This window comes from Corynebacterium sp. 5QC2CO, assembly GCF_024580435.1.
GTDB lineage: Bacteria > Actinomycetota > Actinomycetes > Mycobacteriales > Mycobacteriaceae > Corynebacterium > Corynebacterium jeikeium_D.
On record NZ_JANIKI010000010.1, the window covers coordinates 1 to 57,671 of the forward strand.

Below are 57,671 nucleotides of genomic sequence, written 5' to 3' on the forward strand. Positions count from 1 at the left end.
CGACGCCGACACCACCACCAAGGAGGTCGCATGAACCAGTCACAGCACCAAGCACGTGCCGGTCCCTGACGCCATCACACTGCTTGTTTCAACGAAAGGCAGAAACACCACTCCGTCGGACTTGACCCCATGGCCTGCAATTTCACCAGAATTACTTAGCATTGCCCCCAAGTGCCACGACCACCATCGATGGCGCACGGGTCACTACTCTGGCGCGAACCGTGGTTGATATCGCTGCTGCTCAGCCGCGCGTCGACGATGCCACGCGCCGCAAACCCAAGGTCTTTCGACGCTTCGCCGAAGCCATCGCGCTTGCCGACGGCGCCCTGCGCGGCTCGGTCGGAACACTTGGCTCGACGGGAATGCAGCCTCAGCAAGCCCTGCTGTGGCCGGAGGCACCGCCGCGCTTTGAGCCATCTAGTTGGGGCATTGAACAGGAGTTTCCGCAGCTCGCAGCACCGCGGAACGTGGCCATTTCCAGTACGGATTTCTTACCCCATGTGCATGATCAACGCGGGCGGGTGCGTGGAGCCCGCATGGTGGAGGTGCTGATCGTGGCATCGGCGTGGTCGGAAAGTGCATTTGAGTCGGTGACAAAGGCGCTGCTCATGGAGTTAAAGCTGTCGTTTGTGCAGCAACCGCGGATAGTAGATGAGTCCGGGGTGTTCGTTGCGCGTGTGGATTTCCTGCTACCGGCTCACGGAATCATCATCGAGTGCGACGGGCGGATGAAGTACGATCCCGCGCAGTCAACTGCGCAATCGAGAACTCAGTCGAAAATGCAATCAGAAGCGCGCGCTGGCGCCGGCCAACAGCACGCGAGCACAGCCAATATCTGGCATGACCGGCGTCGTGATTACCAACTCACCAACCTCGGCTACGCCATCATCCACCTGACGTGGGATGCGATCTTTGACGGCTCGGCGGCGGGCATGATTCGTAAGGCATTGGCAGCCTCAACGACACCGCGCGGACGCTGGTTTGATGCCATTACTGCACTTCCAAAAGGCGCATACAAATTCTCCTTTTCTGGCTAAAACGCTTCCAGTCACATGGCAGACTCAAAACATGAGCCCGCAGACCCAGCCAACTCAACAACGCCCAAGCCACCAACTCCCAGAACTCATCGGCCGAGTGCGCCGTGTCCGCACCGGGCCGGTAGTGACGCAAAAGTGGAGCGGCCGTGAAATCAGCACCGGTGCCGCCAAATCACCACGCACGGGCCGCGTAATAGCCACAGAAAACGGCCTTGACGGCGACGCCCAGGGCAACTTGAAGGTTCATGGTGGACCAAACAAGGCGATGTGTTGCTACCCATTCGAGTTCATGGCGCAGTGGGCAGCCGATGGATTCAACCTGCCTGAGGGCGCATTTTTCGAAAATCTCACGCTGGAAGGCCTTCCTGACCAGGTGGTTTATCTGGGTGACATCTTCGAACTGAACGATTTGACAGTCCAGGTCACGCAACCGCGGCGCCCGTGTGCCACGGTCTCGGCACGCTGGAGTGACCGTCGACTGCCCAGGCTCATGCAGTCGACGTCCCGTTCCGGCTATTACCTGCGAGTTCTTCGCCCCGGCACCATCGCCGAAGGCGACACCATGCGACTGGTCACGCGCCTTCCAGGTGCCGTCTCTGTCGCGGAGACCAATCGCGTCATGAACGTCGACCGCCAGGACGTCGACGGTATCCACCGGCTCCTCGCCGCCCCTGAGCTTCCGGAGCGGTGGCGGGCAACGCTCTATCGCCGCTTAAACGGCGAGTTTGAAGACGACACCGCTCGCCTCGGCAAGCCTTGAGCATAAAAGCGCATATTCTCAATCCGGCCTACCCGTTAAACTGCGCACATGGCTAGAAACGTCGCTGATCTGCCCACCGCACTGCCTGAACTCGCTATCGACCAGCAGGGGTTTGATGCCCCATCGCCGCAGCTGGTCATGCTTAACGACGAGCTCGCAACCCAACTCGGCCTCTCCCCGCAGTGGCTTCGCTCGGAGGCTGGCCTGAAGTTCCTCACTGGCCACGGCGCCGATCACGGAGTCGGCCAGGAAACCGATACCCCACTCGGCGCATACACAACCCCGATGGCCACGGCCTACGCCGGCCACCAGTTCGGTAACTTCGCAGGCCTACTCGGCGATGGTCGCGCGCTCTTGCTTGCCACAGTTGAGGCTGAACCGGGGCTGACTGGGCTGCACTGTCCGCCTAACCAGCCCGACTGCCCCAAAGAGACAACCCACAGCGACAGCACCCAGGCCTACGAGATCCAAGCGAAAGGCACCGGCCCCACGCCCTTTTCCCGTGGCGGTGACGGCAAAGCCACGCTGACCTCCGCGCTGCGGGAGTACCTCATCAGCGAAGCCATGTATGCGCTCGGCATCCCTACCACCCGCGCGCTGGCGGTCGTCAAAACCGGCGAAGAGATTTACCGCGGCTCGCAAACCCCATTCGACAACACCGACCCCACCACCGAACTTCAACCGGGTGGCATCGTCGTGCGCGTAGCATCCAGCCACCTGCGAGTTGGCACGTTCGAGCTGGTCGCTCGCTCCGGAGCGGACACCGGAATCATGGATCGGCTCATCGAGTTCGCCGCGCAGCGGCACGGCTACGAGGGTTCGGCGGAGTCGGTTCTCCGGGACGTCGTCAAGCGGCAAGCTAATCTCGTTGCGGCGTGGCTGGCCTGCGGATTTGTCCACGGCGTGATGAACACCGACAATGCCAGCATCGCAGGCGAAACCATCGACTTCGGGCCGTGTGCGTTTCTGGATGCGCACGATCCGCGGGCGGTGTTTAGCAGCATTGATTGCGGCGGTCGATACGCGTACGGCGCGCAGCCGACGATTGCCGGGTGGAACATGTCGAAGCTTGCGGAGACTTTGCTACCGCATTTCGCAGGCGCCCCGGAGGATGCCCTCGCACGAGCCCGCGACATCCTGGGCGAATTCGCCGACGAGTTCACCGATGCGCTCAGCCGCAGGTGGCTGCCCAAGTTGGGGATTCTCCCCTCGCTTTACGACGACCCGCTGGCCATCCCCCTGGTGCAGCAGTGGCAGGCGTTGCTGGCGAATTTTGGGCTCGACCACACGAATGCTCATCGGGCGCTGATTGAGGTTCTGGCCAATGGTGATGGGGATACAGTTGCTGCGTTGGCTGCGCTGACCAGGCTGACCGCTGATCCTGCGTTCCCCGCCGCCGCGGCTGAGTGGGGGCAGTTGTGGAAGCGGACGCGGGAGGAGCTGGGAATCGACCAGACGACGGCCCTGGCACTTATGGAGGAAACGAATCCGCTGTATATTCCGAGAAATTACCTGGTCACGGAAGCGTTAGCGGCGGCAGGGGCAGGGGATCTGACCGACTACCGGCACCTGCTGGAGGCGGTAACCAACCCCTTTGAGTCGCAAGACGTCCCAGCGGGGTTCACTGAGCCGGCACCGCGGGAGTTGGGTGCTTTCCGCTCGTACTGCGGGACTTAATGCGCTGCCTCTCCGCCTCCTCCAAAGTCCACTTCCTCCTCCAAAGCCCACTTCCTCTTCCAAAGCCCACTTCACGACACAGGTGTCACCTCGTGCCAGCTGTGGAGGTGGCATGAGGTGACATGGCTGTCGTGAAGTCGCGGATGGGGCCCCGGACGGCCCCGCGGCCGCTCCCGCGGGTGGCCCCAACGCGGGTGGGGCCCCGACTGAATGCCAGCGGCGCGGAGAACCAGAGGACAACCCCTGCGGGGGTGCCAGGATGTTACAACGTTGCACCACTGCACAGGATTAACTCCCCAATCGAGGGTAAAAGACACCATCAAATAAGGGATGGTTCGCCTGATTAATACTCATATGTTTTTTGGACTTGTATGGTTAGAGACTGTATTGAACGGTCGTATCCAAACCTTAGAATCCACCACAACCAAGTTGTCACCACCACCAATGCTTATGCAGGTGGGAGGTGGGTATCTAAGTCGTTTGGAGTGAGCCGATCACCAAATTCATATCGCCTATCTGGCAGAATCTAGAAAGGCTCGCGATGCATAGACCCGTTGCCTCCGGCCCCTTCCACACCCGGCAGAAACTCCGGCGGAAGCTCCGACAGCGAGAGAAGTCCCGTGCCACAAAACTGCACGCAACAACGCTCAGCGGAAAAGGAAAGTTCACGCTGCATGTCCGCCAGATCCTGGCGGCTCTGCTGGTAATCGCCTTGCCAGGAGCCGCGCTTGCTGCCTGCAGCACTGACCAGCAACAGGTCGGCGCGGGGTTCATTGTGGTCCAGAACTCCGAACCACAGTCGCCGCTGTATACCACTGACACCAATGAAACCGGTGGTGGCGATATCCTCCGCATGCTCTACTCAGGTCTGGTGCGCTACGACACCGACGGCTCGATGATCCTGGACCATGCGGCAGAAATTAAGCCTAACGAGGACTCGACTCATTTCGACATCACGCTGAAACCGGGCTGGACCTTCCACAACGGCGAACCAGTCACCGCGCAGAGCTACATCGATGCCTGGAATTACGCTGCCTACGGCCCGAATCTGCAGAAGCAGCAGTCTTTCTTCACCAACGTGCAGGGTTTTGATGCTGTCTCTGGCGAAAAAGCCGCGACCAAAACCATGTCAGGTTTGAAAAAGGTCGACGATCTGAGGTTCACCGTAGATCTGACCAACCCAGATTCCTCCTTCCCGCTCAGCCTCGGCTATGTCGCGTTTATGCCGCTGCCGAAGGCCGCGTTCGAAGACAAGAAGGCTTTCGGTGAACACCCGATCGGCAATGGACCGTACAAGATGGCCGAAGGTCGCGCTTGGCTGCACAACAACCAGCTAACTGTGGTTCGCAATGATGACTTCGCCGGTGAGCACAAGGCCCGTAACAACGGCCTGGTATACCGCTTCTACTCGGACATGGACACCGCATACGCGGACCTTCAGGCAGGCCGCCTGGACACGCTGCCGCGCACAATTCCACCAACAGCTCTGGCAAGCTTTGAAACCGACTTCCCCGATTCCAGCGCAAATGTCCCGACCTCCTCTTCGCAGTACTTCGGAATTCCGCGAAATCTGCCAGGTTTTTCGGGTGAAGAGGGCAAGCTTCGTCGTCAAGCGATTTCCATGGCGATTGACCGGAAACTGATCACTGAGAAGATTTTCTTCGACACCCGCACTCCGGCGCGCGAGTTCAGCTCGTTGACGCTTGGCGACCTTGACCCGAACGTACCTGGCCAAGAGGTGCTGGAATACAACCCGAAGAAGGCCCGCCAACTGTGGGCTGAAGCCAACAAAATTACGCCGTTTACCGGCTCGTTCGACATTGCCTACAACGCCGACGGCGGACACCAGCAGTGGGTCGAAGCGGTGACCAACATGATTGGCGAGACCCTCGGCATCGATTCCCACGGCAAGGCCTACCCGACCTTCAAGCAGCTGCGCGATGAAATCTCCAACGAGACCATCACCAGCGGCTACCGCACGGGCTGGGCAGCAGACTACCCATCTGTGGCCAACTACATGCTTCCGCAGTTCGTCACCGGTGGCTCCTCGAATGACAACCACTACTCCAATCCGGAGTTCGACAAGCTGATTCAGGAGGCGGCCTCGGCAAAGAGCGCAGAAGATGCCAAGCCGATTTATGTCAAGGCTCAGTCTGTGCTGATGGAGGACCTGCCAGCGATTCCGCTGTGGTACCCCAATGCTTCGGTGGCGTGGAACCCGAAGCTGCGCAATGCCGTAGTGATGTGGGACGGCATCTTGGACTACCCAATGATTGAGAAGGACTAGCACCATGGGTTGGTATATCGGAAAGAGACTCCTGCAGATGGTGCCGGTATTCTTCGGTGCCACACTGCTGATTTATGCAATGGTCTTCGCCATGCCAGGCGACCCCATCGCTGCACTGGCTGGCGATAAGCAGCTGCCACCGGAGCAGGTCGCAGCACTGCGCGCCCACTACCACCTGGATGAGCCTTTCCTCGTCCAGTACTGGGAGTACCTCAAGGGCCTGTTCACCCTGGATATGGGAGAGACCTTCTCCGGCCGCTCGGTCGGCGAGGAAATTGCGCTAGCCTTCCCTATTACGATTCGCCTGGCGCTGATGGCCGTTGCCATTGAGGCAATCTTCGGCATCGGCCTTGGCGTCATCGCGGGCATGCGCAAGGGCGGCTTCTTCGACTCCACCGTTCTGGTGATGTCCCTACTGGTTATCGCAACTCCGACCTTCGTGCTCGGCTTCGTGGCCCGCTACCTCTTCGGTGTGCGCTGGGAGATTGTCTCCCCCACCGTTGGTAGCGATGCGTCCTTTACTTCCCTGCTACTTCCGGCATTCGTGCTGGGGCTGGTCTCGGTTGCCTATGTGCTGCGACTGACTCGCTCCGAGGTGGCATCGGCACGCCATGCCGACTTTGTGCGCACCGCCCGTGCCAAGGGCCTGCCCACCTCTGAAGTCACCCGTCGTCACATTCTGCGGAACTCGCTGATTCCCGTCGTTACCTTCATCGGCGCAGACCTCGCTGCCCTGATGGGTGGCGCAATTGTCACCGAGGGCATCTTCAACGTGCCCGGTATCGGTGGCCTGATTTTCCACGCCGTCCAGATTGGTGAAGCCCCCACCGTGGTCAGCATCGTGACCATCCTGGTGGTTATTTACATGTTCGCCAACTTGCTCATCGACTTGCTCTACGCAGTCCTGGATCCGAGGATTCGTTATGCCTAAGCCAGATTCGACGCAGTTAGATTCGACTCAGCCAGAAAAGCAGGCCAACGCCGCGCATACCGGCACCGCACAGTCCGGCGCCGTGCAGGCCAACACTGCCCCGGCGACGAACCCCGACCACAAGCAGTTGCCGGATACCCCGCCGCTGGGGCTCTGGGGTTCGGCCTGGCAGAACCTGCGTTACCGCCCACTGTTCTGGGTTTCCGCATTCATTATTTTGCTCTCCATCGCAGTGGCCGCATTCCCGTCGCTGTTCACCTCTGTGGACCCGACGGCGGCAAACCTGCGTGACTCGCTGGCCCCAGCCCGCGACGGCCACCCGATGGGCTTCACTCAGCAGGGCTACGATGTCTACGCCCGTGTCGTCTACGGTGCCCGCGCCTCGGTCATCGTCGGCATCGGCGTCACCCTGGCCGTGACCGTGGTGGGCATTATCCTCGGCGCCATCGCTGGCTATCTCGGCGGTTGGGTCGATGCGGTGCTCTCTCGCATCACGGACATGTTCTTTGCTATTCCACTGATTCTGGCCGGCATCGTGCTGATGCAGCTGTTTACCGAACGCACCATCTGGTCCGTGGTCTTCGTGCTGGCTGCTTTCGGCTGGCCACAGATGGCGCGTGTGGTGCGCTCAGCGGTGATTTCGGTGAAGAACGAGGAATACGTCACCGCCTCCAAGGCGCTCGGTCTGTCCAGCACTGGCATTCTCTTCCGCCACGTGCTGCCGAACTGCCTCGCCCCTGTCATCGTTATGGCCACGACCTCGCTGGGTATTTACATCGTCGCCGAGGCCACGCTGTCCTACTTGGGCATTGGCTTGCCGACGACCACCGTTTCCTGGGGCAACGACATCTCTGTCGCACAGCAGGTGCTCCGCCAGGCCCCGTCCAACCTGTTCTGGCCAGCACTCGCCCTGGCGATTACCGTTCTCGGCTTCATCCTCATGGGTGACGCTTTGAAGGATTCTCTCGACCCGAAGGAGCGTCGTCGATGAGCACCGACACCAATACTTCCGCAGCGCCCATTCTCACCTTGAAGGATGTCTGCATTGGCTTTCCGACGACCACAGCCTCCGGCCGCCGCAGTAAATCGTTGACCGATGTGGTGCATGACGTCGACCTGGAGGTTTTCCCCGGTGAAACGGTCGCCATTGTCGGCGAGTCCGGCTCGGGTAAGTCCACCACTGTCCACGCCGCGCTGGGACTGCTACCCGGTGACGGTGAAGTCACCGGTGGCACCATCACCTTCGATGGCCGTGACATCACACACCTGACCGACCGCGAGTTTGTTAGCATCCGCGGCAACGGCATCGGCCTGGTCCCTCAGGATCCGATGACCAATCTCAATCCGGTGTGGACCGTCGGTTCCCAGATCAAGGAGGCGCTGCGCGCCAATAACATCGCCACTGGCTCTGAGGCCCACAAAAAGGCGATTGAGCTGCTGGAACAGGCTGGCCTGCCGAATGCTAAAAAGCGTATCGACCAGTACCCGCACGAGTTCTCCGGTGGTATGCGCCAGCGCGCACTTATCGCGATGGGCTTGGCCGCACACCCAAAGCTGCTGATTGCCGATGAGCCCACGTCCGCTCTCGACGTGACCGTGGCGAAGAAAATCCTCGACCACCTTGACAAGCTCACTAGCGAACTCGGCACGTCCGTGGTGCTTATTACTCATGATCTCGGTTTGGCTGCCGAGCGCGCTGACCGACTCGTCGTTATGCAAGCAGGACGTGTCGTGGAGACCGGCCCTGCTCTGGAAGTTCTCACCCGCCCGCAGCATCCATACACCAAGCAGCTAATCGCGGCGGCTCCATCGCTGGCTGCCCGGCGCGGTGATCGCGTGGTGGCGGCGCCGACGACATCGGATGCGGACCAGAAGGAGATTCTGGTCGCGAAGAACTTGGTGCGCGACTTCGCCATCCGCGGCGACCGTCCGTGGCGCAAGGATTCCTTCCGCGCCGTCGATGACATCAGCTTTACGCTGCGTCGCGGTCGCACCATCGGAATCGTGGGCGAATCCGGTTCGGGTAAGTCCACTGTCGCCAACATGGCGCTGGGGCTGCTCGATCCGACCGAAGGCGAAGTGCTTTTCGACGGCAAACGCGTCCAGGGCCGGAATCGTAAAGAGGAGCTGGAGCTGCGGCGTCGCATTCAGCCGATTTTCCAGAACCCGTATGCGACGCTGGACCCGATGCGCACGGTGCATTCCTCCATCGAGGAGCCGCTGCGGATTCACAAGATTGGCACCAAGAAGGAGCGTGAGCAGCGCGTATTCGAGCTTCTCGACCGCGTCGCTCTTCCCGCGGAAATGGGGCGCCGCTTCCCCGGTGAGCTGTCGGGTGGTCAGCGTCAGCGTGTTGCGATTGCGCGTGCGCTGGCCCTGAACCCTGAGGTTGTGGTCTGTGACGAGGCGGTGTCAGCCCTCGACGTGGTGGTGCAGGCTCAGGTGCTCGAACTACTCGCCGAGCTGCAGGAAGAGATGGATTTGGCCTACCTCTTTATTACGCACGACCTCGCTGTGGTGCGGCAGGTGGCTGATGAGGTCATCGTGATGGAGCACGGCAAGATGGTTGAACACCGTCCGACCGACGATCTCTTCGACCACCCGGAGAAGGAATACACCCAGCGGCTGCTGGACGCCATCCCAGGTGCGTCGTTGGATTTGGAGCTGTAGCTGGGCGGTGCCCTGTTTCCCAGGGCACTTCGCTCCGCCCTCTGGGCGGGGCAGATCGCACTTCACGACACAAGCGTCACCTCATGCCAGCTGCGGAGGTGGCATGAGGTGACATAGGTGTCGTGAAGTCTCTAAGCGACTTTGAGTCGGGGTGAGTCGGTTGCGAGAAGAGAGAAAAGCGCCCGGGCGGTACCTCCCGGGCTCAGCAAGTCGTTGGGGAATACGAAAACCGGGCAGCGTGCCGGTATGCGCGCGACACCCGGTTTTTGGCCGATGGAGAGAAATCGCAGTGACCAGCTTAGAAGTAGCCGACGGATCAAACCGCCTACTAGTTAGTCCTCCGGAGCGAGCTCGCTTTCCGTGACCCACTTGTGGTTCTTCATGGTCATGCCGTCTTCGTCGATATCAACCATGTAGACCGGCTCCTGGGTGGAGTAATCAACAGTGCCCTTGGCACCCTTCATGCCCGCCATATGCTCGGCGTTGATGGTGATCTCGGAGCCGTCGGCAAGCGGAGCCTCACCTGGGTTTTCCAGCTCCTCATGGACAACCCAACGGTGATCCTTCACCGGCTCACTGCCATCGGTCGGAGTGTAGGAAACGGAGTAGGTCGTGGTGTTGAAAACGCCAACAACCTTGCCCTCGGCACCCTTCATGCCCGGCATGTGATCGGCCAGAACCTTCACCTCGGTGCCGACTGGGAACTTCGCGTTGTCAGCCGGAGCCATTCCCTCGGGAGCCGGACCGCCATCGGCCGGGTGATTATGACCAGCCATTGCATCGTCATCATGGTCGCCGTGCTCACCATGCTCATCGGCATCGTCCATATCATCCATGTCGTCATGGCCCTCAGTGCTGGTGGCCGACACGGAAGAGCTGGTCTCGCTAACAGTGCTGCTTGCTTCAGTATTTGCCGAATCATCGGAGGAGCAACCGGCCAGCGCAAGCACGCTGGCGGCACCTGCGGCTACAAGCGTATTAAGTGGGCGAATGTTCTTTGCCATGATCGAGCTCCTTTGTTGTTGATGTCAATCAATCTATGCCCTCACTCTACCGACGCTCCCCTAACGCCACCAGGACTTATCGTCCGCGGCGGACGGAAATCGTCCAGCCAGCTTCACCGGTCTGCTCGAAGTTGGTGACCTCGTGGCCATCCTTCGCAGCCCAGCGCGGGATCGCATCCGTGGCCTGGGTGCAGTCGAATGGAATCACCAGCTCCTCGCCGACCTCAATCTTGTTGATCGCGTCCTTGGCCTCGATCAGCGGGAATGGGCACACGGCGCCGACGGTGTCGAGCTCGTACCGGCCGTTACCCAGTGGCTTGAGCTTGCCGTCTTCCTGCTTGACGACGCTCCGGTCGAGCAACGCCACCGGCGCGACAGCAAAGGCACCCGCCAGCGGGGAGGCCTCGGTGCCAGCGGCACCGGCACCTTCGCTACCCGGCAGAGACACAGGCGAAGTAGTAGCCGAAGTGACCGGAGCGGTTGCCGATACCGCCGTGTCGTTGGTGGTGGAAGGGGTGCTCGGGACGTCGTTAAGCGAAGGTGCGGACGGCTTCAGCCAGAGCTTTGCGGCGATAGCGACGCCTGCGGCGATGGACGCCAGCGCAAGCCAACCCTGGTAGCTGAACAGCGAGGTCTGAACCATGCCGTTGCCGACGGTGCAGCCGCCGGCCCACGCAGCGCCGACACCCATGAAGATACCGCCGACAACCGAGCGTGCGCCCTGGGTGGCGTCCGGGACGCGGAGGCGGAATTCACCGGAGGCCTTGGCCGCGATGAAGGAGCCGACGAGGATGCCGAGGACGAGGAAGACGCCCCAGTCGAAACGCTCGGTGTCACCAGTGACAACGTAGTTGGCGAGGTTGGAGGACGGGGTCGTGATGCCGAGGCCGTCGTTGCGACCGGTGGCGGCGGACAGTGGCCATGCGATAACGCCAAGTACACCGACGATGGCAGCGGTGGCGTACACGTGCCAGGCCTTTTCAGTCAGAATGTGCGCGAGACCGGACTTGCGTGGCGCCAGAGTGGCCGGGCGCGGGCCGGAGAATTCTTCGCGCAGGAAGCGGACGGCGAAGTATGCCGTGACGGCGCTCAGCGCGATGACCAGTGGCCAGATGCTAATGCCAAGAGAGGCGTGGATGCTGGTCAGGCCGACGGTGCGGTCCTTCAGGGAATCCTGCAGGCCGTTGAGAAAGCCAGTCTTCATAGCAGCAGCGGATAGGGCGTAAAAGACCAGTGCGATCCAGGAGCCGATCAGCCCCTCACCGGAGCGGTACCAGGTACCCGAGGCGCAGCCACCGGCCAGGACGATACCCAGCCCGAAGATAACGCCACCGACGATAACGGCCAGTGGTGCCAGCTCGTTGTATTCGGGAGTAATCACGCCGGCGCTGGTCAGTGCGGCCAGGCCGATGGCGTGGACGGAAATAACAATCAGCAGGGCGACGAAGCCGCGCCAGCTGCGTTGAGTGAAAATATCGCGCAAGAAGCCGGTGACGCAGAAGCGTCCTCGCTGCATAACAAAGCCGAGCACGGCGCCCAGCGCTAGTCCTGAGATGAGCATGAGAGTGTTTCTCCTAAATTTATGAGCCAGTCCGCCATCAAAGCCATAATGAACAGACCTGTCTATTAGTGGATTAGAAGCTACTCCACACAGCGAAAAAAGTCCAACTTAATGAAGTTTTCACAGGGTAGAACACCTGCCAATAGACAGACCGAACCGTATAGTTGCTGGTGATAAGCGCAAGTTGTGGCAAGCTAAAACACTATGAGCGCACAGAATTCAGCCCTGGCTGGACACCAGCGACACCAGCAACTCCTTGCGATGCGCTCGATACTCGACCTTCCTTTTACCCATGCTTTCGCCCTTGATCCCCAGGCGGTCATCGATATTTCCGGCGTGGCCCGCCTAAGCGAGCTCAATGCCAAAAATGTCGTGACAATCGACAGCTTGCGTTCACTCGCCCACACCAACACGCAGGACTTTTATGCCATCGATGACGCGGCAGAAGCTCTGGGCACCGCCTTGCGAATGGCGATTTCCTCCCGGCAGCTACTCTGGTTCAGCTCGCTACCCCACAGTGATGTGGGCAAAGTACAAAACATCCTCGGCGGCGACATCGTTCATGTGGTGGGCCCGGAACTGGCCGTCGATACGCTCGATGACGATGTCCTGGAGCTTCCCACTGCGCTGAAGCAGCGCGGAGAACCACTGGTGCCCATCGCTATCTCGCCAAGCGAGCTGGTGCAGGCCTGGGCACACGGCAGCCTCGAGCAGCAAAAACTGCTCGCTTACCTGCTGGAGGGAACGAATACACTTCTGATGCAGCAAAAGAATCTGCATGCGCTACGCAATGTCGGGACCAAACTCATCGAGCGCAACCCCGTGTGGCGCCTGCTCTACAACCCGAAAGTGTTGGCCTATCTGGTGGTGATGGTCTACTCTTCGCTCCGCGCGCTACCTGTGGTTTTCGTCCCCGGATTCCACGGCAATGTCTGGGTGCTGTGGAGCATCGACATCATTACTGCTATCCCCTACACCTGGGGAATTGTCGAGATGATCACCGGCCGCTCATTCGGCCGAAGAATGCTGGGGCTCCTGATCACCATAGTGACTTTCGTCTCGCCTTACGTCTACTTCTGGGCCAACGGGCGCGATTATCCGATGTGGGTCACCATCTTTGTCATCGCGTTAATTGTCGCAGCCTGCGCCGTCGAATACGTCCGCTGGCTGCGCGACCGCGCCATCTCCGCAATTCTGCGCCAACCGCCCACCGCCTGTCGCTAGCGACCGCTGAGCGAGCGCCGCACGCCGCCAATAATCAGCCAGGCACCGGCGGCAACGTTGACAGCCACAAGCCCGTGGATAGAGGTCATGCTTAACGACGCTACCGCCGTCTCACCTGCGATGAGCATGCCGGTCGAGAGAATCCAGATGAACGTTGCGGCAATGTTGGCAATCCTGCCGCGTTCCACGCGGAATGGATGCGTGTAGTGCAGCGGCACCAACGTCATTGCGCTGAAGATAAAAATGGCAGCGATGCACACCGCCATGGGCGCGTTCCATACCCACAGCAAGACCGCCACGATGTTCCACGCGGCGGGGAAACCAACGAAGTAGTAGTCGCCGGATTTGGCGGCCTCGTTGGCATAGCAGAACATCGACGACACCAGGACCAGAATCATCAGGGCGATCGCCAACGGACGTGGCCCCAGCGGCAGATACATGACCATGAAAGCGGCGGGTATGGCGGTCCAGGTGAGATAGTCGACGATGTTGTCCACCACTGCGCCGTTAAACCACGGGACGACTTCCTTGATGTGATGCTTACGCGCCATATTGCCGTCGACACCATCGACGACGAGGGCAATTCCCAGCCAGAACCACATCCAATGTGGGCGGCCCTCCAGCAGTGCGACCGCAGCCAGCGTTGCCCACACCAAACCGGTCAGCGTGAAGGCATGTACAGCCCAGGCGATGACATGCTGGCGCCGGGTGAAGCGGGTGAAGGTCGCGGCGGTGCTGGCAGTATCGGCGCAGGCAGTATCTGGCCCACTGGCGGTACTAGAACTGGCATTGTCGGAGCGAGTAGTAGCGTTCACGGCAGATGTCCTTTAGAGAACAAAATGCGCACAACTGCAAACCTTTATCGCAGTTGTGCGCAGAGTCGATTTTTTCGATCGGTGAGTATAACGGCCGATGGGTCGTTTTCCCGTATTTTTACTCGGGCTTGTTCCGAGTTATTTAACGACGATCCTCGAACCAACCGGTAACAGCCGGTGCTGTGTTCTCGTAGACCAGCTTGGCTTCGGTGTACTCCTCCAGGCCGGTCGGGCCCAGCTCACGGCCAATACCGGACTGACCAAAGCCACCCCACTCGGCCTGTGGCAGGTAGGGGCCAAAGTCGTTGATCCAGACGGTACCGTGACGCAGCTCGCGGGAAACACGCTCAGACACCTCGCGGTTGGATGACCACACCGCACCGGCCAGGCCGTATTCGGTGTCGTTGCCAATCTCGATGGCCTCGTCAACCGTGGTGAAGGTCTCCACCGTCACCACCGGTCCAAAGGCTTCGTCGTGAACGCAGTCCATTTCGCGGGTGACCTGGTCAATCACGGTTGGGAGGTAGAAGTAGCCGTCGGCAAGCGAGGCGGAACCATCGGCGGTGGCGCCCGTGGCGATCTCGCCGCCCACGCGCACACGAGCCCCCTGCTCACGCGCCCGATTGACGTATGCCGCGACCTTATCCAGGTGCTGCTTCGAAATCAGCGCACCGGTCTCGGCCTTCTCGTCGAGCGGACCACCGAGCTGGATATGTCCGGCGCGCTCGACCAAATCGTCGACAAACTTCTCGGCGATGGACTCCTCCACCACTAAGCGAGCGCCCGCCGAGCACACCTGACCGGAGTGCAGGAACGCAGCATTGAGGGCATTGTCCAAAGCGGCTTCGTAATCGGCATCGGCGAAGATGATGTTCGGGTTCTTGCCGCCAAGCTCAAGCGCAACCTTCTTCACGGACTTGGCCGCTTCACCAGCAATAATCTTGCCGGTGACAAGACCGCCAGTAAAGGACACCATGTCCACCTTCGGATGCGAGGACAACGGTGCGCCCGCTTCGGCGCCAGCGCCGGTAATGAGGTTGGCAACGCCCGCCGGAACACCCAGATCATCGATGACGTGCATGAGCAGAATTGCTGTGTGCGGGGTCAGCTCCGCTGGCTTCAGCACGAAAGTATTACCCGTGGCCAGCGCCGGTGCGACCTTCCAGGCGGTCTGCAGCAGCGGGTAGTTCCACGGCGTAATCAGGCCGCAGACACCGACAGGTTCACGCACAATACGCGCGACGACGGACGGGTCATCCGCATCCACGAGACGACCGGCATCATTGCCCGCGAGCTTCCCGAAGTACTCAAAGCAGGCGATGATGTCATCCATATCGGCTGCTGCCTCAGGCAGGCGCTTGCCGGTATCCATAGCCTCTGCCCAGGCAAATTCGTCCTTGCGCTGCCTGATGGCAGCTCCGATATCGAGTACCAACTTGCTGCGCTCAGCTGTGCTCCAGGATGCCCAGGAACCTTCTCCGGTACGTCGGAAAGCAGCGTCGGCGGCGGCGATGGCGCGCTCGGTGTCGGTTGCGTCTGCTTCCGCGACCTCGGCGATGAAAGAGCCGTCGGCCGGGCATTCGATGGTGCGAGTGTTGCCAGCGGCTGCAGCGGACCAGGTGCCGTTGATAAACAGCGTGGCGGCCCCTTCGTGAGATTTGGCGGTCTCGGGTGCGAGAGCCTTATCAGTGGTGGAAGGCTTAAAGGTCATTTAGGAATCCTCCTTGGCGTAGTCATCAGACCATTCGCGGACAGGTTCGGCATTATCGGACAGATCTGAGGTGCCCGGGAGATCAGACTGCATGTGCAGGAACTCCAAGTGCCGTTCGTAGAGGTCGAGGACGTCGGAAATCAGCTGCTCTTGGGTGTAGCCATAGACGTCGTAGCCGAGCGAGCCGGTAAGCGTGAAGACCTCGAGACGGTAGTAGTAAATATCAGCATCACTGTCCAGGTGTACCAGGCCAGCGAAAGACGGCGTCAAGTGTTCAACCGGATAGACCTGGTATCGGAAGCTCATCTCCTCACCGAAACCGACCTGCAGGTCAATCTGGTCGATACCGACTTCCTCTGCTGGTTCACGGTGCAGCGTCACTTCACCGCCACGGTCCCTGATAGCTTCTGCCACCTGTTCAAGCGCGGGCTGTACCACTCGGTCGAGGTAGCGCATGACTGGCTTCTTGCCCGGGAAGGACATGGAGCGGGCAAGGCGCTTGCGCCAATCGCCCTGTTCGCCATCTACGGCGCGGCCCGACATCGCCCCATGGAGGGCGCGACGTGTCGAATCCTGTTGCAGCAGCTCCAGTCGCAGCGACTTAAACAGGCCATACATCACCAGATAGATGACAAAGGCAAACGGCAGGCCCATCACAATCGTCGCGGACTGCAGTGTCGGAATACCACCGACGTAGAGCATCGCGATGGTCAGCACACCGACCACGACAGCCCAGAAAATACGGGTCCACTTCTTACCGTCCTGCTGTGTGTCGGTGATCTTCGAAGTGAAGTTACTCATCACCAGTGCTGCCGAGTCGGCCGAGGTGATGTAGAGCAGCAGACCGATCAGGGAGGCGACTGCCGCCACCAACATCGGTGCCGGGTACTGCTCTAGCAGCAGGTAGAAGGCGCGCTCCGGGTAATCCAATGCAGTCTGCCCAAACTCCGAATCGCCACCGATAACCAGGTCCAGTGCCGAGTTACCGAACACCGATACCCACATCAGAACGAAGAGGAATGGAATGGTCAGCGTGCCGACGACAAACTGACGCAGACTACGGCCACGGGAAATGCGAGCCAGGAACAAACCGACGAACGGCGCCCAGGCCACCCACCAAGCCCAGAAGAACAGGGTCCAGGAGTTCAACCATTCCTGCGCTCCGGAGAACGCGTAGGTATCCATAGTCATCGACGGGAACTTCGAGACGTACTCACCGACGTTCATCACCAGTGCGTCAAACAGGAACGCGGTGCGGCCGGTAACCAGGATGTAGAGCATCAAGCAGATGGCCAGGCCAACGTTGAGCTCCGAGAGACGACGAATTCCCTTGTCGACACCGGAAACTGCGGAGGCGATAGCCACCGATACGGCCACGACGATTAGAGCGATCTGCCAGGATGTACTCTCATCCACCCCGAAGAGCACGCGCAGGCCGTAATTCAGCTGGACGACGCCGATACCCAGCGAGGTTGCGACACCGAAAACGGTACCCAACATCGCCGCGATTTCGACCGCTTCACCAGCGGGGCCGTGGATGCGCTTGCCGATAATCGGATAGAGCGCCGAACGAATGGTCAGCGGCATGTTCAGGCGATACGCGAAGTAGCCGAATGCCATACCCATCAGGGCGTAGAGTGCCCAACCGGTCACACCATAGTGGAAGAGCGTGAACACCACTGCCTGACGTGCAGCTTCGATGGTCTCCGCGTCTCCGGTCGGCGGGCCATAGTACTGTGCCACCGGCTCCGCTACCGAGAAGAAGAGCAGGTCAATGCCGATACCCGCGGCAAAGAGCATAGAGGCCCAGGAGAACAGACCAAACTGAGGCTTGGCGTGATCGGGGCCGAGCTTAATCTGCCCGGTTCGCGAGATAGCGACGTAGAGCATGAAGAGCACTGCCACCGTCGCGGTCACAATATAGAACCAGCCGAAGTTCTTCGATACCCAGGCGACAATGCCAGCGAGGGTATCCGCTGCATTGTCCGGGGCAAAAATAGCCCACAGAGCAATGGCGAGAATGCCAACGCCTGAAATAATAAATACAGGCCAGTTGATCTCAGGCTCAGAGGGCGCACTCGCTTGCGCTTGTTGCGGAGGGGCCGACTGCAATCGCTGCATTTCTTGCGACGATCCAGATTTTTCCTCCGTTACCTTCTCAGTTGGCGGAGTATCAGACATAGGAAAATCCTTCAGATTCGGGAACTAACCCAGCATACCTAGTTTGAATAATCCCTCAAGTCTTCGTATCGATTCAGAAGAATTCTCCAGCCCCAATATCAACACCTTTACCTGCATATTTAAGTAGTTTTCAAGGCGTTTAACATCATTCCAACTGGAATTGAATACCAATTGTGTGGCATTCTATATAGGTGAAGGGGATTTGAGATACGCCTCCGGCCACTTATTCCAATATCAATATATAGGGCCCGCCTTTAAATATTGCTTGAGGCTTATCGGGGCTTATCGCAGTCCTTGAAACCCATTCCGATATACATCGGCAAACAACCTACGGAGGTACACCAGAACATGGGAGCTTTCCCGGCTGTCTTCAACTTCGGTAAAAAGAATGGCAACACCACAGTCGAACACCGCGACGTCGTCATCGTTGGCGCGGGCTCTGCCGGCTCTGTGCTGGCTAACCGGCTGTCCGCAGACCACACTCAGCAGGTGCTCGTACTCGAGGCCGGCCGCATGGACTCCCTCTGGGATCTCTACATTCACATGCCTTCGGCGTTCTCCTTCCCAATCGGCAACAAGTACTACGACTGGAAGTACGAATCCGAGCCGGAACCGGAGATGAACGGTCGCCGCATCTACCACGCCCGCGGCAAGGTCGTCGGCGGCTCCTCCTCCATCAACGGCCAGATCTACCAGCGCGGTAACCCCATGGACTACGACAAGTGGGGCGACACCAAGGGGCTGGAGAACTGGGGCTGGAACCACGTTCTGCCTTACTTCAAGCGCATGGAAAATGCGCTGGGCTCCGACAAGGACGACCCGCGCCGTGGCCACGACGGCCCGCTGCGCATGAAGCGCGGTCCGGCCGACTCTCCGCTGTTCAAGGCCTTCTTTAAGTCGGTCCAGCAGGCTGGTTACAACTACACCCCGGACGTCAATGGCTACCGCCAGGAGGGCTTCGGTCCCTTCGACGCGAACATCGACAAGGGCCGTCGCCTCTCCGCTTCCCGCGCATACCTGCACCCAGCTCTGCAGCGTCCAAACCTGGAGCTCCGCACCCGCGCAGAAGCCACCCGCATCCTCTTCGAAGGCACCAAGGCCGTCGGCGTGGAGTACACCTGGAAGGGTCGCACACGCCAGGTGCGAGCAGACAAGGTCATCCTCTGCGGTGGCGCTTTCAACTCTCCGCAGCTGCTCGAGGTCTCCGGCGTTGGCGATGAGAAGATTCTGAATGCCGCCGGGGTGAACGTCGTCAAGCACCTGCCTGGTGTCGGCGAGAACCTGCAGGACCACCTGGAGGTCTACATTCAGTACAACGCCACCCAGCCGGTGTCTTCACAGCCGTACCTGGAGAAGTGGCGTTGGCCGTTCATTGGCCTGTGGTGGATGCTCACCCACAAGGGCCCGGTGGCAACGTCGCACTTCGAGGGTGGCGGTTTCGCGCGCTCCAACGACAACGAGCCCTACCCGAACCTGATGTTCCACTTCCTGCCGCTGGCCATGCGTTACGACGGCACGAAGATCGATAGCCCGCACGGTTTCCAGTTCCACGTTGGTCCGATGTACTCGGATGCCCGTGGCCACGTCCACATCACCTCTTCGGACATCAAGGTCAAGCCGTCGATCCTGTTCAACTACCTGTCCACTGACCAGGACCGCCGTGAATGGGTCGAGGCTGTAAAGGTCTCCCGTAAGCTGCTGGACACTCCGGCAATGAAGGAGTACACCGACGGCGAGATTTCCCCGGGTGCAGATGTGCAGACCGACGAGGAAATTCTCGAGTGGGTCCGCAAGGATGCCGAGACCGCACTGCACCCATCCTGCACCTGCAAGATGGGGCCGGCCTCCGACGAGATGGCCGTCGTCGATCCGGAAACCATGCAGGTTCACGGCACCGAAGGCCTCTACGTGGTTGACGCTTCGGTCATGCCGGGCATCACCAACGGCAATATCTACGCACCGACCATGATGATTGCCGAAAAGGCCGCTGACCTCATCGCCGGCAAGACCCCGCTGGCACCGCAGGACATTCCGTTCTACCGCGCCGGCCAGGGTATGCCGCTGGATCCGCCGGAGAGCAATAAGTAGTTCTTGAGTTCTTAAGGCGATAGCGCGGTCTCTATGGCGCAACGCCGTTCGTCGGCACCGGCCGGGTTCTCCCACACGGGGGAATCCGGCCTTAGTGTTACTCTCGCCCTATGAGCAGCACAACCTCGCAATCACCCGAAAACCTACGACGCTCATCAATCATTTTGGCACCGATGGCTGGTGGTCCATCCACGCCAGAACTGGTCGCTGCAGTTTCCAATGCTGGTGGGGTTGGCACCCTTGCCGCCGGATATCTCACTGTCGAAAAGCTCGCTGAACAGGCACGGAAGACGTGCACACTGCTTGACGACGGCGCAGGTTTCGGCATCAACCTCTTCTGCCCCAACACGGCTGGCACCGGTGTCGGAATCTCAGAGGAGAAACTCGCTCAGTGGACCGCTTTTCGTAATCGTCTGGCGCCGGCTGCTGCCCACTTCGACATTGACTTGCCTGACACTCCGACCTGGTCAGATGACTACTTCTCGGCGAAAGTCGAGGCAATTCTCGCTGATGATTTTCTGCCCGACCCCGATGCGCTGAAGTTCGTCTCCTTCACTTTTGGCTACCCAGATAAAGAGGTCATTGCTCAGGCAAAGGAATCTGGCCGCAGCGTAGTGCTCAATGCGACCTCAATTGAGGGCGTACGGGCGGCGGCTGCAGCTGGCGCTGATCGCATTGTTCTGCAGGGACTAGCTGCGGGTGGGCACCGCGCATTCGTAAAGGGGAAGGACTCCTCCGACAGCATTGGGGCCTCTGTAGAAGAGCTCGCCCAAGCAGTTATCGAGGCGTGTGCAGTTACCGATGTACCCATCATCGCCGCTGGTGGGGTGGGTAACCGAGAGGACGTCGTCAAGCTTGTGGAAGCCGGCGCGATGGCTGTGCAAGTTGGCACGCGGTTCCTCACCACCGCGGAGGCGGGTACGAAGGAGACGCACCGACGGGCACTGCATGATTTGGTGGAGCGTGACACCGTTTTGACTCACGCCTTTTCCGGTAAACCTGCACGTGCCATCGAGAACACGTTTACCCGGGAGTTTTCTAGGGTCGCGCCCGAGCTTTACCCGCAACTGCACTACTTAACCACACCGATTCGCGGCGCGGCGAATAAGGCCGGCGATCCCGAGTATCTCAATTTGTGGGCAGGTATTGCTTTTTCTCAGTGCGAGAACCAAACTGCGGGCGATGTTGTTGCGGAGCTTTCCGGCTCAGCCGTGTGATACGAAGCCACCGAAGCTACAAACAGCAAAATGACCAGCCCCGGACATATATCGCGGCTGGTCATTCGGTTTTATTTGTGACGACGACGCAGTTGTGACGCTAAGCGTCTAGCAGCCAATCGTTCGGGCTGAACAGCTCGAAGTGAACGTTGTCGCGAGCAACACCGCGATCGGCGAGCTGCTGGCGAATGGCCTGCAGGAAGCCATTGCCACCACAGAGGTAGTACTGAGCGCCCTCCGGCAGCTCCGTATCCGCCAGATTCATCAAATCCGGCTCGTACCACACCTGCTGGCGAGCATTGGCCAATGCGGCGACAGCATTGTCACGCTCTGCGCGCAGGGCATCTGCGGTTTCTGCGCGGTCCGCGTGGAGAACGACGACATCACGCTTGGAATCGGCAGCCACCAGGGCATCCAGCATGCCAATCATAGGAGTGGCGCCAATACCTGCGGAAATAAACACCACCGGGTCATCGGACTTGGTGTCCAACACCAGGTCACCTGCAGGCAGGGAAATCTCGATGGCATCGCCCGGCTGCACCTTTTCCCACAGCTGTGTGGAAACTTCGCCAGCCGGCAGGTTCTCGGAGGCATCGACACGACGAACCGCGAAGGTCAGAACACCTTCCTTGCCGCCGACCAGAGAGTATTGACGTAGCTGGCCGGCGCCGTCCGGCATGGTCTGACGAACGGAGATGTACTGTCCTGGGAGATAGGAAACGGGGGTTTCGTCGTCAAGCTTGACGGAGAATACTGCGACATCATCACCGCGCTCTTCACGAGAGACGACGTGAGCGGCGCGGAAAACATCGCCTGCTTCGACACCGAGGTCGTCATAGAGCCCCTTCTCGAAGTTGATGAGAACACGCTGCATCTCCAGGTAGACGGCATCCCATGCGTCGCGGACAGCTCCCTGAAAGACCTCTGGGGTGAGGATTTCCTCGATGGCATCGAAGAGGTGCTTGTGAACGATTGGGTACTGTTCCGGCTTGATACCAACGGAGATGTGCTTGTGGCCGATGCGGGAAAGCAGTTCTTCCGGGGCAGGCGCGTCTGGGTCGACCAGGGTAGCTGCGAAGGTAGCGACGGATGCCGCCAGCGCCTTCTGCTGAGCCCCCTGCTTTTGGTTGCCGCGGTTGAAGGTATCGGCAATGAGTTCGGGGTGAGCAGCGAACATCCGGTTGTAGAAGTTCGGCGTGATTTTCTCGATGTTGGCACCGACGACGGGCAGGGTTTGGGTGACGACTTCAGCCTGCTCTGGGGTCAGGCCGTTCTTGTTGACATTCAGGTTTGGCATGACTTCACAATAACACCATATTGCGCATTTTGTTTGCGCATTATTGGCTGGGGGTGCCAAAAACTAGTTCTTACGGTTGCGAATTAACTACCTCTAGCTGCAAAAACGGTGCCGACGAAAGTCTTGACAAACAAGCTTCGACAGCGCCGCTCTCAGCCCTTTTCGAATCGAGATCAGGCCTTCAGTTCTACGCCTAAACCGCCTAAACCGGACGAATATTCAGCCGAGAACCCTCAGGCGCGCTAGCTCCCTCAGAGCCATCACCATCCGCACCATCAACCGGCTTGGCGGGAATGAGATCCGCAATCAACACCGGATCCAGCGCGGCGAAGAACGCCTCCTGCGCCGCCGCTAACTTGCCGCGCAACAGGCACGTCGGCAGCAATGGACAGTCCGTGCCGACGCAATCGACGACCTCGTTGTTTTCCAGAGTGCGCAGCAGCTTGCCGACGGATTTTTCCGTAGCCGAATCTCGCAGATAAATACCACCATTGCGGCCCTTGACCGCTTCCAAGAAGCCGAGCTCCACAAGCCGCGAGACAACCTTGGAAACATGCGCGCGAGACGCATTGAGAGACTCCGCTACCTCGGCAGCGGTGTATTTTCGCCCCGGCTCCCCCATCGCCATCAAAGTGATGACACGCAGGCTCAAATCAGAGAAAAGCGTTAGTTGCATTGCGTGTCACCCTTCATCGTTCTACTGCACAAACCACCCCCTTGCCAGCCGCTTCGGGCAACAAGGGGGTGGTTCTAGGTTCTAGCTCTTAGCAAGGCTAGCAGGCAAGATCTTAGTCCTGCAGGCTCTTCTCGATACGAGCCTTCAGAGCCTCGAACTCGTCCCAGACTTCCTGCGGAACGCGGTCTCCGAGGAACTTCAGCCACTCCTCGTTGTCCGGGAGGTCACCCTGCCACTTAGCAGCCGGTGCCTTCAGGGCTTCCTTGACATCGGCGAAGTCAATGTCCAGGCCAGTCAGATCCAGGTCCTCTGCCTTAGCGGTGTGACCAACAACGGTCTCCTTGGCGCCAACACGGCCCTCAATGCGGTCGATAATCCACTTGAGAACACGGGAGTTGTCGCCGAAGCCCGGCCACAGGAAGCGGCCGTCTTCGCCGCGGCGGAACCAGTTGACCAGGAAGACCTCTGGCATCTTGTCGCCGCCCTTGACGCCCATGTCAATCCAGTGCTGCAGGTAGTCACCGACGTTGTAGCCAATGAACGGCAGCATTGCCATCGGGTCGTGACGCAGGGAGCCAACCTTAGCCTCAGCGGAAGCAGCGGTCTGGCCGGAAGCCAGAGTTGCACCGATGAAGGTTGCGTGGTTCCAGGACAGAGCCTGGGTCACCAGCGGCACAGTGTCTGGGCGACGGCCACCGAATAGGATGGCATCAATCGGGACACCCTGCGGGTCGTCGTACTCCGGTGCGGCGACCGGGCACTGCGAAATCGGGGTGCAGTAACGGGAGTTCGGGTGCGAGGACAGCTCGTCGGAATCCGGAGTCCAGTCATTGCCCTTCCAGTCAATGAGGTGATCCGGCTTGCCTTCCATGCCTTCCCACCAGACGTCGCCATCGTCGGTCAGTGCGACGTTGGTGAACAGGGTGTTACCGGCCTCCATGGTCTTCATGGCGTTCGGGTTGGAGGAGTAGTTGGTACCCGGTGCAACACCGAAGAAGCCGTTCTCCGGGTTGACAGCGTACAGGCGGCCGTCCTCACCGAACTTCAGCCATGCGATGTCGTCACCGACGACCTCAGCCTTCCAGCCCTCGATGGTCGGAGTCAGCATAGCCAGGTTGGTCTTACCACAAGCGGACGGGAATGCAGCGGCGATGTGGTAGGCCTTGCCCTCCGGGTTGGTGAGCTTCAGGATGAGCATGTGCTCAGCCATCCAGCCCTCTTCCTTGGCCATGACCGAAGCGATACGCAGTGCGTAGCACTTCTTGGCCAGGATGGCGTTTCCGCCGTAGCCGGAACCGTAAGACCAAATCTCCTTGGTCTCCGGGAACTGGGTGATGTACTTCTCATCGTTGCACGGCCATGCAACATCCTCCTGGCCCTCCTCCAGCGGAGCGCCAACGGAGTGCAGAGCGTGGACGAAGTCGCCGTCCGGACCAATCTTGTCCAGGGCATCCTGACCCATACGGGTCATGATTCGCATGGAGAGAACCACGTACTCCGAGTCGGTCAGCTGAACACCCAGCTTCGGCTCCGGGTCGGTGATTGGGCCCATGCAGAACGGAACGACGAACATGGTGCGGCCCTTCATGGAACCGCGGTAGTGCTCGGTCATTTCCTTCTTCAGCTCGACCGGATCCGCCCAGTTGTTGGTCGGGCCAGCGTCCTCTTCCTTTTCGGAAGCGATGAACGTGCGGGACTCCACACGAGCAACGTCCTTCGGGTTAGAGCGGGCAAGGAAAGAGTTCGGGCGCTTTTCCTCATTCAGCTTGATAAGAGTTCCCTTATCAACCAGGTCCTGGGTAAGGCGGTTCCACTCTTCGTCCGAGCCATCAGCAAAGACAACCTTGTCTGGCTGGGTCAGTTCTACGACCTCAGCAATCCAGCGCAGCAGTTCGGCGTTCTCGGTCGGGGCCTGGCCCTCGAGACCAGGAATAGAAGGTGCGGACATCAGTTCTCCTGACTCATTGATTCGCGTCTTAATTAAAGGCTACCGGGGGATACCGAAAGTTGCCGGGCCCCACATCGACAATCGGCTCGTTCCCGCATTTGCAAGCCGTTACATCACAGCTTTACAACAAATAATTTTCCCCGCCCCATTCTTGCGACCTGTTCATTTATGGCCATAACCAGCGAATAAGGCCAGCCTCACCACATAAATTTACAACCATTAACCCTTTGGCTGCAGTTACCCCCATTTGTAAGCAGCCGAGACACGGGTACCCCCGCGCACAGCGGTTCCAAAGCCGTTAGTCCCAGCTGCCCCGAGCGGACTGCTCCCATGAGTACGCATCCCACTTCCCCGCTGCTGATACCGTTTCCGCTGCCGCTCCACCCATCGCGTCAGCAGCCCTCGCATCATCACTGCTCCAAGACTCCCAAGTACCGTCAAAACGGACCGTCGTAACGTGATCCACCGTGCCGTCACCGTCCAGATCCGAATAGATTGACAACCCGGAATCGTCGGCAAGCGTAATTGACCCCTCGTCGTCGCCGAGGTCGTAGAGCTGCCCCTCGACCTCCACGACCAACCCGGCGCCACCAACGTCCGCCGACTGCCCATCAATCGGCGTCGCCGCCTCCAAACCGCACGGCGTAGCGGGCGAACGCGCCTCCATCCCGCCATCGGACGCGGGTTGGTCGGAAAAGTACTGCAGTAAAGAAAACTCATCCATCGTGATATCCCCCTATTTTTCTTCGCTGTCACGGCTATCGTGCAGGCGTTCCGGTGTACTCCGCCAACTGCTCTATTCGCCATCCCGGACCCCGCACACCAATGGCTTCGCGCACCGTCATCTCCACGGACTGCGTCCATCTTCGCCGCAAATGGGCAAGGTAATTTGCCCGCCACTGCGCGGTGCGTTGGTGTGCGTTACGACGAATCGTTGCGCCCACCGCCACCACCGCAACGCCGAGGCCTATTGCAAGTGCGACCAGCTGCGCCGCAAGCGTCGGCGCCCCGACCCACATCAGCAACCCGTGGACGATTCGCGCTGAGCCGACCGCCACGCCGAGCGATGCTACCGCCACCAGCGCGTCCATGGCATAACTGGGGCGAGCCGGGCTTTCTGGAGCGGGCACCGGGATTTCCACACGAAAGCCCAATTCGTCGCCACACCGCTGCTGCAGCCGCGTCGCTGCGACCTCGGCACGGCCCTGAAGTTCCGCTTGGTCACCTGCAGAGCCGTCAGCCACTTCCTGGAGTGCATCCCGCACTGCACTCTCAGCTGCCAACTGCATCTTCCGCTGCAATCGCGCCGCCGCCCCGGCTCCGCGCGATCGCTCCTGCGCCAGCTGAGCTCGCACATTTCGAGCCCGGCGCGCACTCAGTGTTTCTCCCGAATTTCTGGGCGGGCCTTCTGCCAGCAGAACCAGGGTTCTGGCCATCCTCTCGTCCAGCGCTCCCATCGGGATTGTGCTGTCGATTTCCTGACGCCAGGCCTCGGCATACTCACCATTGCCAATCAGGCCAACTGCAACGCGGCCGGTGGCCTGGCTAATTGCTGCAATGGTGCTGACACACTCCCGCGTGGGCTGCACCTCGCTGTCTGCAACATAGAGCACGACGGCGCTGCGTTTATCCACAAACTCCAGCCGGCGTGGCGGCGTCGCAGTGTCAACGATCTGAGAGAAGTCCGCGCGGTCCGCTGCATCCCCGGCTTTGGTGACAAGAAGCGGTGGCTGCTCCGCCCCCTCCGCCGAGACCGGGCGTGGCTCAACTACGTCCGGTGCTGCCATAGCAACTCCTCCAGGCCGTCTCTAGCCGCGGGAAAGGCTGCCGCGATCTCAGTCAACTGCACTGCGAGTAGCCCGTCATCATTGCATGCTCTGCCTTCCGCACCGAGGCGTTCAGCAATCTTCCGCAACGCGGAGCTGAACAAAAAGGTGTGTTCAGCTGTCTCGTTTGTGGTGATGTCGCAATACTCGTCGGCAAGCGAATGGCGAATCGGTTGTTGCTCGATGACCAGCGCGACAGGGGCGGACAGCTTGTCGGCCAGCTCCGCGTGACATTGCGAAAACGCCTCGCGCACAGCGGTTTCGCGCACGCCCCTGCGCAATCGCGCGCAGATTACCGGTGGCCGTTTCTCACGCTCAAGCGCCTTGGCGACGCACACCTCCGCGCCGCTCGTGTTGGCGGTGTCCGAATGCGCGGCCTGCCGTGCTGACAGCCAGTCCACCACAGCGGCGCGCAACGACGACGATGTAGATCCCGCTGACGGCTGTGTTGTTTCCGTGACATCAGTTGCGGAAATAAGGTCCATTAGGCCTAGTCCCCTCCCATAAATCCCCTGCGTGGTTTAGTTAAAACCTGCGTAACCCCCATACGGCCCGTGAGCCAGATTCCGCGCCCTGAAACGCTGCGCTAGGCAACCCCCAAGCACCGCTTCAACCAACGAATAAACGCGGCTTCGCGTTCAGACTACAGCGGACCGCGGATTCGGCAAGTCGACAAAACAACTTGCCCCGCCGGGCTGCCAATTCAGGACGACGCGGCATCGCCTACCGACGTGAAACCGCCAGGACAACAACAAAAATCCTAGGGGCAATGATTGGATAGTTGGCCGATGTCGTGGACAATAGGGAACGTGACTACTTCTGATTTTTCTGAAAATATCGAACAGCCTGCGGTTTCGCAGGCATCTGAACCATTGCCAACTCCGGCAGACGAGCAGGCGGAGCAACCGCATGAGCGCCAGCCGAAGAAGGGCGAATTGCCTGCAGGTCGTCCGGAAAAGACCCAATTCGACGATGGTCTTGACTACCCGCGCATCGGCAATCTGTCCTTCCGCCGCGGCACGCTGACTCCCAACCAGGAGAAGATCTGGGAAGACAACTGGGACACTTACGGCAAGGTCCTCTCTGACGAGGTCATTGACGTGGAGGAATGGTTCGGCCGCAAGGGACCGACCATCGTCGAGATTGGCTGCGGCACCGGCACGTCCACCGTGGCTATGGCTCCGCAAGAACCGGACCACAACATCATTGCCGTTGAGCTCTACCGCCCTGGCCTGGCGAAACTGCTCTCCGCCACCGTGCGCAATGAGGTGTCGAACATCCGCATGGTCCGCGGCGACGGCGTTGAGGTTTTGCAGCGCATGATCGAGCCGGAGTCGCTGGCCGGCGTGCGCCTGTTCTTCCCGGATCCGTGGCCGAAGGCACGCCACCACAAGCGCCGCATTGTGCAGTCCGGCACGTTGCGCCTAATTTCTTCGCGTCTGAAGCCCGGCGGCATTTTCCACGCCGCCACCGACCATGCGGACTACGCAGAGTGGATTGAGGAACTCCGCGAGGTCGAGCCGACGCTCGAACCCATCGCCTGGCCCTGGCCGGAATCCCCCATGCTTCTCGACCGGCCGACGACCAAGTTCGAAGCCCGCGGCCTGAACCTCGACCACGACATCCACGAGTTCATCTGGCGCAAGAAAGAGGCATAGGAACATGAGCACTACCCAAAACACCTCTGCCAGCTACAACACCACCGAGACACACCCCACCGCCCTGCTCGTGTGGGACGCGCCAAACTTGGACATGGGTCTCGGCGCCATCCTGGGTTCCCGCCCGACTGCCGCGCACCGTCCACGCTTCGACGCCGTGGGCAAATGGCTTATCGACGAAGCCGAGCGCGTATCCAACAAAATCGGCTCCGATGTCCTCCCCGAGGCCACGGTATTCACCAACGTCAACCCGGGTTCTGCGGAGATTGTCCGCCCCTGGGTCGAGGCTCTGCGCAATGTCGGTTTCGCGGTCTTCGCAAAGCCGAAGATTGAAGAGGACACCGACGTTGACCCGGACATGATTGCGCACATCCAAAGGCGTTACGACGAAGGCGTGTTGCGCAGTGTCGTCGTTGCGTCCGCCGATGGCCAGAATTTCCAGGAGCTGCTGGAAAGGCTCGCATCGGAGGGGATTCGGGTAACCGTCATCGGTTTTCACGAGCACGCTTCCTGGGCGCTGGCCTCCGATGCGATTCGCTTCGTTGACCTGGAGGAAATCAAGGGCGTCTTCCGCGAGCCGCTACCGCGCATCGATCTCGACCGCCTGCCTGATGGCGGTGCGTGGCTGCAGCCGTTCCGTCCGCTCACGTCGTTGCTCAAGGAGCGCGACGGCAAGAACGACGACTAGGGAGACCACCGCGGCGACGTCTAGGGAGACGAACAGGAAGACGAACGGGCTTCTTATTTATGTCACGACTTAAAAATGTCCTCAAAACCGGCAATTCGAGCTGGCTACGATCAATAATCCTCGTAGCCCTCGTGATTGCCGGTATCGTCCTGACGGTAAGAAACTGGGACAGTGTCGTCCAGGGGCTGCAAATCCTTGCAGATGTTGACGCTAAGTGGCTGTTCATCGCCATTTTTTCGGTGGCATTTTCGCTCTACGCAATGGCGGAAGTGATGCGTCTACTGTTGCGAGCTGGAGGCGTAAAAGCAGCCACTCGCCGTAGCACCAATGCGCTAACCCTCGCGTCCAACGCGTGGGCGGTCACCGTTCCCGGTGGTGCTGCATTTTCCACGGCGCTGCAGATTAAGCGCATGATGCAGTGGGGCGCATCCGCGGTCCTTGTCAGCTGGTTCGTGCTTTTTTCGGGCGCGTTGTCATTTTTAGGTCTGGCATTTCTGGGGCTTGGCAGCCTCTTCTTCGTCGGGCAGGGTGGCACGACCGCAGTGCTCATCGCTATGGCAATTGTGGTGCTACTCGCCACTATTTTGCTGTGGCGAATTTCGCAGAACCCGGCTTTCCTCAACAAGGCAGGTGCATGGTGTCTGCGTGTCTTTAACAAGATTCGAAAGAAGCCCGCGGACACCGATGTCGACCGACTTGAAGAGTCCGTCAAACAGCTGACCAGCGTGAAGTTGCCCGTACAAACTTTGGCCCTTTCCTTCACCTGGTCCTTTATCAACTGGGTCGCGGAAATTGTCTGTCTCTACGCCGCCATCCGAGCCGTTGGCGTCGATGACATCTCCGCTACGAAGGTGCTGCTGGCCTTCGTAACCGGCAAGCTCGCAGGTTTCATCCAGGCCACGCCGGGCGGCATCGGCACTGTCGAGGCCGCTTTGACCGCGGCTCTCATCGCAGGCGGCACCACCGGCGCCGAGGCCTTTGCAGCGGTGCTCGTCTACCGCATCGTTTCCTTCGTCCTGGTGGCAATTGTGGGCTGGATTATCTACGCCCTCGGCTTCGACCACAAGGATCAGCCCGAGCATCAGCCAGTCGCTGACCGCTAATGGCTGCCTCGTCGCTGGTCGCTGGTCACCCACCAATCTGAGGGGTCGCTAGACTAAGAAGCATGAACACACGCGTATCGACGTTCTTGATTGACATCCTCGCCATCTTTATTTTCGCCGTGTTAGCGCGCCTGGCTCACAACACTCCCGAGGATCCTTTTACCTTCACCAATATCCTCGATACCTGGTGGCCGTTCGCATTCGGTGTCCTCCTGGGCACCGCGCTGATTAAGAACGAGCCGAACCCGCGTGCAGTGAGTTCAGGCGCAATTGTGTGGCTCGGCACTGTCGTCGTCGGCCTAGCTGTGTGGGCTACCCGCAATGCGGCAGTCCCGCACTGGTCCTTCATTCTGGTCGCCTCAGTCATGAGCGCCTTGCTGCTGCTGGGTTGGCGAGCAGCGTCGAATGCGGTTGCTCGTAAGTCTCTGGACTAAGCCTCCGGACCCGTCCCTAACCCTTCGGTTTAGTTCACTGACTAAATCTGGTTTTTAATTTTTGCACTCCGCCTCGATAATTGAAGAATGGACAAATCTTCAGACGAGGCTCTCGGCAATCAACCAACTGCTGAGACCCAACGAACTCACAACCCCGCAGGGTCCAGCGAAGAACGCACGTTCATGGGCCAACCGTGGGGTCTCGCCAACCTCTTCGGCATCGAAATGTGGGAGCGCTTCAGCTTCTACGGCATGCAGGCCATCCTGGCTTTCTACATGTACTACGAGACCACTCAGGGCGGTCTCGGCCTGGACAAGGGTGCTGCTACCTCTATCGTCGGTGCTTACGGCGGTCTTGTCTACATGGCCGCACTCGTTGCCTCTCTGGTTGCTGACCGTATCCTTGGCTCGGAGCGGACACTGTTCTACTCCGCCATCCTGGTCATGTTTGGCCACATCTCCTTGGCATTCATCCCCGGCGTGATTGGCCTGGCTATTGGCCTTGTCTCCATCGCAATCGGCTCCGGCGGCGTGAAGACCAACGCACAGGTCGTGCTGGGTCAGCTCTACGCCAAGGACGACCCGCGTCGTGACGCCGGCTTCTCCATCTTCTACATGGGCGTCAATATCGGCGCCCTGTTCGGCCCACTGCTCACCGGCTGGATTTGGGGCATGAAGGGCTTCCACTGGGGCTTCGGTCTGGCCGCTATCGGTATGGCTGCCGGTCTGATTCAGTACATCCTGATGCGCAAGTCCACCATCGCCGAGGCTGGCCATGAGATTCCGAACCCGCTGCCGAAGAAGCAGTACCCGGTATGGATTGGCATCGCAGTGGTCATCACTGTTGTCTCGGTTACGCTGGTTTCCACCGGAATTGTTCCGGTCACTACTCTTTCCACTGTGGTCACGGTGATTGCACTGATCGCCGCTGTGGTGCTGTGGTGGCAGATGTACTCCTCGCCACTTACGACGAAATCGGAGAAGACTCGCCTGGTCGGCTTCATCCCGATGTTCGTCTCAGGCGTGCTGTTCTTCGGTATCTTCCAGCAGCAGTTCACGGTGCTGGCCATCTACTCCGACATCCGCCTCGACCGCGAGATCTTCGGCTGGGAAATGTCCCCGGCCTGGATTAACTCGATCAACCCGATTTTCATCATCGCCTTCTCGATGGTCTTTGCAGCCGCCTGGTCCAAGCTTGGTGACCGTCAGTGGTCCACCCCGGTGAAGTTCGGCGTCGCCAACATCATCATCGGTATCTCGCTGTTCTTCTTCATCCCATTCTCCGGTGGCGGCGAGAACTCCACTCCGCTGTGGGCGATCATCTGGATTCTCTTCCTGTTCACCATGGGTGAGCTCATGCTGAGCCCGGTCGGCAACGCCCTTGCTACCAAGGTCGCTCCGGCAGCATTCCCGTCGCGCATGATGGCCGTCTGGCTGATGGCAGTCGCTATGGGTACTTCGCTGGCAGGCACCCTGGCCGGCTTCTACAACTACGAAGATGCCGCTGCTGAGAACACCTTCTTCATCACCCTGGGTATCGCCTCGGTTGTCCTGGGCCTGATTCTGCTCGCACTGCGCAAGTGGATTGTCAAGGAGTTCGTCGACGTCCGATAGGGCTGGCTCCGTAGGGCTGGCTCCGTAGGGTCGGAGCCGTAAGGCTGGCCCTCGCTCAGGCACAGCCCACGCCCACGCCCCTCCCCTCCTCCCCACTTCACGACACCTATGTCACCTCATGCCGCCTCCACAGATGGCACGAGGTGACATAGGTGTCGTGAAGTGTTTTTGGGTGGCCCTGACCATGCTTCGCCACAAACTTGCCACCAGCACAACCGCCATCCACAGATCTTCCCCACCTCCCCACCCGCTAAAATTGAGGCCATGTTTGCCATCATTACCGTCACCGGCGAGGATCACACCGGCATCATCGCCGCCGTCACCACTGCTCTGGCGGAGCAGGACGTCAACATCGTCGATGTTTCCCAGACCCTCATGGATAAATGGTTCACCATGATCCTGCGGGTGGAGTTCAACGAGAAGGCCACCCCTATCAGCACGCTGCAGGGTTACATGGATTCCGTCGGCAAGCGGGAGGGGCTTGTCATTCGAATCCAATCTGAGGCGCTGTTCAACGCCGTCAACGAGATTTAAAGGGCGCGACCAGGATGGATTTCAACTTCGCGCAATCTAAGTTCCTCGACACTATTGACATGATCGAGAAGTACCGTCTGGATATCCGGACGGTCACCATGGGGATTTCCCTGCTCGAGTGCTCTCGCTCTGAAATGGAAGCCACCGCACAGGCGGTGTACGACCGCGTAACCAGGCAGGCCGCTCGCCTCGTGGAGGTCTGCGAGGGCATCGAGGCGGAGTTGGGCATTCCGATTGTCAATAAGCGCATCTCCGTCACACCAGTTTCCCTCATCACGGCCGGTTGCGAAGGCGATCCCACAGTGGTTGCCAAGGCGCTGGACCGCGCCGCCCGCGATTCTGGCGTGAACTTCCTCGGCGGCTACTCGGCGCTCGTCGAAAAGGGCGCGACGACCAGCGAGAAGCGACTCATCGACTCCATTCCCCACGCTCTTAGCGAGACCGAATTGGTGTGCAGTTCGGTCAACGTAGCGTCGTCACGCGCGGGCATCAACATGGATGCAGTGCGCCGCATGGGCGAAGTGGTGAAGGAAGCTGCGGCGCAAACCGCTGACCGCAGCTCGATTGCCTGCGCAAAACTGGTGGTTTTCGCCAATGCGGTGGGTGACAATCCGTTCATGGCCGGCGCGTTCCACGGCGTCGGGGAGCCAGATTGCGTCGTGTCTGTCGGCGTTTCGGGGCCGGGCGTGGTCGATCGCGCGCTCGGCGATCTGCAGGGCGCCAGCTTCAACGAAGTCGCCGAGGAGATTAAGAAGGCGGCGTTCAAGATCACGCGCACGGGTCAGCTGGTCGGCACGATGGCGTCGGAGCGCCTGGGCGTGCCTTTTGGCATCGTGGATCTCTCGCTCGCGCCGACTGCAGAGATGGGCGACTCCGTCGCTCATATTCTCGAGCACATGGGGTTGGAGCAGGTCGGCACGCACGGCACCACTGCCGCGCTGGCACTGCTTAACGACGCCGTCAAGAAAGGCGGCCTGATGGCGTGTTCACGCGTCGGTGGACTGTCCGGGTCGTTCATTCCGGTCTCTGAGGACAAGGGCATGATTGATGCTGTGCGCGCGGGGTCGATCAGCATGGACAAGCTGGAGGCGATGACCTCTATTTGCTCGGTGGGATTCGACATGATTGCGATCCCGGGAGACACGCCTGCGACCACGATTTCCGGCATGATTGCCGACGAGGCCGCCATCGGCGTGATGAACCACAAAACCACCGCAGCCCGCCTCATTCCGGTGCCGGGTACCAAGCCGGGCGATGAGGTGAACTTCGGTGGTCTGCTCGGCTACGCGCCGGTCATTGATGTCAATGCCAAGGGCAATGCCGAGTTCATTGCCCGCGGCGGCTACATCCCCGCGCCTGTGCACGGGTTCAGGAACTAGCAGCTTCGGCCGAGGCTCCTACGATTGCAGGCGGCGCCCATTTGCGTCATAGGCGTAGGAGCCACTACCGACGAGAATCAAAATGAACTCGATAAATGCCCAAATGCTGACGCCGATAATGAGGAAGAAGCCAACCAGGAAGATGGCGGTAATCCAGCCGAATACCGTCAGTGCTAGCTGAATAGCACCACGCGAGTTGTGCCCCAGGTAGAAATTGTGAACACCGAGGGTGCCCAGGAAGAAGGCAAGCAGAGCCGCTGCAATCTTGGACTTATCCGAGACAGGGGAACCTGCGACCCCGTAGCCCTGGTGCGGGTTAGGGCCGCTGAAGCCAGCGGAATACGCCGGCGCCTGCTGGTTTGGGTAACCACTCTGATACGGGTTCGAGTACCCGTTGTGGAAATTGTGCTGGCTCGGGTCCTGATAGCCCTGCCCCACGTTCGGCTGCTGCGGTGGGTACGGATCCGAGTACGGCATACCGGAGCTGTAAGCACCTGAGCTGTTAGCGAACTTCCCCTTGGACCTCGGCATACCGTCTTCGTCGAAATCTCCATATGGGTTTGTCGGATTCGTCATTGCACCCTACCTTTTCGCCTAGATTTCCCCGGTCATGAACAGCAGTTCCTTGGGCGATAATAACCGGTTCCGTCAGACTGCTTCCTGCAACTTTGTCAATTTCTTTCGAAATTTTAGTGAAACTGTTGTTTTGGAATATTAAACACCAGTTCTTGAGCAAGATTCTAACAGCAAGTCCCCGTCGGGGTCGGGCACGTCTCGCACATTTTGTGCTGCCCCTACCGCGCCAGCGATTGCTCAATCAGTTCGCGAGTCCAGCCCTCAGTCCAGGCCAGCGGAGTCGTCCCCGGAATTGCCACATCATTCGTGGCGTAGGTCGCGTGCGCACCCGCGCCGGTAATCATCTCCTGCGCTCGTGCAATCGCATCGGCCACTCCCGGAGGCACATCACAGAAGGAGTCCGATGGCACGCAGACATTCTGGACCTTGTCATTAAGAGGCCCAAAGCCGTCTCGTGGACCGCGCATCGTTGCGCCCGGAACCACAGCCTGCACAATGCCGCCAAGCGGCTGCAATGATAGCTCGACGCCCACGCCAGCCAGCGGAACGCCCTGGTTCACGCCCTGATTGGGGTCACGCCGCGGGTCGCCCAACAGAGCCACGCCCGCGATGCGCTCGGCCGGAACTACACCGCGGCCATTGCCGATGTCAGAGGCCAAATCACCTGCAATAGCCGCCCCCTGGGAGAAGCCCATCAGGACGAAGTCCGTCAGCGGACACTGCCCGTGCAAGTCAGCCATTTCCTTAGCGGTGACATCGCGCCCGACTGCCTGCGAATCATCGTAAGTGAGTTGGTCGGGCAGCTGATGCGTCTTAATCTGTGCCGGGTACGGCGTAGTCCAGACCTTGACATCGCCCTCCGAGTAGGATCCTGAGATCGAGTTCGTCAGGCCAAGCAGCAGCGAATGCGGGTTCGCGGTCGGGGCCATCGGATCATCGTCAGCACGCGATTCCGCAGTTCCGGGCACAGCGATAACTTCTACCGCCGGGCACCACTCGGGTTGTTCGGCCAGAACCCCGCCATCGTCGCCGGGGGCCGGTGGGGTTTGACCGCCTTGGTCGTCGTTAAGCCATTGCACTACGCCGAAGCCAATAGCGGCCACCAGCACAATGACCGCCAGAATTGTCAGCACTTTACGCATGAGTGCTAGCAATACGCCTTTTTAGCGGAGCTTGCAATAGTCTTCGCCACTTCCTCGGCGCTTTCCTGTGAGCGCCCCTGGGCGACCAGCTGCCCGGCAATCGCCAGCGCGATGACTTCACGCTCCTCCTCCGGTGCGTCCGCACATGCCGCGCGACCTGTGCCGATGAGCTGATCCTCCACCCCATCAACATCGATTCCCGCTTTTTCCAGCGCTCCGAGGTATGAATCGTCCGCCTCGCTGAGCTTCATCTGCCCATCGGGCGCTTCGTCCACGCGCTTAGCTTGGGGATCTGTAATCTCCGGCGCAGACTTTTCACTCGACTTCGGCGCAGAAGTCTTCGTGCTTGACGACGTCGTGGAGGTCTTCGTAGTCGTTGACGAGGTGACCTCCGAAGACTCCACTGTGGAGCTGCCACAGGCGGCCACTCCGAAGGTCAGCAGCGCAACAGCTGTGGTTGTAGCCAGTGTCCGGAAGGACTTGTTCATGGACATTTGTCTATCCCTTATTCAGTGCCCTGCTTTGGTTGGCTTACTTGTCATCACCGTTGTCGGCGGCTGGGGCCGGCGCTTCTGGCTTATTGCGCTCTTCGACAATCTTGCCGTTGAGCTGACGGATCCAGCCACCCTCGAACTGCTGCTCAAGACCGCCGGCCTTGACTGGCTGCAGTGGGCCGACCGGGTAGCCGAACGGGCCATTCTCGTAGCCAGTGCTGCCCCAGTGGTCAGTGATGTCGTTGGAGCGCACCGGCTGTGCACCAGTTTCCGGAGTCCAGTAAATGGCACCGTGTTCGAAGCGCTGGAAAGCGCCGCGGGCGAGCTTGACCTCGTCGCCGTCGACAGGCAGACCCAGATCGGACTCAGCGCCACCGAGCTCCTTGTAGACACGGCCGATTTCACCACGCACGATGCGAGGTTCTTCGCCGCCGATCTTGACGATGGTGCCACCCTGGAAGTCCTGGGCGACACCGCCCGGAATATCGCGGTGGTTGGCGACTGGGTAGCCCAGCGGACCGGTCTCGAAGCCGGCCTTGCCCCAGACGTTCATAATGTCGCCGGTGACTTCGTGGGCTCCGCCTTCCGGAGTCCAGTAAATCGAGCCCTTTTCGAAGTGAACGAAGCGTCCCGAGCCATCCGGCGTAGCCAGTTCGTTGGTCACTGGGTAGCCGAGCGGCGAGGACGGACCACCGAGCTCGTTGTAACGCGAACCGATGCGCCCCCAGACCACATGTGCCCCGGAATCCGGGTGCCAGTAGGCGGTACCGCCGGTGAAGTCCTGAGCCACGCCATTCTTGGCGACACCATACTCATCCGACAGGCAGGTGCCAATTCCCGGCAGAGATGCAACGGCCTTCTCAATCTCGCCGCCTACACGGCAGACAGCGCCACGATCGGACTCCGGCAACTGCAGTGCATCGGCCAGCGTTGGCCAGGCCTGACTGACCTCGAATTGCCAGTACGGCCAGGTGTGAGTACCCGAGCTCCGGAAGTTCACAACCGGCTCGACGCCCTTTTCGCGAGCATTTCGGATGAAGGTCTCACTGGTCATGCGGGAAAGTACTTCCAATGCGTAACCGGTCGGATTGTCCGGCTTCGTCGGATCGATCTGCGACGGCACGTCCCACTCACCGGTGTTGCCGTTACCCGCCGAGATGTACAGCGACATGCCCTTGAGCTTGTCGATGTTCAGCTTCGGATCATTGTCCTTCCAACGCTGCGAACCGAGCGGGCCCCACATCTTCGTCGCGTCATAGCCACCGGTGTTCTTCATCGCCAGAGAGATTGCCTGCGGCATGCCCGGCGAAGTCATATCCAGGTAACCAGAGAGGCTACCGGCAAACTTCCACAGCTCCGGAGAGTGTGCTGCAACGTTGTAAGCACCGGTAGCTCCCATGGAGATACCGATGATGCCGCGTTCATCGTTGCCGCGGAAGCCGTTGGTGATAACCGGCACGAGCTCCTTAGTAATGAAGCTCTCCCACTTGTAGTTCTGACCGTTATCCGGCTGATCCCAGTCAGAGTAGAAGGACGATGTACCGCCGGCGGGCATAACCACCAGGACATTCTTGTCCTCGTAGAAGCGTTCGATATTGGTAGCGCGAATCCAACCGGAGTAGTCATCAAACGATGCCATACCGTCAAGGTGGTAGACGCTCGGGAATGTGCGCTCCTTGTCGCGGTACCAATCGCGCGGCAGCAAAATCTCAACCTGAATTGGCTTCTCCGGCATGGCAGCCGAGCGAATGTGCGCAATGACGTGGTGATCTGTGTACCACTCGACCTTGTCTACGCTGACTCCGCTGGGCAGGTTCGCCACTGCGGGAGTATCGACTTTAAATGGCGTACGCTCCGGCCCTGGCATCGGCTTCGGCATACCCAGGCCAGGTAGCTGCGCACCAGCAGCTTGCGCTGCTTCAGCGGCCTTAGCAAGGTCTCCCAGGTCTCCAGATTGAGCCAACTGCCCCTGAACGACCTGAAGTTCCTCGTAGCTAGGCAGACCTGGCTGAGCTGGCTCGGGAGCCGCCACTGCAGCAGGGGCACCGAGAGCGAGAGTCAACGGTAGTGCCAAAAGTGCGGTCAACGCCCGCGATGACTTCCGGCTGTTGCCGAGGCCACCACGGAGGAATCTAGCGGTTACGCGCATAAGAGGGCTTCCCTTTACAAAGTCGCTGGTTGAAATTATTTGAGACGTTGAGTGTTGCACCGGTACCAATTAGGCACCTGCAGATAGCATCACGCGGCGCTAGAGCTATGCGTTTACCGTTCGGCTTCGCAGAATTACGTGGTGACCAGCAACGTATCCGAAGGTTCCCCTCCTCCGGCATGCCGCTGCAAGAAGAATCTCACACACGTTCTGCGAAACAAACGGTATAGCTACCTGAATAGCTTCACCCTTTACTTTAAGGTTCGACTCTCATGTTTACCCTCTTACGGGTAAAAACCGTGGAGACACACGCAAAAGGAACTGAATTCAAGCCTCGACAGCGCAACTCTTTGCGCCCCTCTCTAAGCCGTTACCCACACCTTCCGCTCAGCATCCAAACCCGGACTCGACACAGAAAAAAGACCAACCCCAACAAAAGGATTGGTCTTTTTCAAAATTGAGACTTCTTAAGAAGCTAGCCCCTTCAAGCAGTTATCCAGCACCAGAGCTAGGCCAGCACACCAGCGCGCCAGGGCGCCCTGAAAGATTACCGGCTTAAAGCCCCAGCGCCCGAAGAATGTGCGGGCGAGCAAGCGCGGCATCGCGGCCCCACAGCTCCCACGAGTGGATACCGTTCGGGCTGTAGACAAACTGCGCATTGAGGCCGGCAGCGCGAGCATCCTGCTCAAAGCGCTGCGTCGAAGCGCGGGAGACGGACTCCATCACGGCACGCCAGACAGTGTCAGGGAGCTGCGGTGCCGGACGATTCAAGACCTCCGGGTCACTCCACAGGCTCTGAACACCCTGAGCGGAGGAAACATACATCGGCAGTCCCTGGAGCTGGTCGAGCAGCATCGAAGGGTCATGGGCCTGGCGTTCCGCCGAAGCCGGAACCGGAAGACCCCACATGCCAGTCGGATTCACTACACCAGTGCTAGCCACCATTGCAGTGGTACCCGTAGCAACTACCTCGTTGGACATCTGGTAGTAACCAGACAGCGAAGTAACCTGCTTGAACTGGTCACGGTGGCGGGCTGCCAAAGAAACCGCCGCAGCCGCACCCATGGACAAACCAGCGATTGCGTTGCGGTTCGGGTTGACACCAAACTGATCCTGCAGGTAGACCGGCAGCTCCTGAGTCAGGAAGGTCTCCCACTTCTGAATCTTGACTCCTTCGGAAGTCACAGCCGGGGTATTCCAGTCGGTGTAGAAGGAGCCATCGCCAGCAGCCGGCGCAACCAGAGTGATGTTGTCATTGGCGAAGGTCTGAGCAATGTGGCCCGACCAAATCCAACCGGACGCACCCCTATTGAAGCCCCACAGACCGTCGAGCATGTACAGGGACGCATCGCCGCCACCAGTAGCCGCCTTAATCTGAACCGGAATATTGCGGTTCATAGCCCGCGAGAAAACCTGGCAGTACTGAACCCACCAGTTGTATGGATCCCACTCACAGCCTGGACGCAGTCGATCACGGTTTGGATCAGCACTTGCATCCTTCGCGGATGCGAGCATGATGCCGCCAAAGACCATCGCAACCGCTACGAGGGCAGCTACGACCTTCACTGTGAAGTTACGACTCACTGCAGTAAAGCTCATCGTTCTCCTCTTTACTTTCGGACTTACCTCCGCGCCAGACTTTTCGGAGGCAGTCGCTTACGCGAGCTTTCGCTTTCTGCTTCCAGTTGTGACGCGACAACTGGAGACTCCACAAAAGAATCTCGAGTATGTAACGATACTCAATCGTTTCCCTACATCCAAGTTTAAATCGTAATCATTCCGTAATATTTCTCACATTTCCCCTCAAAACTATTCGCCACAAGGAGAAACTCTGTTTACCAGCGAGGAATTACAAAATTGTAATTCCGCCCCCGACTAATCCGTAGGACTGACTGAGAAACCTAAAACACGCCTACAAGAACCCCAAACACAACATAAGTATTAGCTAGGCACAAAAAAGCCCATGCACCCCTCGGTGCATGGGCTTTCAGCTACCAATCGAAACCGACGAAAAACCGACGGAAATCGCAGTTCGCTTAAAGGGAAAAGAACAGGGAACTACCCCAGAGTCGGAACAGCGTAGACAGCGATAGCAATGGACAGCAGCCACAGGACGGCCAGTGCCTGCAGCGGTCGGTCCTTGAGCGCAATCTCATCCGGGCTTCCCGCATCACCACGGTCAACGTCAGCTGCGAAGCGCAGGATGGCCACAGTGAATGGAACCATCGAGATCTCGTACCAAATAGCCGAAGTCGACGAAGTGCCCGGCGCGCGGCCCATCTCAAAGCCCCACAGCGCGTAGCTCAGCACCACGGCGGTCGCAGCGAGGGTCCACACAAAGCGCAGGTAAGTCGCGGTGTAACCCTGCAACGACTTACGAATCTTCTTACCCGTGCGCTCCGCCAACAGCAGCTCAGCGTAACGCTTACCGGCTGCCATGAACAGCGAACCAAAGGCGGCAACCAGCAAGAACCACTGGGACAGGTTGATGTTGGCTGCAACACCGCCGGCCATTGCGCGCAGCATGAAACCCGAGGACACCAGCGCAATATCAATCACCGGCTGGTGCTTCAGGCCAAAGCAGTAACCGAGCTGCAGTGCAATGTATACAGCCACAACAATTGCTAGCCCCGGCCCCTCAGAGGCAAACCAGGACACCGCAATCGAACCAATAATCAGTGCGACCGCCATAATGTACGCCATGCTAACCGGCAGTACGCCAGCGGCAATTGGGCGGAAGCGCTTGGTTGGGTGCGCCCTGTCAGCTTCGACATCGCGGGCATCATTAATCAGGTAAATCGACGATGCCGCCAAACAGAAGGCCACAAACGCCACCAGGATGTCGACGGTCAGCGTACCAATCGAACGTCCCGAGTCCATAATCTCGTTGCCGGCTGCCAGTGGAGCCGCAATGACCAGGACATTCTTCACCCACTGCTTCGGGCGAAGCGCCTTGATCATGCCGTCCAGCAGATTCTTCGGCGGATGCCCCTGCGGGTGCGCAGGCTCATCGATACCGGAAGTGTGCGGCTCGGACCCAATCCTTGATTGAGAAGCTTGCCGCTGGTTGGCCGACACATTGGCCAAGTTGTCGTTCTCCGCCTGTGTCACTGTGCATTCCTTTCCGCAATGGAGGGCTGTCCACCCTGGTTATGCTGCGCCTTTTTCGGCTCGATGACCTTATCACCTATCTTGTCCACCGCAAGAGCAGTGGCTGTACCCAGCGCTGCTCCGAGAGCAACATCGGTTGGGTAATGCACTCCCAGCACCAGGCGGGAGAGCATAATCGCCGGCACCCCCACGGCCGGTGCTGCCGGGTAACCCAACTTTGCAATCCCCACCAGTGCCGCCGTCGTCGACGTCGCGTGCGAGGACGGGAAACTCAGCTTGCTCGGCGTACCAACGCCGATTGCTATACGACGGTCATGCGGACGCGGGCGACGGACAATGCGCTTAAGCACCACCGATGCCGCATGCGAGGTAAAGGCGGCCACACCGACCTTTGCCCAGCCAATGCGTCGCTCTTTATCCACCGCCGCCCCGAGGGCAGCGAGCCCCATCCACCCAAGGGCGTGCTCACCGAAATAGCTCATGGCACGCGCGGTGGGCAGCACACCCGGGACGTCGTTAAGCGTGTGCTGAATATTAACGAGAACGTCGGACTCGCCGAACGGATCGCCTTTAATTTTCGAAGACATTCGCCCAGGCCTTCCTACTGGTCAGATCGTCATAGGCTGCGCGGTAGCGTGCCTGCATTTGCTCGAACCGCTCCTCAACCTGCTTTTGCAGCTCCCAGGATTCTTCCAGCAGAGCCTTGGCCTTGTCGCGGTCACGCTGGCGATACACCACGCCACGGCCGTCAGCGGTGGTGACCGTTGCGCCATCCAGACGCGACAGGGAGAACCAACGAGCCTCCAGCGGCGCCAGATTTGCCTGCGGCACCGCATGGTGCTCGGAGTTTTCCGGGCGCACGCTGTGAAGCAAGCCCTTGGCCAGCCAACCGACCTTCTTCAGCTTGCCCAGGCGACCACCGACATCCTTTGTCGGAATCCCCGGAATACCGGAGGGCTTTGGCAGATCACCTGCGCTCGGCAGCACAACCGCGTCGGGGAAGCTCTTGCGCAGGGCATTGATGCGCGGCAGCGAAGATTCGAGAATGTCGAACAGGTGCTCCGGACCTGCCAGGAAGTCCTTCATGGCTTCGTTCTGGATGGCAACCGTGGAGTACTCCAGGCACAGGAGGTGCTTGAAAGTGGCCTTGCGCATGGAACGCACGATACCGGCAGCATCGCCCTCGTGCTGGAGAGCAGCGACAATCAAGCGGTTACGCAGGTGGAAGTACGCCTGCCAGTCAATGGCGTCGTCCTTGTCCGACCAGGCCATATGCCAAATTGCGACGCCCGGCCACGTAGCCGTCGGAAAGCCTGCCTTACCTGCGCGCAAACCGTATTCGGCATCGTCCCACTTAATAAACAGTGGCAGCGGCTGACCGATCGTCTCAGCAGCGACGCGCGGAATCAGGCACATCCACCAGCCGTTGAACTCGACATCAATGCGGCGGTGAAGATCCTTCGAATCAACAACCTCACCGGTGGCGTTGGTGCCGTGCTCCCCGCGATCGCGCAGGGGGTGCGAATAAAAGTCGTGGTCATAGTGGACGTGCGGAGCGGAAGTCCACATGAAGTCATGGCGGCCGATGACTTCACCCATCGAGTGCAAGTGGCTGCGCTCCTGCAAGTTCAGCATCTGACCGCCGACCAGCATCGGGGACTTCGCGAACCGGCCGACAGCGACCGCGCGCAGAATGGAATCCGGTTCGATGGCGATGTCGTCATCCATGTAGAGGATGAACGGGCTATCGGTCGCACGCTTCGAATCCGAATCCGGCCCACCCAGGGCCTCGTACATAATGCGGGAGTACCCGCCAGAACCACCGAGATTTCCCTGCGGGAAAATACGCAGGCGGTCACCAAAGTGCTCGGCGACAGCATCGAAGCCCGGCTCATCTGCCGGGTGCTTGGTGCCCTGGTCAGGCATCAAGACAGCATCGATGATGGCATCGACCTCAGGATCCGAGGACAGCGCCTCAAGGGCAGCAACTGCGTCGGTCGGGCGATTGAACGTCGGGATACCGATAGTGACGCGCCCCTCCGGCGCCGGATGCTCCGTGCCGTCCGGGTACGTCTGGCTCGGCGCCTCGATGTCGGAGTACCAACCTGCGGAGTGGATTACCACGTCCGTCTCACAGGTGAGGTCGAACCAAATCCAGCCGCCGTCTTCAAATTGCGTCAGCGGTACTGGGATTTCGCAGACGTGCACATCCTTGCCGTCCACCTTGGCTTCTGCACCTTCGGCCGCCGCACCCAGGTCACCGACAACTTCGCCGGTCACGGCGATGCGTGCACCGTCAATCTTCGAACGGTAAATGTCCACGCGCGCAGTACCGGACAGTTCCAGGCGCAGGACAACATTGTCCAGATTCGTCCACCGGCGCCAGTAGCTGGCCGGAAAAGCATTGAAGTAGGTTTCAAAACTAACTTCATCACCCGCCGGAATAGTGGCTGACGTGCGCGAATGCGCTTGCACACGACCGGCATTAGTCTCCGGCTCAACCAAGTAGAGCGAGCGGACATCACGGGGCTCACCCAACTTTGGCAGCAAAATCCGCTGCAGGCGTTCAACGGCAAGGCTTGACGACGTTGTCGGGGTATGTGTCCGCTTTTGTTCAGGCTGTGATGCCATGAGACGTATCAACCACTTTCCGAAAGGTCTACCGGGGGTGTCGCCGCCGATAAGTTACCGACGTTTCTATCTCATAGCATCCTAGTGCCCGTGGCGGATTGCCTCTTGTTGCCACGCTAGCGACAGCCCAGAATGTGAAAGCCCCTACGCGCTGCGGACTATCTGCTGCGCATAGGGGCTTTTTCGTTCAGGCTCTAGTTTTAAGCTCCGAGGAAACCTTCGATGCGGGCCTTGGAGTTCTGGAGGTTACGATCCCAGGTCGGCCAATCGTGGATACCGGTCTGCTCGTATTCAAACGTCGCATCCAGACCGGAGGTACGAGCACGCAACTCAAACTCGCGGGTGGACAAGCGGGACAGCGACTCCAGCGCAACGCCGCCGGCCTTCGGGACGACCCGGTAGAGGTTCTTCGGGTCGCGAACCTCATCCGGAACACCATTTGCCGAGGTAATTACCAGATCCAGCCCCTTCATCTTCTCGACGTTCAGGTACGGATCATTGCGGACACGCTCCGCTGACATAGGCGCACCCCACATGTCGAAGGAGCTGTAGCCAGCCGACAGCTGAGCAGCCTCAATTGCAGTGGTCATACCCGGCGCAGTGGTGTGCAGGTAACCGGAGAAGGCAAGAGCCTGACCGAACTGGTCTCGGTGGTTGTATGCCAGCGACAGTGCAGCAGATGCACCCATGGACAGACCTGCAATGGAGTTACCAGTGCGAGAAATGCCGAACTCACGCTCAAGGTAAACCGGCAGTTCCTGGGTTAAGAAGGTCTCCCACATGTTTACAAACGGACCGTGCACACTAACCGACGGACGCTTCCAGTCGGTGTAGAAGCTACCGCCGCCACCACCTGGAATAACCAGGTTGACGTTGGATCCCTCAAAAGTACGTGGGGCGTTACCGTGCTCCACCCAGTCAGAGGCATCAGCCGGGCTACGCAGGCCATCTAGCAGGTAGAGAGCCTTGTTACCACCATTGGCAGAGGCCACAATCTGGACCGGAATATTACGATCCATGGCCGGCGAATAGACCTGGCACTTCTGAGTGAAGTACTGGTACGAATCCCATTCACAACCCGGGCGCAGCGAGCCTCGGTCACCTGCCGCGCTCGCTGCCGGCGCCATGGTCAATGCAGACGCAGCCACAGCTACTGCGGACGCAACGGCTGCAACCTTTCGGCGCCAACCACGGAAAGTAGAGGTGATTTTCACGTGTGCATTCTCCTCACAATGTGCGATTCCCCACGGCCGGTGGGAGCTATCAGGCGTGTTTCCTCTTCAGGGAATTACCTTAAGAAACAGTAAGTCTTCGACAAACTTACCCGCATTCACTGTTGTTTTCAAAAGCACACCGAACTCGTGACCGCAAAACTAGTGCCCGCGCTCCTGCTCGATTGCTTCGCCGTCGTTGAAGAACGGCGCAATCTTGTTGTCGAACATCGACAGTGCGGAGCCGATGGCCATGTGCATGTCCAGGTACTGGTAGGTGCCCAGACGACCACCGAAGAGAACCTTATTCTCCTGCGCTTCTGCTGCGGCGAGCTTGCGGTAGGCCTCCAGCATCTCGCGGTCTTCCGGAGTGTTGATCGGGTAGTACACCTCGTCGCCATCGTCGGCGAAGCGGGAGTATTCCTTAACAATTACCGTCTTGTCCTTGACGTAATCGCGCTCCGGGTGGAAGTGGCGGAACTCGTGGATACGGGTGTACGGCACATCCGCGTCGTTGTAGTTCATCACTGGAGTGCCCTGGAAGTCGCCGGTGTTGACAACCTCCATCTCGAAGTCCAGCGTGCGCCAACCCAGCTTGCCCTCTGCGTAGTCGAAGTAGCGGTCCAGCGGGCCGGTGTAGACGACCGGGGCGTCCGGGGAGACAGCGCGCAGTTCGTCACGTACCTCGAACCAGTCGGCGTCGACAACGACGTCAATCTTGTCGGAGGTCACCATGTTTTCCAGCCAGGCGGTGTAGCCGTCGACAGGCAGGCCTTCGTAGGTGTCGTTGAAGTAGCGGTTATTAAAGGTGTAGCGAACGGGCAGGCGGGTGATGTTGCCAGCCGGCAGGTTCTTCGGGTCGGTCTGCCACTGCTTGGCGGTGTAGTGCTTGACAAAGGCCTCGTACAGCGGGCGACCAATCAGGGAGATGGCCTTTTCCTCAAGGTTCTTCGCGTCACGCGGATCCAGGCCATCAGTCTGGTCCTTAATCAGCTGGCGAGCTTCGTCCGGGCTGTAGTACTTGCCGAAGAACTGGTTGATCAGCCCCAGCCCCATCGGGAACTGGTACGCGGTGCCCTTGTACATAGCGAACACGCGGTGCTGGTAGTCGGTGAAGTCAGTGAACTGGTTGACGTAGTCCCACACCCTCTTATTAGAGGTATGGAACAGGTGCGCACCGTACTTGTGCACCTCGATGCCAGTCTCCGGCTCTGCCTCCGAGTAGGCGTTGCCGCCGATGTGGTTGCGGCGTTCGACAACGAGCACGCGCTTACCCAGCTCGTTGGCGGTCCGCTCAGCAACGGTCAAACCGAAGAAACCCGAGCCGACCACGATGAGGTCGTAGGTGTTGTCCTTGATGTCCTGTAGGGACTTCGGAGCAAATTCATTGGCAGTGGTGTTCTTTTCGCTACTCACGCCTTAAAACCTATTGCATTTCCATCCGGTTTGCGGGTGTACACGCGGGCTTTACGACGTCCACGTGAGCCCGGCCCAACGTTCGTTTGGTCACATTATTCGATAATTTTCCCAAAATTAACGGGGAAACACAGATGTCTCACTAGATTTTTTTAGTCACACTGGTAACATCCTCCTCAGAATTTTCTGTTGCTTTGCAACTTTCCTTCCCTTCGGCCCCGGGTAGACCTCGGGTCGATAACCCTGTACCCCATTTTTTTGGAGCTTTTACCGTGCCAACTCGCCGTCGCATCAATGCCCCGTCGATGGGCCGTCGCACCTTCCTCTATGGACTGGCAGCTACTACTGCCGCAGCTCCACTAGCAACATGGGGTATTCGCCAGGCCCCTACCCTGGTTGAAAGCCCAGGCGTAGGCTCCATCGCAGCCAAGATCTCGACATCGCCGCTGGTTGACGCTGTCACGATGATGATTGACGACGCAGCCGTCGGCACGCATGCCATTACCGATGCCCTGCACCCGCTTCGCGGATTCGTGAAGGACATCACCCGCGACGAACCGTTCTCCCAGTTCGCCCTGACCTGGCCGGGCGATGACAATCTGCAGCTCTACGTTCGCGCCGAGCGCGAAGACGGCAGCTTTGGCCCGTGGTTCCACGCTGATTCACACGGTCCGATGAATAACTCCGGGCAGTCCGGCACCGAGCTGCTGTTCGTTGAGCCCACCCGTCGCGTGCAGGTGTCGACTGTCGGCCTGAACCTCCTCGAGGGCCTGGATCCCCGCAACATCATTGGTATCGACAACCTTGACCCCGCCACTATCGGCGATTCCCTGCAGGACCTCGTCAGCGCTACGGCCGCGTTGTCCCTCAACGCCGTCCAGGCAGTTTTCATCGACGGCGTAGAGCAGGCCGGCGAGGTTATTCAGCCAGTTGCGTACGAGTCGTCGATTGCCGGTGCGCCAAATGTAATCAGCCGTGCAGCGTGGGGCGCAGATGAGTCCATCCGCAGCGGTTCGAGCTCCTACAGCACTTTCAAGGGCACGTGCATCCACCACACCGCGGGTTCCAATAACTACTCAGAGTCCCAGGGACCAGCCATTGTCCGTGGCATTTATGCCTACCACGCACAGACGCTGGGATGGGGCGATATTGGCTACAACGCGCTGGTCGATAAGTACGGCAACATCTACGAGGGCCGCTACGGTGGCCTGGACAAGAACATCGAGGGCGCACACGCAGGTGGCTTCAACAACGGCACCTTCGGCATCTCGGTGATGGGCAACCACGATCAGCTGGAGATTCCGGATGCGGCTGTGACTGCACTCGGCGAGATGGTCGGCTGGCGCATGAAGGTCGGTGGCGTCGATCCGATGTCCACCGCTGCGCTGACCAGCGCCGGCTACTCGAAGGCACGCTACAGCTCCGGCCAGGCCGTGAACCTCCCGGCCATCTTCGGTCACCGCGACACCGGCTACACCTCCTGCCCGGGCACCTTCGGCTACCAGCAGATGGATGCCATCCGCGCTGCAGCCAAAGCCAAGTTTGATGGTGCCGGTGGAGCGGATATTGCCGGCCGCTCGACGGATCCGAACAACCAGGACGGAGAGGCCGCCAGCATTCCGCCGATTCCGGGCACCGGCGAGTCGGGCGACAACGGCGGTTCCCTCGGAAACGTGGAAACGCCCACGCCAGGCGAGGTTGTTGGTGAGTTTCTAACTGAATCCCTGCCAACCAACCCTGCCGAAGCTACGCAGGCCTGGTTCGCACCTCAGAACTAAGTCCCCCGCTCATCCAATCCAGGCATAACCACATCACGTTTGTGGTGTAACACCAGATCTTCGTAATCACCCAGGAGTTATTACCGTGTTTAGTCGCCGCCGCATCAATCGCCGCGCAGGTGCCAAGCAATCCTTGGTACTCGCTGCCGTGGCGACCCTTGCCCTGACACCCGTTGCCGTTGTCGGCGCAGGCGCCGCTTATGACCTCATCGAGGAAAACGGCGCCGGCCCCATCGACCCGGTTGTCCAGAGCAAGTCGCTTGCAGACAGCGTCTCCGTTCTCGTCGAAGATGCAGCAATCGCAACGCAGTCGCTTGCCGATGAGGCTCATCCCAACCGTGGTGTCGTCAAGGAAATTACCTCCGATACTGAGTTTTCCCAGTTTGCGCTGACGTGGGCCGGTGACCCTGATATCGCCAGCTTCGTCCGCGCCGAGCGAGCAGACGGCTCCTGGTCCGACTGGTTCAGCGTTGACCCGGACTACCCCGCTGAAGGCAATGGCAACGGCCTGAACGGAACGGAGCTCATCTACATCGAGCCAACCAAGCGCGTTCAGGTTTCCACCCACGGACTTAACATCTTCGGTCCGGGTTCCGGCGTGGATCTGAAGGACATCAAGGGCGCTGAGAAGCTGGATTTGTCCAAGCTCAACCTCGACGAGATTAATGCCGAGGGCGCGAAGAAGGCCGTGGAGGATGCCGCTTCCGACTACCAGCAGACTCCGGATGCAGCTCCTGGGGACGCACTCGATGACCCGACTGCTCCGAGCGCTAACGACGCTGCAAATCTGGACTCGCCGAATCTCCCAGTGAAGTGGACGGACATCGAGCCGGTCGCCGATGAACTGCCGATCGACCAGGTCGACGCAGTGCTAATCGACGGCCAGGCTGCTGCATCCGGCATCGACCCAATTGTGGATGCCAAGAATGTCACGGGCATGCCGAAGGTCATTACCCGTGCCGGCTGGGGCGCCAACGAAAATAACCGTTGTAAGGGCGCGGACTACGACAGCAAGCTTGTCGGTGCCACCGTGCACCACACCGCTGGTTCAAACAACTACACCGAGAGCCAGTCCGCTGGTATCGTCCGCGGCATTTACCAGTACCACGCACAGACTCTGGGTTGGTGCGACATCGGATACAACGCTCTTGTCGACAAGTACGGCAACATCTACGAGGGCCGCTACGGTGGCCTGGATAAGAATGTTCAGGGCGCACACGCAGGTGGCTTCAACACCGGTACTTTCGGCATCTCCATGATGGGTAACTACTCTTCGGTTGCTCCCAGTGAGGCTGCACTGAATTCGGTGGGCAACATGATTGGTTGGCGCCTGAAGGTCGCCGGCGTCAAGCCGACCGGCCAGATCCAGATGACTTCGGGTGGCACCAGCTACTCCAAGTACGGATACGGCAAGCAGGTCACTCTGCCGACAATCTTCGCGCACCGCGACGTTGGTAACACCACCTGCCCGGGTGATGCTGGCTACGCCCAGATGAGCAAGATCCGCTCGATTGCCGAGAAGAAGTACAACACCCTCACCAGCGGAAAGATTGATAATGAGGGCCCTGACGGCTTGATTGACCTCCTCGTTCCGCAGGATGAAAAGGACGATAAGACCGCCGAGGACACAGACTCGCAGTCGACCGAATCGAGCACGTCGAGCTCTACTACCTCGACCACTTCGACCACCTCGGCATCCACGGGTACGTCCACAACCTCGTCCTCCGAGAAGTCCTCGAGCGCATCGAGCACCACTTCGTCGACAACGTCGAGCTCCGACTCGACCACCTCGGGTACTTCGAATACCTCGGAGCCAACCGACGCCGCGAACACCAGTGACACTGCTACGGCTGACTCCTCCGCACCGTCGGCAAGCGAGCAGAGCAACTCCTCCTCGCCGAGCGCATCCGACGAGCAGCAGAAGGCACAGGCTCTGGAGACAGTCTCGGGTGCACGTTCGATGCTGGCCTCGGCGCTGGGCATGCTCGGCGCACCGGGGCTGGGACAGACCGCCGATGCGATTCTGGGTGCCGTTGGACGCTCGATTGAAAACGGCCCGTCGATTGCTGACCTGCCGGTTCTGATTGACCAGATCATCACCATCAATGAGCAGAACGACCTGGCCGCCGAATGGCGCCAAGTCACCGAGGAAATGGGCTCTGTTCTCGGCTACGCAATGTCCGGTATCCAGAGCGGTTCTACCGTGGCGAACAATGCTGGCCAGGCCGATGCCCTGCGCTACGTGAAGTTCTCCAACGGCGTAATCACCGATTCCGACACCACCGGCGCTCACGCTATCTGGGGCAAGATTGCTGATGAGTGGGCCCGCCAGGGCTTCGAGGTCGGCAAGCTGGGTGCCCCGACGAAGACCCAGGTGGTCGATGGAAACATCGAGCGCGCTGAGTTCCAGAACGGTTCAATCACCTTCGACCGCACCACCGGCGAAGTCAAGACCGAGCTGAAGTAAACGCTGTCGAGCGCTGGGTGAGCTAGCTGGCGCGGGGAAAAAGCTAGCTAGAACCAGCGCTCCAGCACACGAGCAACACCGTCATCATCATTGGTGGCGGTGATTTCATCTGCAATCTCCTTGACATTGTCAGCCGCATTGCCCATGGCCACACCCGTGCCCGCCCACGACAGCATCTCGATATCGTTCGGCATGTCACCGAAGCAGACCACGTCTTTCGCGGTCGCTCCGACCAGTTCAGACACGTATTCCAACCCGGCGCGCTTAGTCACGCCCGGCGCGGACACCTCCAACAGCCCGTCCGGCATGGAGTAGGTCACGTGCGCCAAGCTCGCGTCAATTGCGGGAGCTACCAGCTCATATAGCTGGGCACTGTTCACATCTGAGTTTCGCAACAAGAGTTTCGTCGCGGGTTCTGACAACACGGCCTCTTCGGCAAGCTCACCGTGCTCATCCGATTCCCACGCATGGTCATAGGACGGCGCCACCACAAAAAGCGCATCGATGGCATCATTCGCCGACGTCCCAGCGCGCTCTGCCGCGATGCCGATTCCACCGATGGATCGCGCCGCTTCGCGCGCATGCTTGACGACGTATCGCAGCGTCTCCGGCTTCAATGTGTTGGCGGCAACCACTTCATCACGGCCGGAGTCGTAAATCACGGCGCCATTGGCACACACGCACAACGGCTGAACCGGCAGCTGCTCGAGCACTGGTTGCAACCACCGAGCCGGCCTTCCCGTGGCCAGCACCAACGGGGTTCCGCGGCGTAGCATTCGCGTGACGGCCTGTCGCAGGCGGGGAGTTACCCGCTCCCGCGAGTCGATGAACGTCCCGTCAATATCCGAAGCTACGAGTAGTGGATGTAGTCTCTCGGTCACTTCGAACTACTTGCCGTCCTCACTGTTGTCATCTTCACCGTCATTGCAGAACCGGTCGTGCAACAGCTGCAGCGTTGCGGCTACTCCCCCATGCTCGACAGTGTCGATTACCCAATCCGCGTTCTTCAGCAGGGACCAGTCCGCATCGGCCGTAACTACCGGCATGCCGACACGCTGTGCGGCTTCCTCAAAGTTCGAGCGACCGGCAAAAAGAATCGCGGTTTCTTCCTTGCGAGCCTGCTTGCGCAGCGTGCTAACCACCGCATTTGTGACGTCCAGTTTGCTGGCGCCCTCCGGAAGTTCCACGACCTGCAGGTCAACCGACTCCAAAGCCGATAGCTTCGGCTTATCTCCCGGTTCGTGCAGGACAACGATTGTGGCTCCGGCATCGCCGAGCTGCTGCAAGGCCTTCATGGTTTCTTCGCTGATATTGCCCGCGTCGTCGGCAAGCGATGCGGGGTAATCGAAGATGAACGTCTCCGGCTGAGCGGTGATGAGCCTGTTCAAGCGCTGTGGAAGCTTGTCGCGGATCATCATCGACTGGCCGATAAGACGGTGAACGGTCTGCTGCGTCTGTTCGACACCGGAGGCGGAGGCCTTCTCTAGTTGCACGTACGCTTCGCGAAACGTCACGCGCATCGAATCCGTGGCAGTACGCACGGACTCCTTGCTCTCCTTGGCGCCAGCGACGACATCATCAGCCATCTGTTCCACAGACTGACGGAACTGCGCCAACAAGGCGGTCGTCTGTTCCTTTCGGCGTGCAGATTCCGCGCTCATCGTTTGCGAGGCATCGAGGAACTGCTGCCTGGTCTGATCGCCGAACTCACGCGCGCTATCGCCGAATTCACGTGCCGACTCGGCTAGCTTTTCCTTGAATGCGGCCAGGTCACCGCGCAAATGACGGATGCGCTGACGCTCTTCTTCGACTTTCAGGTCCTCTGCCTGGGCCTCTTCGAAAGTCGGTGCGCCGCCACCAAGGCGAGCCGGTACCCAGTAGGCGCCCTTCGGCAGGGGACCTTCTTCAGCTGCGTACTCGTCCCAGAGCTGACGGACACCCTGATCCATGATTTCGTGTAGCTTTTCGGTGGCCTCTGCCGGATCGCCCTCCGGGGTCCACGGCGGCAAAACCGTAATATGAATCGGAGTATTACTGCGACCGAGATGCTTGGGGTGCCCCTTCGTCCACACGCGCTGGGATCCCACAATCAGCACTGGGATGATGGGCTTGCCGGTGCGCTGCGCCATACGCACCGCACCCGACTTCAGATTCTTGACTTCAAAGCTGCGCGAGATAGTCGACTCCGGGAAGATGCCTACCAACTCGTCGTTTTCCAGCTTCTCGCAGGCCTCTTCGAAGGACTTGGAGCCGTCAGTGCGGTCGACCGGGATGTGCCTACAAGCACGCATGATTGGTCCTGCGATCGAATGGTCGAAGACTTCCTTCTTCGCCATAAAACGGACAAAACGGCGGTGCTTGCGGAATGGAATACCGACATAGGTGAAGTCCATGTATCCGGTGTGGTTAGTAACGAGAACGGCGCCAGAGTCTTTCGGCACGTTTTCCCAGCCCTTAACGGTGAACTTCAAACCTTGGGCAAAGAAAACGGTGCGCGCCAATCCGATAATCGTTAAGTACACAGGATCCTTGAACATGGCCTTTACTCTACAATCTTTCGCACCCCTTAGCGGGGCAATATGTGCTGGTATCTGAGACCCGTGAATATATGTCGTTACAGGTCAATATCGAAGTGTAAAACCAGGTAAATCCCCAAACATCCCCTCTTGCACGCACTGCACACCTGCCGTAGAGTTTCTGCTCATCCCGCAGCCATTTTTACCACCCCCGTTATGGGGTGAGCTTTGTTGGTGTGATTTCATTCTAAAAGTAGTAAATCTCTATTAACATACCTATCTACCTGCGGAAAACCAGACAACATTTTGGGGCAGGCTTTCTTGGCTTTTTGACCCGTTGTTTATATCTACGTAACCGTAAGTTACCGCTTACAAGTAAGCCGATTTTTGGTAACCTGAGCCCTGAGCCGAGAAATTCTCTTCGACGAAAAATCAACGCCCCCCACCGGGAAGGATTGGAAAATGTCGTCCTCTTCATCTCTCGCCCCATCTGCAGTTCTAAATAAGGAACAGCATGAAAAGACCTGGGAGAAATTCAGTACCGAGCAATACGACGTCGTCATTATCGGCGGCGGCTCTGTAGGCGCTGGCGCTGCGCTCGATGCCGCAACCCGTGGTTTGAAGACTGCGGTCATTGAAACTCGTGACTTCGCAGGCGGCACCTCCAGCCGCTCCTCCAAGATGTTCCACGGCGGTCTGCGCTACCTGCAGATGTTGGACTTCCGCCTGGTAGCTGAATCCCTGCGCGAGCGCGAACTGTCCATGTCGCACCTAGCACCGCACCTGGTTAAGCCACTGCGCTTCGTCTTCCCGCTGACCCACCGCGTGTGGGAGCGCCCGTTCATGGCATCGGGCTTCTTCCTTTACGACGTCATGGGTGGCGCCAAGCAGGTCCCGATGCAGAAGCACTACTCCCGCAAGGGCACCCTGAAGCAGGCTCCGGGCCTGAAGGAAGATGCCGTGGTCGGCGGCGTTCGCTACTACGACACCCTTGTTGACGATGCCCGTCACACCATGACTGTCCTGCGCACCGCTGCTCACTTCGGCGCTGACGTCCGCACCTCCACTCAGGTTGTCGACTTCGTGAAGGAAGGCGAGCGCATCGTCGGCGCGAAGCTCCTTGACACCGACACCGGCGCCACCACCACCATCCGCGGCAGCGTTTTCGTCAATGCCACCGGTATTTGGTCCGATGAGATTGAGAAGCTGGCTGGCGTCACGGGCAAGTTCCGCGTCCACACCTCCAAGGGTGTCCACATTGTTATTCCGAAGTCCGCTCTTGAGGGCTCGGTGGCAATGACCTTCGTGACCGAGAAGTCCGTCCTGTTCGTTATCCCGTGGGGTGAATACTGGATTATCGGTACCACCGACACCGACTGGACCATGAACCTAGCCAACCCGGCAGCTACCCGCGCTGACATCGACTACATCCTCGATCACGTCAACGCCAAGGTTCGCCGTCCAATTACTTACGACGACATCGTCGGCGTCTACTCGGGTCTGCGTCCACTGGTGGAAGGCGACTCCGACTCCACCACTAACCTCTCCCGCAACCACGCTGTTGCCCACGTTGCCCCGGGCATGGTCTCCGTCGCAGGCGGTAAGTACACCACCTACCGCGTCATCGGCGCCGACACCATTGACGCTGCAGTCCAGGATGTTCCACGCAAGGTACCAGAGTCCGTCACCGCTGATGTCCCGCTACTCGGTGCTGATGGCTACCACGCACTGAACAACCAGAAGCCAGCGCTGGCCAAGCAGTTCGGTATCACCGAGAAGCAGGTCGAGCACCTGCTCAACCGCTACGGCTCCCTTATCTACGAGGTTCTGGCTCCGGCAGCCGAGGATAAGTCCCTGCTTGAGCCGCTGGAGGCCGCTGAGCAGTACATGCGTGCTGAGGTTCTCTACGCAGTGACCCACGAAGGCGCAATGCACCTCGACGACATCCTGGAGCGCCGCCTGCGTGTCTCCATGGAGTACGCACACCGCGGTGTCGACAGCGCCCGGGCCACCGCTGAACTGGTTGCCCCGGCTCTGGGTTGGGACAAGGACACGATGGAGAAGGAGATCAAGGTCTTCATCGAGCGTGTCGAAGCAACCCTGGCAGCTGAGCATGAGCTGACCGACAAGGCCGCTAACGAGATTGCTGCTCACGCAGTGGAGACCCGTGCGGACGTCGACGTCAGCCTCGACCGCTAGTTCATTTCCACACCCTCCCCCCCAGGTGGCCATACTAGTTAGTTCTTGAATGGCCACCAGCGCTGTAGCCACAACGAAATAGCTTCCTTCTTGGAAAACGGCTTCGCACTTCAAGGGACTGATGGGGTCGAAATAAAAGTGCCGGCGAAAAATCCGTTCTCGCCGGCATTTCTTATACCCAAAGAATTTACGTTGCAAGATTCAACGTGACCTCGCCCGGTCACGACTCACAGAGAGTTTCTACATCTCATGGAGACAATCACAGGATCCCAGGCGTTCCTCTGGGAGTTTTTCGGAACCGCCATTCTAATCCTCCTCGGTAACGGAGTCTGTGCTTCTATCAACCTCCAGACAACCCGCGCTGCAAATGCAGGCTGGTTGGGCATTGCCTTCGGCTGGGGTATGGCTGTTTTCGCTGGTGCATCTATTGCCGACGTATCCGGTGGGCACTTGAACCCTGCGGTAACCGTTGCCCTGGCCATCAAGGGCAGCCTGGGATGGGACCTGGTTCCGTACTATGTTGCAGGTCAGCTGTTGGGCGCATTCGTAGGTGCAATCCTGGCTTGGGCCGCTTTTAAGCAGCTGTTCGACGCCAATGGTGTCGACGAAAACGGCAACCCAACCAATGCGAATGCCGAAACTGGCGGCAACTTCTTCACCGCGCCGGTTCACCCAAATAACTTTTGGAATGCCGTCACCGAGTTCATCGCGACGTTCGTTCTGCTCGCATTCATCCTGTTCGGCCCAGCCGGCGGCGAGCTTGGTCCGCTGACCTACTTCGGTGTCTCGTTCATCATTGTGTCGATTGGTCTTTCCCTTGGTTCCCCGACCGGATACGCCATCAACCCTGTTCGTGACCTCGGCCCCCGTTTGGCCTACGCTTTCGTGCTCCCGATTAAGGGCAAGGGCGATGCGAACTGGGCATACGCATGGGTTCCGATTGTCGCACCGATGCTGGCAGCCGTGGCTGCAGGCGCTCTTGCCTTTGCCATCGGATAACGGGAATATGAGAGTTATCGCACAATAAAATATCGCAAGCCTGAACACTCACATTCACACACAATTTCGCTAGGAGTATCCCCCATGATGCACAGCAAATACGTCCTCGCTATTGACCAGGGAACTACTTCCACCCGCTGCATCATCTTCAACCATGACGCAGAGATCGTCACTGTTGCGCAGATGGAACACAAGCAGATTTTCCCGGAAGAGGGCTGGGTCGAGCACGACGCCCAGGAGATTTGGGCCAACACCCGTCGAGTAGTCAGCGAAGCTCTCGCCGATGTCGACCTGCCTTCTGAGGATGTTGAAGCAATTGGCATCACCAACCAGCGTGAAACCACTGTCGTCTGGGACAAGAACACTGGTGAACCGGTTTACAACGCCATCGTCTGGCAGGACACCCGCACGAATGAGATCTGCAAGGAACTCATGGGGGATGAAGGCGCTGACCGCTGGCGTGAGACCACGGGCCTACGTATCAACTCCTACCCAGCCGGCCCGAAGGTGCGCTGGATTCTCGACAACGTCGAGGGAGCTCGCGAAAAGGCTGAGGCTGGCGACCTGCTCTTCGGCACCATCGATACTTGGCTGCTGTGGAATCTCACCGGTGGCGCAGAGGGCGACAACGGCGAAGACGCAGTTCACGCAACCGACGTCAC

At 59.4% G+C, this 57,671-nt stretch carries 45 protein-coding genes (1 of these 45 running past the window's edge); 22 read left to right on the forward strand and 23 right to left on the reverse strand.

Annotated features, from left to right (window positions below):
- Nucleotides 1-221 precede the first annotated feature (221 nt).
- The 7 genes from NQ014_RS08465 (at nt 222) to NQ014_RS08495 (ending at nt 9,362) form a co-directional block, all read left to right on the forward strand.
- Nucleotides 222-1,037, forward strand: a complete 816-nt coding sequence (locus NQ014_RS08465) for a hypothetical protein (RefSeq protein ID WP_257074771.1) — start codon at nt 222-224, stop codon at nt 1,035-1,037.
- 31 nt (nt 1,038-1,068) lie between these two features.
- A complete protein-coding gene (locus NQ014_RS08470; RefSeq protein WP_257074774.1) occupies nt 1,069-1,797 on the forward strand; it encodes an MOSC domain-containing protein in 729 nt (242 codons plus the stop codon).
- A gap of 48 nt (nt 1,798-1,845) precedes the next feature.
- The gene (locus NQ014_RS08475) at nt 1,846-3,474 is read left to right on the forward strand and encodes a protein adenylyltransferase SelO family protein (protein WP_257074777.1); all 1,629 of its coding nucleotides are present in this window, start codon (nt 1,846-1,848) and stop codon (nt 3,472-3,474) included.
- Nucleotides 3,475-4,015: 541 nt separating this feature from the next.
- Complete coding sequence (locus NQ014_RS08480; protein ID WP_257074778.1) at nt 4,016-5,761, forward strand: ABC transporter substrate-binding protein; 1,746 nt, start codon at nt 4,016-4,018, stop codon at nt 5,759-5,761.
- Nucleotides 5,762-5,765: 4 nt separating this feature from the next.
- Nucleotides 5,766-6,692, forward strand: a complete 927-nt coding sequence (locus NQ014_RS08485) for an ABC transporter permease (protein ID WP_048760212.1) — start codon at nt 5,766-5,768, stop codon at nt 6,690-6,692.
- On the forward strand, nt 6,685-7,683 hold the full coding sequence (locus tag NQ014_RS08490; RefSeq protein WP_257074782.1) for an ABC transporter permease: 999 nt from the start codon (nt 6,685-6,687) through the stop codon (nt 7,681-7,683). The genes NQ014_RS08485 and NQ014_RS08490 overlap by 8 nt, the downstream gene beginning before the upstream one ends.
- Nucleotides 7,680-9,362: an ABC transporter ATP-binding protein gene (locus NQ014_RS08495; protein WP_257074785.1), complete on the forward strand. Its 1,683-nt coding sequence runs from the start codon at nt 7,680-7,682 to the stop codon at nt 9,360-9,362. The genes NQ014_RS08490 and NQ014_RS08495 overlap by 4 nt, the downstream gene beginning before the upstream one ends.
- 332 nt (nt 9,363-9,694) lie before the next feature.
- Here the strand turns inward: NQ014_RS08495 and NQ014_RS08500 are convergent, their stop codons facing one another.
- Complete coding sequence (locus tag NQ014_RS08500; RefSeq protein ID WP_257074787.1) at nt 9,695-10,366, reverse strand: YdhK family protein; 672 nt, start codon at nt 10,364-10,366, stop codon at nt 9,695-9,697.
- A gap of 76 nt (nt 10,367-10,442) precedes the next feature.
- Complete coding sequence (locus NQ014_RS08505; protein ID WP_257074797.1) at nt 10,443-11,927, reverse strand: YeeE/YedE thiosulfate transporter family protein; 1,485 nt, start codon at nt 11,925-11,927, stop codon at nt 10,443-10,445.
- A 204-nt stretch (nt 11,928-12,131) separates the two neighbouring features.
- Here NQ014_RS08505 and NQ014_RS08510 point away from each other — a divergent pair, with 204 nt between their 5' ends.
- On the forward strand, nt 12,132-13,151 hold the full coding sequence (locus tag NQ014_RS08510; RefSeq protein ID WP_257074799.1) for a hypothetical protein: 1,020 nt from the start codon (nt 12,132-12,134) through the stop codon (nt 13,149-13,151).
- Here NQ014_RS08510 and NQ014_RS08515 read toward each other — a convergent pair.
- The 3 genes from NQ014_RS08515 to betT form a co-directional block, all read right to left on the reverse strand.
- A complete protein-coding gene (locus tag NQ014_RS08515) occupies nt 13,148-13,966 on the reverse strand; it encodes a phosphatidylcholine/phosphatidylserine synthase (protein WP_257074802.1) in 819 nt (272 codons plus the stop codon). The genes NQ014_RS08510 and NQ014_RS08515 overlap by 4 nt on opposite strands.
- A gap of 142 nt (nt 13,967-14,108) precedes the next feature.
- The gene (locus NQ014_RS08520) at nt 14,109-15,677 is read right to left on the reverse strand and encodes an aldehyde dehydrogenase family protein (protein ID WP_257074805.1); all 1,569 of its coding nucleotides are present in this window, start codon (nt 15,675-15,677) and stop codon (nt 14,109-14,111) included.
- Nucleotides 15,678-17,858: a choline BCCT transporter BetT gene (gene betT, locus NQ014_RS08525; RefSeq protein ID WP_257074807.1), complete on the reverse strand. Its 2,181-nt coding sequence runs from the start codon at nt 17,856-17,858 to the stop codon at nt 15,678-15,680. It lies immediately after the preceding gene.
- 348 nt (nt 17,859-18,206) lie between these two features.
- Between betT and betA the strand changes: the two genes are divergently transcribed.
- The gene (betA, locus tag NQ014_RS08530; RefSeq protein ID WP_257074812.1) at nt 18,207-19,946 is read left to right on the forward strand and encodes a choline dehydrogenase; all 1,740 of its coding nucleotides are present in this window, start codon (nt 18,207-18,209) and stop codon (nt 19,944-19,946) included.
- Nucleotides 19,947-20,056: 110 nt separating this feature from the next.
- Nucleotides 20,057-21,163: a nitronate monooxygenase family protein gene (locus NQ014_RS08535; RefSeq protein ID WP_257074813.1), complete on the forward strand. Its 1,107-nt coding sequence runs from the start codon at nt 20,057-20,059 to the stop codon at nt 21,161-21,163.
- Nucleotides 21,164-21,263: 100 nt separating this feature from the next.
- Here NQ014_RS08535 and NQ014_RS08540 read toward each other — a convergent pair whose 3' ends face one another.
- From NQ014_RS08540 to NQ014_RS08565, 6 genes are all read right to left on the reverse strand, one after another.
- On the reverse strand, nt 21,264-22,460 hold the full coding sequence (locus NQ014_RS08540; protein ID WP_257074814.1) for a globin domain-containing protein: 1,197 nt from the start codon (nt 22,458-22,460) through the stop codon (nt 21,264-21,266).
- Between the two features lie 202 nt (nt 22,461-22,662).
- On the reverse strand, nt 22,663-23,136 hold the full coding sequence (locus NQ014_RS08545; RefSeq protein WP_257074815.1) for an Rrf2 family transcriptional regulator: 474 nt from the start codon (nt 23,134-23,136) through the stop codon (nt 22,663-22,665).
- Nucleotides 23,137-23,248: 112 nt separating this feature from the next.
- Nucleotides 23,249-25,084, reverse strand: a complete 1,836-nt coding sequence (locus tag NQ014_RS08550; protein WP_257074817.1) for a phosphoenolpyruvate carboxykinase (GTP) — start codon at nt 25,082-25,084, stop codon at nt 23,249-23,251.
- 298 nt (nt 25,085-25,382) lie between these two features.
- On the reverse strand, nt 25,383-25,808 hold the full coding sequence (locus NQ014_RS08555) for a DUF6802 family protein (protein ID WP_257074818.1): 426 nt from the start codon (nt 25,806-25,808) through the stop codon (nt 25,383-25,385).
- A gap of 34 nt (nt 25,809-25,842) precedes the next feature.
- Nucleotides 25,843-26,871 carry a hypothetical protein gene (locus tag NQ014_RS08560; protein ID WP_257074820.1) on the reverse strand — a complete coding sequence of 343 codons (1,029 nt, stop codon included), beginning with the start codon at nt 26,869-26,871 and terminating at the stop codon, nt 25,843-25,845.
- Nucleotides 26,853-27,395: a hypothetical protein gene (locus tag NQ014_RS08565; RefSeq protein ID WP_257074822.1), complete on the reverse strand. Its 543-nt coding sequence runs from the start codon at nt 27,393-27,395 to the stop codon at nt 26,853-26,855. The genes NQ014_RS08560 and NQ014_RS08565 overlap by 19 nt, the downstream gene beginning before the upstream one ends.
- 324 nt (nt 27,396-27,719) lie before the next feature.
- On the opposite strand from NQ014_RS08565, the gene trmB reads away from it, so the two are divergent.
- The 7 genes from trmB to NQ014_RS08600 all read left to right on the forward strand — a co-directional run bounded on the left by trmB (nt 27,720) and on the right by NQ014_RS08600 (nt 34,320).
- Nucleotides 27,720-28,568, forward strand: coding sequence for a tRNA (guanosine(46)-N7)-methyltransferase TrmB (trmB, locus tag NQ014_RS08570; protein ID WP_257074823.1), 849 nt, complete (start codon nt 27,720-27,722; stop codon nt 28,566-28,568).
- A 4-nt stretch (nt 28,569-28,572) separates the two neighbouring features.
- A complete protein-coding gene (locus NQ014_RS08575; RefSeq protein ID WP_257074824.1) occupies nt 28,573-29,256 on the forward strand; it encodes an NYN domain-containing protein in 684 nt (227 codons plus the stop codon).
- Nucleotides 29,257-29,315: 59 nt separating this feature from the next.
- Complete coding sequence (locus tag NQ014_RS08580; protein ID WP_257074825.1) at nt 29,316-30,359, forward strand: YbhN family protein; 1,044 nt, start codon at nt 29,316-29,318, stop codon at nt 30,357-30,359.
- A gap of 62 nt (nt 30,360-30,421) precedes the next feature.
- On the forward strand, nt 30,422-30,793 hold the full coding sequence (locus NQ014_RS08585; protein ID WP_257074826.1) for a DUF3054 domain-containing protein: 372 nt from the start codon (nt 30,422-30,424) through the stop codon (nt 30,791-30,793).
- A gap of 87 nt (nt 30,794-30,880) precedes the next feature.
- Nucleotides 30,881-32,407, forward strand: coding sequence for a peptide MFS transporter (locus NQ014_RS08590; RefSeq protein WP_257074827.1), 1,527 nt, complete (start codon nt 30,881-30,883; stop codon nt 32,405-32,407).
- A gap of 264 nt (nt 32,408-32,671) precedes the next feature.
- Nucleotides 32,672-32,941, forward strand: coding sequence for an ACT domain-containing protein (locus NQ014_RS08595; protein WP_016421638.1), 270 nt, complete (start codon nt 32,672-32,674; stop codon nt 32,939-32,941).
- 14 nt (nt 32,942-32,955) lie between these two features.
- Nucleotides 32,956-34,320, forward strand: coding sequence for a PFL family protein (locus NQ014_RS08600; RefSeq protein WP_069359737.1), 1,365 nt, complete (start codon nt 32,956-32,958; stop codon nt 34,318-34,320).
- A gap of 18 nt (nt 34,321-34,338) precedes the next feature.
- Here NQ014_RS08600 and NQ014_RS08605 read toward each other — a convergent pair whose 3' ends face one another.
- From NQ014_RS08605 to glf, 10 genes are all read right to left on the reverse strand, one after another.
- Complete coding sequence (locus NQ014_RS08605) at nt 34,339-34,896, reverse strand: TM2 domain-containing protein (RefSeq protein ID WP_070437275.1); 558 nt, start codon at nt 34,894-34,896, stop codon at nt 34,339-34,341.
- Between the two features lie 218 nt (nt 34,897-35,114).
- Nucleotides 35,115-36,038, reverse strand: coding sequence for a cutinase family protein (locus NQ014_RS08610; protein ID WP_257074828.1), 924 nt, complete (start codon nt 36,036-36,038; stop codon nt 35,115-35,117).
- Nucleotides 36,039-36,043: 5 nt separating this feature from the next.
- On the reverse strand, nt 36,044-36,532 hold the full coding sequence (locus NQ014_RS08615) for a DUF732 domain-containing protein (RefSeq protein WP_016421642.1): 489 nt from the start codon (nt 36,530-36,532) through the stop codon (nt 36,044-36,046).
- 37 nt (nt 36,533-36,569) lie between these two features.
- Entirely contained in the window at nt 36,570-38,681 is a 2,112-nt protein-coding gene (locus NQ014_RS08620; RefSeq protein ID WP_257074835.1) for an alpha/beta hydrolase-fold protein, read from the reverse strand.
- A gap of 555 nt (nt 38,682-39,236) precedes the next feature.
- A complete protein-coding gene (locus NQ014_RS08625) occupies nt 39,237-40,280 on the reverse strand; it encodes an alpha/beta hydrolase family protein (RefSeq protein WP_257074836.1) in 1,044 nt (347 codons plus the stop codon).
- A 459-nt stretch (nt 40,281-40,739) separates the two neighbouring features.
- The gene (locus tag NQ014_RS08630; RefSeq protein WP_049193199.1) at nt 40,740-41,759 is read right to left on the reverse strand and encodes a decaprenyl-phosphate phosphoribosyltransferase; all 1,020 of its coding nucleotides are present in this window, start codon (nt 41,757-41,759) and stop codon (nt 40,740-40,742) included.
- A 29-nt stretch (nt 41,760-41,788) separates the two neighbouring features.
- Nucleotides 41,789-42,379, reverse strand: coding sequence for a phosphatase PAP2 family protein (locus NQ014_RS08635; RefSeq protein WP_049171825.1), 591 nt, complete (start codon nt 42,377-42,379; stop codon nt 41,789-41,791).
- Nucleotides 42,363-44,423 (reverse strand): glycosyltransferase, encoded by a 2,061-nt coding sequence (locus NQ014_RS08640; RefSeq protein ID WP_257074837.1) that lies wholly within the window; start codon nt 44,421-44,423, stop codon nt 42,363-42,365. The genes NQ014_RS08635 and NQ014_RS08640 overlap by 17 nt, the downstream gene beginning before the upstream one ends.
- Nucleotides 44,424-44,623: 200 nt before the next feature.
- Nucleotides 44,624-45,637: an alpha/beta hydrolase family protein gene (locus NQ014_RS08645; RefSeq protein ID WP_049171829.1), complete on the reverse strand. Its 1,014-nt coding sequence runs from the start codon at nt 45,635-45,637 to the stop codon at nt 44,624-44,626.
- A 159-nt stretch (nt 45,638-45,796) separates the two neighbouring features.
- Complete coding sequence (gene glf / locus NQ014_RS08650; RefSeq protein ID WP_070429935.1) at nt 45,797-46,993, reverse strand: UDP-galactopyranose mutase; 1,197 nt, start codon at nt 46,991-46,993, stop codon at nt 45,797-45,799.
- A gap of 329 nt (nt 46,994-47,322) precedes the next feature.
- Here glf and NQ014_RS08655 point away from each other — a divergent pair, with 329 nt between their 5' ends.
- Both NQ014_RS08655 and NQ014_RS08660 read left to right on the forward strand, forming a co-directional pair.
- Entirely contained in the window at nt 47,323-48,828 is a 1,506-nt protein-coding gene (locus NQ014_RS08655; RefSeq protein WP_257074842.1) for an N-acetylmuramoyl-L-alanine amidase, read from the forward strand.
- 85 nt (nt 48,829-48,913) lie between these two features.
- A complete protein-coding gene (locus tag NQ014_RS08660) occupies nt 48,914-51,295 on the forward strand; it encodes an N-acetylmuramoyl-L-alanine amidase (RefSeq protein WP_257074844.1) in 2,382 nt (793 codons plus the stop codon).
- 47 nt (nt 51,296-51,342) lie between these two features.
- Here NQ014_RS08660 and NQ014_RS08665 read toward each other — a convergent pair whose 3' ends face one another.
- Both NQ014_RS08665 and NQ014_RS08670 read right to left on the reverse strand, forming a co-directional pair.
- Nucleotides 51,343-52,176, reverse strand: coding sequence for an HAD family hydrolase (locus tag NQ014_RS08665; RefSeq protein WP_257074846.1), 834 nt, complete (start codon nt 52,174-52,176; stop codon nt 51,343-51,345).
- Nucleotides 52,177-52,182: 6 nt separating this feature from the next.
- The gene (locus NQ014_RS08670) at nt 52,183-53,832 is read right to left on the reverse strand and encodes a 1-acyl-sn-glycerol-3-phosphate acyltransferase (protein WP_257074847.1); all 1,650 of its coding nucleotides are present in this window, start codon (nt 53,830-53,832) and stop codon (nt 52,183-52,185) included.
- Nucleotides 53,833-54,273: 441 nt separating this feature from the next.
- On the opposite strand from NQ014_RS08670, the gene NQ014_RS08675 reads away from it, so the two are divergent.
- The 3 genes from NQ014_RS08675 to glpK all read left to right on the forward strand — a co-directional run.
- The gene (locus tag NQ014_RS08675) at nt 54,274-56,010 is read left to right on the forward strand and encodes a glycerol-3-phosphate dehydrogenase/oxidase (protein WP_257074848.1); all 1,737 of its coding nucleotides are present in this window, start codon (nt 54,274-54,276) and stop codon (nt 56,008-56,010) included.
- Nucleotides 56,011-56,259: 249 nt separating this feature from the next.
- The gene (locus NQ014_RS08680; protein WP_257074849.1) at nt 56,260-57,009 is read left to right on the forward strand and encodes an MIP/aquaporin family protein; all 750 of its coding nucleotides are present in this window, start codon (nt 56,260-56,262) and stop codon (nt 57,007-57,009) included.
- An 84-nt stretch (nt 57,010-57,093) separates the two neighbouring features.
- Nucleotides 57,094-57,671 carry the 5' end (the start) of a glycerol kinase GlpK gene (glpK, locus tag NQ014_RS08685; protein WP_257074850.1) on the forward strand. The gene runs 979 nt beyond the window's last position, so 578 of the gene's 1,557 nt are visible here — the first part of the coding sequence; the start codon lies at nt 57,094-57,096; the stop codon falls past the right edge of the window.

What these genes read in the sequence shown, in the direction of transcription:
- NQ014_RS08520 (WP_257074805.1), bottom strand. Translation starts at nt 15,677, where the DNA reads ATGACCTTTAAGCCTTCCACCACTGATAAGGCTCTCGCACCCGAGACC.
- NQ014_RS08475 (WP_257074777.1), top strand. Translation starts at nt 1,846, where the DNA reads ATGGCTAGAAACGTCGCTGATCTGCCCACCGCACTGCCTGAACTCGCT.
- NQ014_RS08495 (WP_257074785.1), top strand. Translation starts at nt 7,680, where the DNA reads ATGAGCACCGACACCAATACTTCCGCAGCGCCCATTCTCACCTTGAAG.
- NQ014_RS08635 (WP_049171825.1), bottom strand. Translation starts at nt 42,379, where the DNA reads ATGTCTTCGAAAATTAAAGGCGATCCGTTCGGCGAGTCCGACGTTCTC.
- NQ014_RS08670 (WP_257074847.1), bottom strand. Translation starts at nt 53,832, where the DNA reads ATGTTCAAGGATCCTGTGTACTTAACGATTATCGGATTGGCGCGCACC.
- NQ014_RS08580 (WP_257074825.1), top strand. Translation starts at nt 29,316, where the DNA reads ATGTCACGACTTAAAAATGTCCTCAAAACCGGCAATTCGAGCTGGCTA.
- NQ014_RS08490 (WP_257074782.1), top strand. Translation starts at nt 6,685, where the DNA reads ATGCCTAAGCCAGATTCGACGCAGTTAGATTCGACTCAGCCAGAAAAG.
- NQ014_RS08585 (WP_257074826.1), top strand. Translation starts at nt 30,422, where the DNA reads ATGAACACACGCGTATCGACGTTCTTGATTGACATCCTCGCCATCTTT.
- NQ014_RS08545 (WP_257074815.1), bottom strand. Translation starts at nt 23,136, where the DNA reads ATGCAACTAACGCTTTTCTCTGATTTGAGCCTGCGTGTCATCACTTTG.
- NQ014_RS08485 (WP_048760212.1), top strand. Translation starts at nt 5,766, where the DNA reads ATGGGTTGGTATATCGGAAAGAGACTCCTGCAGATGGTGCCGGTATTC.
- NQ014_RS08605 (WP_070437275.1), bottom strand. Translation starts at nt 34,896, where the DNA reads ATGACGAATCCGACAAACCCATATGGAGATTTCGACGAAGACGGTATG.
- NQ014_RS08550 (WP_257074817.1), bottom strand. Translation starts at nt 25,084, where the DNA reads ATGTCCGCACCTTCTATTCCTGGTCTCGAGGGCCAGGCCCCGACCGAG.
- NQ014_RS08535 (WP_257074813.1), top strand. Translation starts at nt 20,057, where the DNA reads ATGAGCAGCACAACCTCGCAATCACCCGAAAACCTACGACGCTCATCA.
- betT (WP_257074807.1), bottom strand. Translation starts at nt 17,858, where the DNA reads ATGTCTGATACTCCGCCAACTGAGAAGGTAACGGAGGAAAAATCTGGA.
- NQ014_RS08505 (WP_257074797.1), bottom strand. Translation starts at nt 11,927, where the DNA reads ATGCTCATCTCAGGACTAGCGCTGGGCGCCGTGCTCGGCTTTGTTATG.
- NQ014_RS08590 (WP_257074827.1), top strand. Translation starts at nt 30,881, where the DNA reads ATGGACAAATCTTCAGACGAGGCTCTCGGCAATCAACCAACTGCTGAG.
- NQ014_RS08575 (WP_257074824.1), top strand. Translation starts at nt 28,573, where the DNA reads ATGAGCACTACCCAAAACACCTCTGCCAGCTACAACACCACCGAGACA.
- NQ014_RS08620 (WP_257074835.1), bottom strand. Translation starts at nt 38,681, where the DNA reads ATGCGCGTAACCGCTAGATTCCTCCGTGGTGGCCTCGGCAACAGCCGG.
- NQ014_RS08595 (WP_016421638.1), top strand. Translation starts at nt 32,672, where the DNA reads ATGTTTGCCATCATTACCGTCACCGGCGAGGATCACACCGGCATCATC.
- NQ014_RS08615 (WP_016421642.1), bottom strand. Translation starts at nt 36,532, where the DNA reads ATGTCCATGAACAAGTCCTTCCGGACACTGGCTACAACCACAGCTGTT.
- NQ014_RS08600 (WP_069359737.1), top strand. Translation starts at nt 32,956, where the DNA reads ATGGATTTCAACTTCGCGCAATCTAAGTTCCTCGACACTATTGACATG.
- NQ014_RS08540 (WP_257074814.1), bottom strand. Translation starts at nt 22,460, where the DNA reads ATGCCAAACCTGAATGTCAACAAGAACGGCCTGACCCCAGAGCAGGCT.
- NQ014_RS08640 (WP_257074837.1), bottom strand. Translation starts at nt 44,423, where the DNA reads ATGGCATCACAGCCTGAACAAAAGCGGACACATACCCCGACAACGTCG.
- NQ014_RS08500 (WP_257074787.1), bottom strand. Translation starts at nt 10,366, where the DNA reads ATGGCAAAGAACATTCGCCCACTTAATACGCTTGTAGCCGCAGGTGCC.
- NQ014_RS08555 (WP_257074818.1), bottom strand. Translation starts at nt 25,808, where the DNA reads ATGGATGAGTTTTCTTTACTGCAGTACTTTTCCGACCAACCCGCGTCC.
- NQ014_RS08560 (WP_257074820.1), bottom strand. Translation starts at nt 26,871, where the DNA reads ATGGCAGCACCGGACGTAGTTGAGCCACGCCCGGTCTCGGCGGAGGGG.
- NQ014_RS08610 (WP_257074828.1), bottom strand. Translation starts at nt 36,038, where the DNA reads ATGCGTAAAGTGCTGACAATTCTGGCGGTCATTGTGCTGGTGGCCGCT.
- NQ014_RS08680 (WP_257074849.1), top strand. Translation starts at nt 56,260, where the DNA reads ATGGAGACAATCACAGGATCCCAGGCGTTCCTCTGGGAGTTTTTCGGA.
- NQ014_RS08510 (WP_257074799.1), top strand. Translation starts at nt 12,132, where the DNA reads ATGAGCGCACAGAATTCAGCCCTGGCTGGACACCAGCGACACCAGCAA.
- betA (WP_257074812.1), top strand. Translation starts at nt 18,207, where the DNA reads ATGGGAGCTTTCCCGGCTGTCTTCAACTTCGGTAAAAAGAATGGCAAC.
- NQ014_RS08565 (WP_257074822.1), bottom strand. Translation starts at nt 27,395, where the DNA reads ATGGACCTTATTTCCGCAACTGATGTCACGGAAACAACACAGCCGTCA.
- NQ014_RS08470 (WP_257074774.1), top strand. Translation starts at nt 1,069, where the DNA reads ATGAGCCCGCAGACCCAGCCAACTCAACAACGCCCAAGCCACCAACTC.
- NQ014_RS08675 (WP_257074848.1), top strand. Translation starts at nt 54,274, where the DNA reads ATGTCGTCCTCTTCATCTCTCGCCCCATCTGCAGTTCTAAATAAGGAA.
- NQ014_RS08480 (WP_257074778.1), top strand. Translation starts at nt 4,016, where the DNA reads ATGCATAGACCCGTTGCCTCCGGCCCCTTCCACACCCGGCAGAAACTC.
- NQ014_RS08625 (WP_257074836.1), bottom strand. Translation starts at nt 40,280, where the DNA reads ATGAGCTTTACTGCAGTGAGTCGTAACTTCACAGTGAAGGTCGTAGCT.